Here is a 41,251-nt window from a genome sequence, read left to right as displayed (position 1 = left end):
CCCCCCGGATCATGCGCACGACAGGGGCAGTCAGTCATACCGAGCCGGGCGACCGAGCAGTTTCCTGTGGGGACGATCAAAAAGGTAACGGGGGTTCTCGGGGGTGACTCAAATTTTCATAGCCTAGCATCTATGCCTTGCGGAAGTTCTTGCTGTTCAGCACCTTGTGTTGGTGCCCCCGGCAGGATTCGAACCTGCGACACACGGTTTAGGAAACCGTTGCTCTATCCCCTGAGCTACGAGGGCGCGAACGCCGAGTCTACCGGCCACAGGTGTGCCTGGTGCCTGCGGGGAGCGACCGGCGGTGGCGGCCCAGCCTGGTTGGCGCGTGTCGTGCCCGGTTGCGACCTGGCCCGCGCCAGGGCCAAGGTCTTACGGAAAGGTGACATATCATCACTGTGGGCGTCATGGATATCGACGGCCGCAGCATTCTGCTGTCCCTCCGCCGGGCGGATCGATCCAGAGGAGAACATGTGAGAATGCCTTACGCGGCTCGGGTGGCAACGGCGACGGTTGTCGGTCTAGCCGCCGTCTCGCTCACCGCAGCCAGCTCTGCCAGCGCCACGGGATCCACGGCAGCCAACCGTCACCCAATCTGCAACAGTGTGGGCTTCAACCTGCCAGCCACGGTCGGCGGGACGGTCACCATCCCGGTCACCGGCCACGCCGCCAATCCTGACCTGACCCCGACCCCTCTGGTAGGGGTGTTCGGCGGCGCGCCCCTCGGGTCGGTGGTGATCTCCGACAACGGCACCGCTGCGACCACCAACGAAGACGTTCTGATTTTCACCCGTACGAGTGGCAGCCGCGGCGCACCTTTACTGGACCGTCTCGGACGGCACGCTCAACGCGCAGTGCGTCGCGACCGGTTACGACCTGCCGCCGGGTAACGGTTGACCCACTGACGCGACGACGGCAACAGAAGACACGGCGCCCGCACCAGCCCGCCGACGGCACGGAGCCGGAGGCAGGCTGGCGCGGCCGCTGGTCAACGGCTCATAGTCCATCGGCTTCCCGACCGACGGCATGGCTAACGCCGACCGGTGGGTGACCGGAGCCGCCCATCGGGTGACCGAGCCAGCCCGGTGTGGGGCGAAGCAATAGCGCGGCCGCTGCGGGGTAGACCCAGGCGAGAAGGCAACCAGATCGACCCGGAGGGTCACCATGACGACACCAGCGGCGCAGCCGCCCATGCGGACCAGCAACGAGGCCACCGAGGAGCAGCTCGCCGTCGCCCGGCGGCAGGGTCAGGCGTACGGCGGCGCGCTGCGCGCCATGGCCGAGGAGGACGGGGCGCAGAGCCAGCTGGCCGGCGACTACCTCGTGACGTTTGTCAACGAGGAGGCGGAGGGCATGTACGAGCTCTCCGGCGGTCAGCTGCTCTGGCGGGAAGCTGCCCCGGATGCGAACGTTCATCTGGAGGTCGCGGTCGCGGATGCCGCCGACGGCCGGTTCATCCCCGGTTTGGACGTGCGGATCACCGTCAGCCGGAACGGTCAACCGGTCGCCACTGCCGGCCTGCCGTTCCTGTGGCACCCGTTCCTGTACCACTATGGCGGCAACGCCTCGGTGCCCGGTCCCGGCCCGTACGACGTGACGGTCCGGATCGCGCCGCCGCAGTTCATGCGGCACGACCCGGTCAACGGCAAGCGGTACGCGACTCCGGTCGAGGTGCGCTTCGACCAGGTGATGTTCGCGAACGGGCGCAAGACCAGCCCGGACGCGCAGCCCCGTGGCGCCGACGCCCCGACGATCGGCGGGGACGGTGCCGGCCCACGCGACTGGGCGGACACCGCTGCCGCCTCCCGTACCTCGGACGATGCCGGTGCCCGCGCCCCGCACGACGCCGCCGGGGTGCCGTCGATCGGCCGCTGGTAACGCCCGTGACAGCGGGGCCGAGCGCCAGATGCGATGACTGTCGGCGGCGGAGCGCGAACAATGGCTATCGGCGGCGGAGCGCGAACAATGGCTATCGGCGGCGTAGCGCCAACAATGGCTATCGGCGGCGTAGCGCCAACATGGCGATGTCGTCGACCAGCGGTCGGCCGTCCACCAGCGCGCCCATCGTCTCGGCGCAGGCCGTCTCGGCGCTGGTGGCGACCAACGAGTCGCACAACTGACGCAGGCCGTTGTCGATGGTCGGCCCCCACCGCTCCACCAGGCCGTCGGTGAAGAAGAACAGCAGCGCGCCGGGCTCGAGGGCGTGCCTGCGCACCCGGCGTGGCCGGTGGATGCTGGTGCCGAGCGGAAGGTCCGCCGGCACCGGCAAGCTGTGTGCGGCGTGGCCACCGCCGATGGTTACCGGCGGCGGATGGCCGGCCGTCGACACCGACACGACCGTCCGGGTGGGGTCGATCGTCGCGTAGCACACCGTCGCCATCATGCCCGGCTCGAAGTGCTGCACCTTGCGGTCCAGCCGGGCGAGCACGTCGGCCGGGTCGGTGGTTTCCAGAGCGTACGCGCGCAGCGCGCTGCGCAGCCGGCCCATCACGGTCGCCGCGTGCAGCCCGCGTCCGGTGACATCGCCGATCGCCACGCCGACCCACCCGTCGGGCAATGGCAGCACGTCGTACCAGTCGCCGCCCACCCCGGCGTCGTGGCCGGCGACGTACCGGGCGGCGAACTCCAGCCCGGCGACCGTCGGTAGTTCGGTGGGCAGCAGGTCGTACTGCAGCGCCAGGGTGGCGGCACGGTCGACCTGGCTTTCGCGGGCCTGGTCGGCCAGGGCGATCCGGTCGGCCAGCAGCCGCAGCATTTGTTCGTCGTCGCAGGCCGGCCCGCGTCGTCGGGTTGCCACGTGCAGCACCCCGCTGACCGAGCCGCCGATCGTCACCGGCACCGCCAGCAGCGACCGGATGCCCTGCCCCTGCAACGCCGGATGCGCCAGCGCGTCGTCGTCAGGGTCGGCCAGCATGACCGTGTCACCGGTGGTCAGCACCTTGCCGGCGTACCCACGCCCCAGCGGCAGCCGGGCCGGCGGTTCGTGGCCGGCCTCGATGCCCCAGGCAGCGGCGGTGACCAGCTGCTGGGAGTGCGCGTCGAGTAGGAACACGGCGGCGGAGTCGGCGCCGAGCAGCCCGCCGGTGCGGGCCAGTGACTCGACCAGCAGCGCGTCGAAGCTCAGCCGGGACAGGGCAGGGTCAGTGATCGCCTCGATGCGTTCAAGGCGCTTGTCCGCGTTCCCACCCTCGACTGACACGAACGCAGCCTAGTCGAGCGGCCGGCTCACCCGGCACCGACGGACAGTGACGCCGTGTCGGACAGGCATCGAAAGCCGGTGCCTTAGCATGTAGTGACCGATTCGTCACCCGGTGGTGGCGACCCGGTCCGGCTCCGCCTCGTCGCGGGCGTCGACGATTGCGGCCACCAGGTCGTCCAGAGTGTCCATCCACTGGCCGGGGCCGTCGAACTCCACCTCGACGCCGAACTCGGCCTCGACGGCGTCGACCAGGCGGAGCAGGCCCAGCGAGTCGACTCCCAGCGCGATCAGCGATCCGCCGTCGGCCAGCTGGTCGACCGGCACCGTGCCGCCGGTCGCCTCGTCGACCAGCTCCATCACCCGCTGCCGCAGCGTCGTCGTGTCCACCGAATCCTCCTTCGTCTCCACCTTGTTCGGCGTCGTCCGCCCGGTCAGCACCGGCCGCCGGCCTCGCGGACCAGGTCGGCGATCTCGGCGATCGTCGGGGTGTCGAAGAACGCGTCCAACGGCACCTCGACGCCGAGCCGACGGTGGATCCGGCTACTGATCCGGGTGATCGTCAACGAGTGCCCGCCCAGGTCGAACAGGTCCTCGTCGATGCTGATCTCGGCGATCTGCAGCACGTCCTGCCAGATCGACCGGATCGCCTCGACGACCGGGTCCGCCTCGACCTGGTCTTTGGCGCCGACCGGGTCCGAGGTGCTGACCCGGCCCGTCGGATCCGTACCGCCGGTCGTCGGTGCCGGCAGCGCGGTCCGGTCCAGTTTTCCGTTCGGGCTCACCGGTAGCCGGTCGAGCAGCACCCAGTCGGTGGGCACCATCGCCGTGGGCAGCGTCTCGGTCAGGTGCCGGCGCAGCTCGGCGACGGTCGGCGCGGCACCCCGGGGAACCAGGTAGGCGACGAGCCGCGGCGACGCCTCGTCCGTACCGCTCAGTAGTACGGCGGCCTCGGCGAGAGCCGGATGCTCCAGCAGCCGGCCGGTGATCTCACCCAGCTCCACCCGGTGGCCGCGGATCTTCACCTGGTCGTCGGCCCGGCCGAGGAATTCCAGCCGGCCGTCGGGCAGCCAGCGACACAGGTCGCCGGTGCGGTACAGCCGGCCGGCGTCGGTGGCGTACGGGTCGGGGACGAATCGCTCGGCGGTCAGCTCGGGGCGGTTCAGGTAGCCGTCGGCGACGCCCCGCCCGCCCAGGTACAGCTCGCCGGGCACTCCGATCGGTACCGGCTGCCGCCGCCCGTCCAGCAGGTACGCCGTGGTGTTCGGCGCCGGCCGGCCGATGGTGACCTCGGCCGGCTCCGGCGGGATTTCCGCCATCGTCGCGTAGATCGTCGCCTCGGTCGGGCCGTACCCGTTGACCAGCCGGGCCACCCGCGAGCGCAACTGGCGGGCCAGCGGGACCGCCAGCGCCTCGCCGCCGGTGACCGCCACCACCCGGTCGTCGAGCCCGGCCTCCAGCAGGACCCGCCAGCCCGACGGAGTCGCCTGCACATGTGTCACTCCGGTCTCGCGCACCAGCCGCAGCACCCCGGCACCGTCGAGCGCGCTGACCCCGGAGGCCACCACCACCTGGCCACCGGTGGTCAGCGGCAGGTAGACCTCGACCCCCGAGATGTCGAACGACGGCGAGGTCAGGTTGAGCCACCGGTCAGCCGGCCCACTGTCGAACATGTCCCGCATGCCGAGCAGGAGGTTGGCCAGCGCACCGTGCGGGACACGTACCCCCTTGGGCCGCCCGGTGGAACCCGAGGTGTAGAGCACGTACGCCAGCTCGTCAGGGCCGGGCAGGTCTGCGGTCCCTGGGTCACCGGTCGCTGGGTCACCGGTCGCTGGGTCACCGGTTTCTGGGTCAGCAGTCGTCAGGTCGAGCTGGTCGAGTGCGAGCACCGGTGACCCGGCGGGCAGGGCGGCCGCCGTACCGCTGGTGGTCAGTACCAGCGCCGGCGCGGCGTCGTCGAGGATCATCGCCTGCCGGGCCGGCGGGTAGTTGGGGTCGACGGGCAGGTACGCGGCCCGGCTGCGCAGCACCGCGAGCAGCGCGACGACCGTCTGCCAGGAGCGGTCCAGCAGCACGGCGACCAGCGATCCCGCCCCGACGCCACGGGCCCGCAGCAGCCCGGCGAGCCGAGCGCTGGCCGCGTCGAGTTCGGCGTAGCTCAGCGCACGTCCACCGTCGACGACCGCGACGGCGTCCGGTGTCCGCCGTACCGCCGCCGCGAACAGCAGCGGCACGGTCGTGTCGGCCGGGTAGTCGCGGCCGGTGGCGTTCCAGCCACGGCAGACCAGCTCGGACTCGGCGGGAGGCAGCACCGGCAGGTCGGCGATCGGCTGTTCCGGGTCGGTGGCCACGGCGGCCAGCAGGGTCCGCAAATGGTCGCCGATCCGCGCGACGGCGGCGGCGGGAACGGCCGAGGGGCTGAACTGCAGGTTGATTTCCAGGTGCTCCTGACCGCTGTCCGGTGCCGGCCCGTCGACGACCTGGATGTGCAGCGCGTTGCGGGCCGCGCCGCTGAACATCGCCCAGTCGACGGTGGTCGGCACCGCGGCGAAGACGGGTTCCGGCGCGCGGCGGCGGTAGCCAATCGACACCGGGGTGAGCGCGGGCGCCGGCCGAACCCCGTTCGCCACGTGTGCCAGCGGAACGGACCGGAACCGGTTGAGCGTCCGCGTCTCGTCCCGGACGGCGTGCGCGAGGTCGCGGAAATTCGCCTCGTCGGGCACCGGGACGGTGACCGGCAGTTCGTTGACGAACAGGCCGATCTCGTCGGCGTCGTCGGCGGTACGGGTCGACAACCCGACGCCGACCGGGACCTGCTGGTTGCCGTACCGGTGCAGCAGCGCCTGCACCGCGGCCAGCAGCAGCTCGAACCGGGTGACCCCGAGCTTGCGCCGGGCCTGGTCGAGCCCGGCGACCAGACCCGGCGCCAGGACCACCGGTACGGCGTCGCCGGGTTCGGCGCCGGTCGGCACTCGGGCGAGACCGGGCAGCACCAGCCCACCCGGGCCGGACCAGCGGGTGGCCCAGTGGTCTGCGGCTGCCGCCGACTCGGCTGCGGCCCGGTCCCGTTCGGTGCCGGCCCGTGCCGCGTACCCGTCGGTCGGCGCCGCCGGCAGTTCGACCGGGCGACTGGCGCGGGCGGCATCGTACGCCGCCGCCAGGTGCCGGACCAGCACGTCCTTGGACGTGCCGTCAAAGACCAGGTGGTGGGCGGTGATCAGCAGCAGGTGCCGGCCACCGGCGGCGGGGATCAGGCTGAACCTGGCCAGCGGACCGGTGCGCAGGTCGTGGCGGCGGGCGATCTCCGCCGCGATCAGCCGGTCGACGCCTGCGTCACCGGCCGGCGGCGTCAGCCGCCGCAGCGTCGGGCGGTCGGCGGCCGGGGCGAGTCGCGGTACGCCGTCGCTGTCGTCGACCCGGGCGGCCAGCGCCGGGTGCCGGTCGACGACGGCGGCGCACGCGGTGGCCAGCGCCGCCTGGTCCAGGCCGGCGGCGTACCACACGCCGAGAGCCATGTGGTACGCCGTACCCGCCACCCCGGCCTGTTCGGTGAACCAGACGGCGTGCTGCGCGTACGTCGCTTCGGCGGTGCCCACGGGATCCTCCTGATGCTGCTGCTGGTTTGTCGATGTCGGACGGTACGGTCGGGCCGGAGCCGGTCAGCCCAGTGGATCGAACAGCGCGGCCAGCGTCCGTTTGAGGACCTTGCCGGCCTCGTTGCGGGGCAGCGTTTCGACGACCAGCACCCGGGCCGGCAGTTGATAGTCGGCGAGCCGGTCGGCCAGGAATGCGCGCACCGTGGGCAGGGTGAGTTCGTGCGGCGGCTGCCCGGCGCGGGGTACCAGCACCGCCCCGACCGCCGACCCGAGCACGGGGTGCGGGACGGCCACCACCGCCGCCTCGCCGACGGCCGGGTGTTCGTGCAGCGCGGCCTCCACCTCCAGCGAGGAGATCTTGAATGCGCCGGACTTGATCATGTCCTGGTGCCGGTCGGCGAGGTACAGGTAGCCGTCGGCGTCCAGCCGGCCGAGATCGCCCATCCGGACCCAGCCCTGACGGAACGTCGCTTCGGTGGCCTGGCCGTCGCGGTAGTACGAACGCGGATGCGGGCAGCGCAGCCAGACCTCGCCGACGCTGCCCGGCGGCAGCGGCCGGCGCTGTTCGTCGGCGATCATCAGCTGACCGTCGGCCGGCCGACCGACGGCGGCCCGCCGCGCCGGGTCGAAGATCATGACGGTCTGGGCGGGGGCGGCCTCGGTCGACGAGTAGTAGTTGACGATCGTCGCGGCCGGGAACGTCGTGGCCAGCCGGGTGGCCACCGCCGGCGCGAGCGCCGCCGCCGTCGACCCGATCAGCATCACGCCGGAGGTGTCCCGGCCCCGCAGGGCACCGGAGTCGAGCAGTTCGATCGCCATCGACGGGACCAGGAAGACGGTGCCGGTGCCGGGCGCGGTCACCAGGCGGGCGAACCGTGCCGGGGTGAACCGGGGCAGGGTCAGCACGGCCGGCTTCGCGGTCAACGCGTTGAACAGCATGGTCTGCCCGGCGTTGGTGCCGATCGGGAAGGCATGCAGGAAGCGTTCCGAGTGGGCCAGGGCCAGCCGGCGCGGGTGGCTCGGCGCCCCGGCCACCAGGTTGGCGTGACTGGCGCCGACGCCCTTGGGCCGGCCCGTGGTGCCCGAGGTGTAAAGGATCTGAGCCAGGTCAGCGGGCCGCACCGGGGGAGCGGGCGCGCCGGTGCTGTCGGCGACCGGGCCGCCGGCGACCAGGTCGGCGAGCGCCAGCGGCGTGACCCCGGTGGGTACGGCCGGCGCCGGCCCGGCCGGGCCGGTCAGCGGTCCGTGCAGGACCAGCCGGGCAGCGCAGTGCCGCACCGCGTACTCCAGTTGGGCCGGGGCGAGGCGGTCGGACAGCGGCACCGCGACCGCACCGGCCCGCGATACCCCGCAGTACGCCACGGCGTAGCCGGTCCACTCCCGCGCCGCGAACACCAGCGCGACCCGGTCACCAGGGGCCACCCCGGCCCGTCGCAGCGCGGCGGCCACCGCCAGCGCCCCGGCCCGCCAGTCGGCGAAGGTGAGCTGGTCCACGCCGTGGACCTCAATGGCGACCCGGTCGGGGTGCAGGGCGCAGCGCCAGTCGAGCAGCTCGGGTACGGTCCGAGCGGCCGGCGCGGCGGCCGGCCGCCGGGGGACACCGGGAGGCCGACTCATCGGCCACCGCCCGGGGACACGGGTAGCTGGGCTCGCTGGCCACCGCCGGGGGTCGCCGCCACCCGGGCCTGCCGGGTCTCGATGCCGACCAGGTCGTCCGGCGGAGCGTCCGGCACCTCGTCGTCGAACCGGGACAGCACCCGGGTGCGCATCGAGACGATCGCGGTCAGCGCGATGCAGACGCCGAAGGCGATGTAGAGCAGGGCGATGCCCCGGCCCGGACCGACCCCGATGACCTGCCCGACCGTGTCGGCCAGCGCCCCGTCCGGCATCAGCAGCGGCTCCATCAGGCTGGTGGCCAGCGGGGCGATCACCCCCCAGCCGAGTGGCATCGTCGACCAGGCGACCATCTGGTTGAGCGCGAAAACCCGACCGTGGAACCGGGGCGGCACCTTGATCTGGATGATCGTGTTGTAGATGCCGTTGACCAGGCCGAGCGCGCAGTACATGCCGAACGCCCCGGCACCGATGACGAGCAGGCTGGGGCGTAGCCCGGTCACCGCGCAGGCCACCGCAATGCCCAGCGTGCCGATCAGCACGGCCCGCATCCGGTAGCGGCGCGGGCCGCCCCAGACCAGCATCACCAGCCCGCCGGCTGCCGCGCCGACCCCGCCGGTGAGCGCGATCTGGGCCACCTCGGCCAGCTCGGCGAAGCCCAGCACCAACGGGGAGAGCAGGAACAGCACCGGGAACAGGAACAGGTTGAGGGCGGCGAAGAAGGCAAGCATGCCGCGGAACTCCCGGCGGCGCAGCGAGTAGCGCAACCCACCGAGGATCTCCTGCCCCAGGCTCTCCCGCCGCTGCAGAGCCAACGTGCGGGGGAACCGGATGGCGATCAGCACCGCGACGGCGAAAACGTACGCCACCACGTCGATGATCATGATGCCGCGCAGTCCGACCGCCTCCAGTAGCGCGACCGCCAGCAGCGGCACCATGAACTGGGTCAACCCGACCGCGGTCTGGGTGAGGCCGTTGGCGTGGCCGAGGAAGCGTTTCGGCACCAGCTGCGGCACCGCCGACACGAACGACAGCCGTTGGAACGCCAACGCCACCGACAACCAGCCGACGAGCAGGTAGAAGTGCCAGATCTCGGCCCGGTCGGCGATCAGCAGCCCGGCCATCACCGCCTTGGCGCCGCCTGCGGCGACGCTGGCGGCCAGTAGCACCCGGCGGCGACTCGTCCGGTCGATCAACGCCCCGGCCAGTGGGGCGATCAGCAGTCCGGGTAGCAGGCTGACGATGGAGAACAGGGCGAACCGGGCCAGCGAATCGGTCTCCAGGTAGATCCACAGTGGTACGGCGAAGTTGGTCAACGCGGTGCCGGTGGTGGTGACGATCTGGCCGGCCGCGACCAGACCGAACCGGCGCAGGCTGGGCTGTGGCCCACCTGCCCGGTCCGGTCCGGCCGCTGCCCGGTCCGGTGCCGACGGTCCGGACCGGGCCCCCGGCGGGTCGGCGGCCGGACCTCGGTCGGAGACCGCGTGCAGCCGCCACGCCGGGTCGTCCACCCCCGCGTCGCCGGTGGGTGGCACGTCTGGTTCGGCCGGTACGGCGAGCCGGAGGTGGACACCGGTGACAATCTCCGCCAACTCGCCGGCCCGGTACTTGAGAAAGTAGTGCCCTGCCTCGTCGATCACCGCCAGCGCGGTGCGGTCGGACAGGAAGTGCCACTCCTGGAAACGTTCCTCATGGAAGTCGGTGCCCCGGTCGCGTTCCCCGACGACCGAGATCACCGGGGCGCGCAGCGGGGTAACCTGGTCGCGCATCAGCGCGGTGAAGTAGTCCTCGGAGACCCGGGCGTCGTGACGCATCGCCCGGATCAGGAACGCCGCCTCTTCCGGGGCGAGGGAACCGATCGAGGTGCCCTGCGCCTGCAGCCAGGTGCGGTAGATCCGGTCGCTGCGGACCCGCTCCACCAACCGCAGCCGCAGCAGCGGACCGAGCAACCCGCCGGTCGGCCGGCCGAACGGGAAGATCGCACCGAGGTAGACCGCGGCCAACTCCCGCCCGGCCGCCTCCAGCCGGCGGGCCACCTCGACGGCGAGCGCCCCGCCCGGCCCACAGTGCCCGTAGAGGATGAGCGTCCCGTCAACCCGGTCCAGGATCTCCGCGACCACGCCCTCGGCGACTTCGTCGATCGGCGCCGGCTCGTCGGCCAGCCCGATGTCGTGCCCGGGCATCGCCACCGACAGCAGCCGCCAGCCGGCCGGCAGCGCGTCGGCGAGCGGCTGGTAGACCACTGCGCTGCCGCCGCCGTACGGGACGCAGACCAGGGTGGCGACCCGCTCGGCGGCGGAGGCTGGTGCGGTCAGCTCATGCAGCAGCCGACCCCGCTCGGCGTCACCGTCGGTCAGCAGAGCGGCGAGTTCGCGTACGGTCCGGTGCCGGAACAGGTCCATCACGCTGACCGCCGGAGGCGTGCCGTCACCGGCGCGGACCGTCGGCAGTTCCCGGCGCAGCCGGGCGACCACCTGGGTGGCCAGCAGCGAATGCCCGCCCAGCTCGAAGAAGTCGTCGTCGGCGCCGACCCGGGGCACCTGCAGCACCGCCTGCCAGACGGCGGCGATCAGCGTCTGCACCGGACCGGTCGGCTCGACGTACTCCCGGGCGGGTTGATCGTCGCCCGGATCCGGCAGCGCCCTGCGGTCGATCTTGCCGTGCTCCTGCAGCGGCAGCCGGTCCAGCCAGCAGTACCGACTTGGGATCATGTGGTCCGGCAGCCGGTCGGCGAGCAGCCGGCGCAGCTCGGCCGGCTCCGGCTCGGGTGCCGGCCCCGGTGCCGGCCCGGGTGCCGTTTCCGGTGCCGGGTCCTGCGGGGCGCGTTCCAGGTAGCCGACCAACCGGTCGTCGCGCAGCAGTACGGCGGCCTGCCGTACCCCGGGAAGCTCGCGCAGCGCCGCCTCCACCTCACCCAGCTCCACCCGGTAGCCGCGGATCTTGACCTGGTGGTCGGTGCGGCCGAGGAAGAGCAGCTCGCCGTCGGCGCGCCACGCGCCGAGGTCACCGGTGCGGTACAGCCGGGAACCGGGCGGACCGAACGGGTCCGGGACGAACCGCTGCCCGGTCAGCCCGGGCCGGTTCAGGTAGCCGCGGGCCAGCCGGTCGCCGCCCAGGTACACCTCACCTGGCACGCCGACCGGCACCGGCCGCAGCCGGGCGTCGAGCACGTGCACCCGGGCGTACGGCAGTGGGTGACCGATCGGCACGCTGCCCGGCCCCCGCTCGTGTGCCGACACCCGGTAGGTGGTCACCCCGACGGTGGCCTCGGTCGGTCCATAATGGTTGAACACTGGTACGCCGTGCCCGGCCAGATCCGCCGCCCAGTCCAGGTCGGCCGCCTCGCCGCCGAGGATCAGCGCCCGCCGGGGCAGCAGCCGCGCGGTGTCCACCTCGGCGGCCAGCGCCCGCAGATGCGACGGCGTCATCTTCAGGTAGTCGATCCGTCCGGTGCGCAGCGCGTCGGCGAGCTCCTCGCCGGTGCACCGCCTCGGCACCAGATGGACGCAGCCGCCGGTCGCCAACGCCAGGTAGAACACGGTGACGCTGAAGTCGAACGACAGCGACTGCAGCAGCGCGTACCGGCCGGCCGGCACGACGTCGAACCGTTCGGCGACCCCGTCCAGATAGTTCAGCACCTGCCGGTGGGCGACCGCGACTCCCTTGGGCATGCCGGTCGAACCGGACGTGTAGATGACGTAGGCCAGGTCGTCGCCGCCCGCCGCCCCTGCCGGCGGCCCGGTCGGCTGCTTTGCGACGACCGAGGCGATCCGGTCCAGGCAGGTCGCCTCGGCGAGGGCCGCCGGGGCGGCGTCGCCGCCCAGCTCGGCGCGGATCGCGCTGCTGGTCAACACCACCGTCGGGGCGGCGTCGGCGAGCATCAGCCGCAGCCGGGCGGGTGGCTGCTCGGGGTCGAGCGGCAGGTAGGCCCCGCCGGCCCGCAGTACGGCGAGCAGCGCGACCGCCAGCTGCACCGACTGGTCCAGGCAGACGCCGACCAGGTGGCCCGGCGCGACGCCGTGCTCCCGCAGCTGGTGGGCCAGCTGGTTGGCGCGTCGGTCCAGCTCGGCGTAGCTGATCAGGTCGTCGCCGTAGACCACGGCGGGTGCCTGCGGGGTGGCCGTGGCGTGCCGGGTGACCAGGTCGCCGAGGGTGACCGCCCCGGCAGTGGCCGGTCGTGGCCGGTCGGTGCCGGGCACCGGGCCGGTGCTGAACGCGGTCAGCTGCCGCTGCTGTGCGTCGTCGAGCAGCGGCAGATCCACCACCGGCCGGTCCGGGTCGGCCACCGCGGCGCGCAGCAACGCCCGGTAGTGCCCGGTGAGCCGTGCCACGGTGGCGGCGTCGAACAGGTCGGTGTTGTAGACCAGCATGGCCCGTAGCCCGTCGTCGGTCTCGCTGACGTAGAGCGACAGGTCGAACCGGGCCGCCGCCGTGTCGCTGCCGAACGCCCCGGTGGTGATCCCGCGCGGCCAGCTGCTCTGCGCCCGCGAGTAGTTCTGCAGGGTGAACAGCACCTGGAACACCGGCGCCCGACTGACGTCGCGGGCGACGTTGAGCTCCTTGACCAGACGTTCGAACGGGACCTCCTGGTGGCTCAGCGCGCGCAGTACCCGGCCCCTGGTGCGGCGCAGTAGCTCGCCGAAGCCCGGCTCACCGTCGTCGCCGGCACTGCTGGCACCACCGCGATCGCCGGCGCTGTTGGTCGGTGCGCGGGACAGGTCGGCCCGGATCGCCACCGTGTTGACGAACAGCCCGACGAGGTTCTCCACCTCCGGCACCACCCGGCCGGCGACCGGTGATCCGATGGCGAAGTCCCGCTGCCCGCTGTACCGGAACAGCGTCGCCTGCCAGCCGGCGAGCAGCGTCATGTAGAGGGTGCTGCGGTGGGCCCGGCTCAGCCGGCGCAGCGCCGCGGTGAGCTCGGCGTCGAAGCCGAACCGGTGCACGTCGCCGGCGTACGACTGCACGGCGGGTCGGGGCCGGTCGGTCGGCAGCTCCAGCGGCGGTACTCCGGCGAGCGCCCCGGTCCAGTAGGCGAGTTCCCGCTGGGCGGCCGGTCCGTCACCGCGTACCCGCTGCCAGGCGGCGTAGTCGGCGTAGTCGATGGCCGGTGCCGGCGGCACCGGCAGACCGTCGGTGAGCGCGCCGTAGAGGGCGGCGACCTCGGCCAGCAGCAGGTTCAGCGACCAGCCGTCGCTGACGATGTGGTGCATCCCGACGTGCAGCACCTGGTCGTCGTCGCCGAGCCGGACCAGGAGCACCCGCAGCAGCGGTGCGACGGCCAGGTCGAACGGGGTCCGCACGGCGGCGTCGACCAGCTCCCGGGCGTGTGTCTCGTCGTCGGCGTCGAGCACCGTGAACGGTACGGTGACCTGCGGTACCACCTCGACCCGCGGCTCGCCGTCGAGGTTCTCAGTGAACCGCATCCGCAGGCTGTCGTGGCGGGCCGCGGCGGTGTCCACTGCGGCGCGCAGCAGGTCGGCATCGAGCGGGCCACCCATCCGTACCGTGCTGTGTACGACGTAGCCGGCGGTGCCCGGTGTCAGCTGCTCGGTGAACCAGATCCGTTCCTGACCGAACGACAGTGTCGGACTTTCCCCATTTCGGTGTTGAATCACTTGTGATTGGATCGGGACACCCTGTGCTGGTACGTCGAGATTCGTCACCCGGATTGCCTTTGATCTGTCTGCATGAACCATCAGCCTGACTCCCGTCGTCGGCGCAGCGGAATCGACTCTTGGTGCACTGTGGTGCAGACAAACGATCGATTCGATGCACGTCGTGCCGTCGTACCGTCGGGAATGCGATTCGCCGATGCCATCGTGCCCACCGAGTGGGCCATGGACGAGTTGATTCACGCGGAGTTCCACGGTGGTCGGACGGAAGACGCGCCGATGACCTGGGCGCAGCAGGTCATGTGGCGGGCAGCCACCCTGTCGAGGACCCAGCATCTGTTCCTCAACCTGCGCCGGGTGCTGGCGGTGCCACGTCGGGCCCCGGCCAATCTGTCCAGCGTGGTGCAGGCGATCGGCACGCTGGTCGGCCGGCACGGCGGGCTGCGCACGTGGGTATGCCGGACGGCGGACGGCACGTCGCGGCAGGAGACTGCGGCGGCCGGGCAGGTTCCGGTCCTGGTGGTTGCGGGCACCGGCGACGGCGCCGCGGCGGCCGCCGAGCTCACCCGCCGGCTGGGCGACGTCGCCTTCGACCACGGTCGGGAGTGGCCGGTGCGGTTCGCCGTGGTGCGGGTCGATGGCGTGGTACGCCAGCTGGTGCTGGTCTTCAGCCACTCGACCGTGGACGCGTACGCGGTCGAGTGGTGCTGCGAGACCCGCGGCTGATCCTGCTCCGGGGCGACCTGGGCACCCCGGCCGGGCTGCAGTCGGTGGACGTGGCCCGCCGCCAGCACGGGCCGGACCAGCGGCGCTCGGCCCGTACCGTGGCGTACTGGCTCCGGCAGTACCGCCGGCTGGCCGACGTCTCGCTCGACGGGCCGGCACCGCCGGCCACCCCACGGCTGCACCGGGGCACGCTGGTCTCGTCGGCCGCCGCCACCGCCGCCCGGATGGTCCCCGCCCGGCATCGGGTGAGTTTCTCGACGGTGCTGCTCGCCGCTACCACCGCCCTGTCCGCCGGAGCGAACGGGCGTCAGGTCTGCGGACAGTTCAACATGTCGCACAGCCGCTTCCGGCCCGAGTACGTCAATGCGATCGCCAATCTCGGTCAAATCGGCTTCTGCGTGCTGGACATCGCCGATCGCCCGGGATTCTTTGAGCTGCTACCACGGATCTATCGGGTCGCGCTGGACGGATATTTGCACGCCTACTACGACGCAGTCGCGATGCGGACGACGTTCGAGGAGCTCGGCTACGACTACACCACCGCATTCCTGCCGCACTACTATTTCAACGACGTCCGGCTGCCCGGCGGGGACTTGGTGGACGACGTGCCGCCGGTAGCCGAGCAGCAGTTGCGGGCGACCGCGGACGGCAGCCACTTCACTCTCATCGACGGCCTGGACGCCGCCTCCTGGCACCGCCTGCTGCACGTGGTGGACGAGCCGGAGGCGCTCGGTCTCACCTACACGGTCGACACCCGTTCCTTGCGCCGGAGACGATCGAGCCGTACCTGCGTGACCTGGAGGCGCTGCTCATCGAGGCCGCGTACCGGGACGTGCCCTGGCCCTGGCAGCCCGGCGGACGCGGCTGAGCCGACCGGCGCCCAATATCCGGGTCGCCGTGCCGTCCGCCGCCGTGGCACCGCTGACCTGGAGCCAACGCGCCACCTGGCCGGACCGGGCTGCCTTCGACGCTGCCCCGGCGATGCCCACCTGCCCCGCACCCTGCGGGTGCCCGACCGGTGCGACACCGACGTCGAGCGGCTGAGCCGGGCGGTCGGGCTGCTCGTCGAGTGGCATGCTGCGCTGCGGACCGGCTTCCAGCCGGCCGGCGACGACTTGGCAAGGTGGTCGCGGCCACCGGCACGCTGCCGGTACGCCTGTTCGCCGCACCGCCGTCGCGGGCCGACCCCGACGGCGCGCGGGCCGCGACGGAACTGGCCGCCGACCCGGTGGACCACCGTGACGAGTGCGCCCTAAGGGTCGGCCTGTTCCAGATCGCCCCCCGGGTGCGCCAGATCGCGTTGGTGTTCAACCAACCATGCTGCGGTCAACTACCGCGCGGCCGAGATCGTGCTACGTGACCTGCGGCTGCTGCTACTGCGCGGGGCGGTCCCGAGGCCGGCCGCCTGGCAGTTGGTTGATGTCGCGGCCCATGAGCAGCATGAGGGTTCCCGCTCGGATCACGCCGCACGCTACTGGTTGGACCAGTTCGCCCGGTTCCCGGGGTGAGGCGTTCCCGGTCGCCGTCCGGCGCCGGGTCAGCACCGCCACCGTGCTTTTGACGATGTCCGGCAACCGGTTCCGGGCCAGGTACGACTCCGAGGTCGCCAGTCTCAATTAGATAAATTTGCGCCATCTGAACCTCTCGCACAGACCCGCAGCGGCGGGGCCGGGCGGCTTCGCCGAGCTGCTGGCCCGGATCTGGCAGGCGTCGCTGTCCGCGCACCGGTATGCCTACTACGACCCGGTGGCGATGGCCCAAGCCTTCGCCGGTCAGGGCCACGACCTGGCCAGCGCCCTCGCGCCGTACTGCTTCGTCAACGATCTGTGGCCGCCACGCGGATCCGGACCGGCGCCAACGGTAGCGCCCGCACAACTCATGACGATGACCGGTTGAAGCTGTTGAGCTGGGATGCGGCGCCTGCCCGCTTCGCCTGGCGGTGTCGGTTCCATGGACGCCTCCGACGGGGTGTCGCTGGTGGTGACGGCGGTCCAGATCGAAAAGCTGCTGTGGAGTGTCGATGTGACCCTGACCGAGGCGGCTGTGCCGGTGCGTGACGGACCGGTAGCCGCCCGATGGTGCCGGCTGCGATCAGCGTCGCCGTACCGTTGCGAGTGGCTGCCTCGCGGTGGCCTGCTCCCGGGACAGCGACTGGCTGGCGCAACCGTCCGTGCCGTACGCGCGCAGCGCGGTCGACCTGGAGCTGGTCGTACCGGCGTTCAACGAGGCCGCCCGGCTACCCGCCACCCTGGCGGTGGTCTCCGGCTTCCTGGCGGACTGTCCGTGGCGGACCCGGATCGTGGTGGTCGACAACGGCAGTACCGACGACACGGCTGCGGTCGCGGTCGGAAGTGCCGAACCGGTAGCCACCGCGACGGTGGCACGTGACCCCGTGGAGGTCGTGGTGGCCGGGTGCTCCCGGCCGGGTAAGGGCTCCGCGGTGCGCCGTGGTATCGAGAGCAGTCGTTCTCGCTACGTCGGCTTCATCGACGCGGACCTGTCGACGCCGATCGAGACGTTGCATCGGGCGATGGCGGAGCTGGACGCGGGAGCTACGGCTGCGATCGCTTCCCGGCACGCACCTGGTGCTCAGCTCGTCCGGCCGCAGCCGTTCGGCCGTCGGCTCGGGGGAGCGGCGTTCCGAGCCCTGGCCCGACGGCTCGTGCCGGGCGTCCACGACACTCAGTGTGGATTCAAGATCTTCGACCGGGTCGGGGTGCAGCATGCGTTGCGGCGCTGTCGCGTCAACGGGTTCGCCTTCGACGTGGAGCTCCTACGTCAGATTCGGCGGGGCGGGGGTCGGATCGCTGAGATCGCGGTGGCGTGGACCGACGACCAGCGCTCCACCTTCCGCCCGCTGCACGACGGTCCGGCTGCCTTCGCCGACCTGCTGCGGCTGTACTGGCTGGAGCTGCGATGAATAAGGGGAGCTTCACCCTGGCGGATCGGCAGCTGTTGGTGGTGAGCGACCGTGACGTGCGCCATCCCGATGCCGGTGGACAGGAACGGTACCTGCACCAGGTCGCCCGGTGTTGGGCTGGCTGGGGAGCCTCCGTCAGCTGGGCCGTGGAGCGTGCGCCAGGTCTGCCCGACGTAGAACCGATCGACGGCGTGATGGTGGTCCGGAGCGGGATCAGGTCATGGCGGCAGCCGTCCGTGTTGACGCAGTTGGTTCGCCGGGCACATGCGGTGGTCGACGCCACCGGATACCCACGGGGGAGCGTGCTGGCCGGCGGCCGAGCACCCGTAGTGGCCGTGGTGACGGACCCGCCGCCAGGCCCGGACGACACCCGACCGAGCTCTCTGTCGGCGCTACGCCGCCTCTCGTGGTATCCGGCCACGCGTGCGCCGCGCGGTGCCGACGCGATCGTCACGCTGTCTCCTGCGGCCCGGCACGCGGTGCGCCGGCACGCCCGGGCCCGTGGACCGATCTTCGTGGTGCCGCCCGGTACCGACCCTGGCGCCACCTCCGGTGCACGGTCGGCCGATCCGCTGATCGTGATCGACACGCGCCTGGCCTCGGACCGACGGATCGATGTGTTTCTGCGGGCGCTGGCGGCGGTTGCCGGCCAACTGACCGGCTTGACGGTGGAGGTCCTCGGGACCGGACCGGAGCTACCCCGACTACGGCGGATGATCGCCGACGGAGCTCTGAAGCGGGTGGTCTCGCTCCCCGGCCGGCTACCGCAGTCGGAACGAGACCGCAGGCTCGCCCGCGCCTGGCTCACCGTGTCGACGGCGACCGCCGAGCTTGCTGGATTCGAGCCGCTGCGCGCCGCCGCACTCGGGGTGCCGTGCCTCGTCCTGGACACACCTGGGGCGGACAACTTCGTGCTCGGCGGCCGGACCGGGTACGTCGTGGCTGATCAGGAGCAGCTGGGCGCGGAGATCGTGCGCGGCGTGCGGCTCCTTTCCGACCAGCGGTACGCCGATCTGACGGCGCGGTGCTGTCGGGTGTGGGCGGGCCTGTTCGGCTGGGACCGTACTGCTCAACTCCTCGCGCGGGTGGTCGAACACCAGATCGTTATGGCCGACGCCGGGCGGTACGGGCCGGCCCAACGTCGATCCGCCCGCTCGGACATCACCACCCGGGTACGCCTGCCGGCCGGTGTGCCGGCACCGACCGCCGGACTTCGGGTCACCGACGAGGTGGTGGTCTGCGATGGCGTGGTGGAGCTGCTGCTCAACGGTTGCGACGAGGTCGACGCCGTCGCGGTGCTGAGGCGCCTCGGCGTCACCGGGGCCAGTGTTCGCCTCGCCGGTCGCCACGACCTGCTGATCGGTCCGCGTCCACTGCCGCCTGCGCTGGCGGGCCACCAGAGCGACCGAGGCGACATGTGGCGACGGCTCGACCTGGTGCCGTTCTACGACGAGTTCGATGTCTACCGCCGCCAGCCGGCGTAGGAATGGAGATGATCATGATGAGTGCAACTGTGGATCCCCACCCGGGTCCGGCCATTCGTCCGACCGACTCGCGGTCGACGGCGCGCCCGGCCGTCATCACTGCGGCGGCGGTGCTGGTGACTGCGTTCGGGCTGGCCCTGCTGGCCTCGTACGTCTTCACCCGGGACCCGTACTGGGCACTGCGCTGGACGGTCGACCTCAAGGTCTACCTTGCCAGCGGTCTCGCGGTGCGTGAAGGCACCTCGCTGTACGACGTGGTCATCATGTCGCCGCTGTACGGTCCCATGCCGTACCTGTATCCACCGTTGACCGCGGTGCTGTTCTTCGTGCCCTTGTCCTACCTGCCGATCGGGGCGGCGAGCCTGGTGTGGAACACCGCGTCGTTGGTTGCCCTCGGCGCGGTCGTCTGGATGACGCTGAAGGTGACCGGGGTCCGGGACGCACGGGTGCGCGGGGTGCTCACCGTGGTCGTGCTGATCCTCGCCGCGTGGTTGCTGCCGGTCCGGATTCAGCTGATCGCCGGTCAGATCAACATGTTCCTGCTGCTCCTGGTGCTGCTGGACTTCCGGGGCGGTGGCGGTCGCTGGCGTGGTGTGGGCATCGGCATCGCCGCCGGCCTGAAGGTGACCCCGCTGATCTTCATCGGCTACCTCGTCGTCACCCGGCAGTGGCGGGCCGCCGGCACCGCCTTGGGGGCCTTCCTCGGCACGGTGGTGGCCGGTTTCGCTGTGCTGCCAAGGGACTCGCTGACCTACTGGAGCGGGTTGGTGCTGCACTCGTCGCGTGCCGGTGGTGTCTTCGACACTCCGAACCAGTCGTTGTCCGGGGCGTTGGCCCGGGTACTCGAGGGAGAGCAGTTCGCTCGGTGGTGGCTGGTGATCCTGGCCGGCGTGGCGGTCTTCGGGCTCGCGGTGGCCAGGTACGTCTACCTGCGTGGTTCGGACTTCCTGGGATTCTCGGCTGCGGCGGTCACCGGCCTGCTGGTGTCGCCGGTGAGCTGGGAACACCACTGGGTGTACGTGATCCCGTTGCTCATCTGGCTGGCCTGCCGCGCTTACCAGACCCGTTCGGCATGGCTCGCCGTCGCGACCGGGGTGTTGGTGCTGGTGTTCACCATCCGGGTGTTCAGCCTGTTGGGCATTCCGGAATCGCCTCCGTCACCGATGGAGCTGGCCGTCTGGCAGAAGGTGGTTGCCGCGATGTTCCCACTGACCGGACTTGCCCTGCTGATACTCGGTCCCATGTGGGTACGTCGCGACTTCCCATCGGAGCCGGCGGCGCGACCCGTCGAGCCGCCGCTTCGTGAACTGGTATCGGCATCGGCCAGATGACGGACGGACCAAGGCGGTCGTACCGGGACGGCGAGGTTGCCGTCCCGGTACGGCGTTCGGCAATGCATGGCCCGGCACGATGTTCGCGCGCCTGCCGGCCCGGCGTCATGGGTGCCCGCGGCTTGTGGCCCTGGCGGGTGCCGGACTCACCGGACGGGCGCGGTACTGCCTCTGACTACCAGTTCGGTGGGGAGCAGGATGTGTCGCGGGTCGGCTGCCGCGCCGGTCCGGGCCTGCTCGACGGCTACCCGCAGCGCCTCCGCCGCCGCCCGCCCCTTCAGCACGACGTCCTGGCGCACCGTGGTGAGGGTCGGCCGGATCTGGGTGGCCAGGGGATTGTCGTCGAAGCCGACTACCGAGACGTCACCGGGAACACGCATGCCCAGCGCGGTCGCTTCCTGGATGACCCCGTAGGCGATGGCGTCGGAGAAGCACAGGACGGCGGTGGGCGGGTCGTCGCGGTCCAACAACAGCCGTGCGGCTGCGCGGACGGCGTCGATCCCGCCGCTGGGCTCACGAGCCACGACCGGGCGGATCGCGGCGGCGTCCAGGGCGTCGAACCATCCCAGCATCCGTTGTCGGGAGGGGTAACCATCTGCCAGCGAAAGGGGATCCTCGATGAGTCCGTGCTCGCCGTGCGCCCCGGACAGCAGAAAGCCGACCCGGCGATGGCCCAGGTCGACGATGTGTTGCGCGGCGGCGCGGGCACCTGCCCGGTCGTCCACGTTGACGCAGGTCACGGTCGCGACAGGCTTCTGGTCCACGAAAACCAGGGGAAGTCGCCGGCGGGACAGCCAGTCGACCGCGGGTGAGGTCGGATCACACGCGTAGACCAACGCGCCGTCGATGGCGACGTCACGGGCCGGGATGATCCCGCCGCTGCTGGCTGAACTCAGCAGGGTGAGCGCGAGGCCGGTGGGGGCCAGCTCCTCGGCGATCGCGCCGAGGAAGCTGGTCGCCACCAGATCGGTGAATGCGAATCGGAGGGATTCGGTGAGAACAATACCCACCGCGCCGGTTGTGCCTTTGGCCAGTGCGCGTGCGGCAGGATCGGGGCCGACATAGCCAAGTTCCTGAGCGGCGGCAAGAATGCGCTCTCGCAGGGTACTGGAGAGTTGGTCCGGGCGGGAGAAAGCGTTTGAGACGGTCATGCGGCTGACGCCTACCCGGTCCGCGATGGTCTGCAACGTCACTCGTGGGGCCATGCCCACCGCCTCTCGTCCACCTACTGAGGTGAGGCGAGGTTATCAGGCAGGGCTGCGCTCGGCCGGGGCGATCGCCTGGGCCGCCCGCTGCAGGCCCTTGGCCAGTGCAAGCCGGACGAGCCGGGTGCGCTGGGGGCGTTCGACGTGCGGCACGACGGGCGCGTCCGGGCGGGCGCTGTTGACGTTGCGGGAAACCTCGTTGATTGCTCCGACGAAGCCAGATGCCATTTCCATGATGATCACCCCTCGGCTGACCGGTTAACCTCTATACCGGTACAGTACGCGAGTCTTCTATACCGGTCAAGGGACTTCTTGTCGATACGCCTGAACGATCTCGACCAGCTGTCGTTGCTCGGCCGCGAAGTCCCGTCTCGTCGGGACGTCCGGGTTCGGGTCGAGGATGATCTCGGCCGCTCCGCACTCGGTGAGCGCCCTGACGTCCCCGACGATCTGGGCGAGGGTGCCCACGCCGAGCGGACGATCCGGGCCCGCGGACCGGGCCTGCAGCCGGGCCTTGATCCGGGGGACCAGAGCCGGAACCGGTCGACCCGCCTCGGCGGCCGCCGCCGTCAGCGCCGGCAAACCTCTGTTCCTGAGCCAGTCCAGAGTCGGATTGATCGGGTGCCAGGCCGTGCCGAACCGGGCGGCCCGGCGGATCGCGGCCCGGCCGGCGCCACCGACCCAGACCGGCATCCCGCCTCCAAGTGGGGCCGGCCCCGTCGCGACATCGGAAAATCCGTGTTCGCTGGAGCTGACCGTGTCGGCCGCCCAGGCTCTCGTGATCACCCCGAGGTGGGAGTCGGCGGTGCGGCCCCGTTGCCGCACGTCGAGCCCGAGCGCCGCGAACTCGGTGGCCGCCCATCCCGAGCCTACGCCGAGGACGAACCGGCCCTGGCTGAGCAACTGCAACATGGCACTCATCCGGGCGGTCAGCAACGGATGACGGTACGGCAGCACCGCCACCGAGGTACCAAGTCGGATCCTCTCGGTCTGCGGGAACAACCAGGACAGCAGCACGAAGGGGTCGTAGAACGGCGCAGGATACACCGAGGTCACCTCGGCGGTGGGCGCCACATGGTCCGACACGACCAGGGTGGACAGGCCGTTGTGCTCGGCGAACCGGGCCCAGTCGAGGAACGCCTCCGGGACCGCCTCGGGCCCGAAGTTCGGCACGTTGATTCCCAGCCTGGCCATCACGCCGCCTGGGCGAGATAGGCGTGGAAGGGCGCGGAGAGCTGCTCGGCCGACAACCCGGTGTCCGCGCGCCGGGCGATGCCCGGCAGTACCGCCGACACGGCGTCGATCAACCGACCGGTCGTCTGGGGGTCGGGGTTCATCGCCGGCGGAACGGACTCCTTGCCCGCGGCGAAGACGATCTCACCGACCCCGGCTGCGGCCGCCACCGTCCGGCAGATCGCGCACGGTTCACAGCTTGAGTAGACGACGGCGCCGCGCAGATCGGCCGACCCGGTGCGCCGTGCCGCGTCTCGGATGGCGGTCACCTCCGCGTGCGCCGCCGGATCCAGGTCGGTCAGCGCTGTGTTGACGCCAGCACCGATCACCTTCCCGTCCAGCGCCACCACGGCGGCGAACGGCAACTGGCCGGCCGAGCCGTGCATCCGGGCCGCCTCGACGGTCCTTGCCAGGAGTCCGGGCTCGCCACCGATCGACGGCAGCGCCGTACCGATCAGCTGCCCGAGCGGCAGGGCCGAGTCTTGAAACAAGGTCACCTGCACGCCCGCCGGCCCGTCGAGCCGGGCGTTCAGGGAACCCCACGGCGTGCGTCGGGGCGCGGCGATCAGCCGTGCGCCCGGTGTGTCGCCGAGGACGTCGACCGCCGCAACCGCGTCGTCGACCTGGAACGCGAGTCGTACCGGAGTGCTCGGAGTACCGTCGGTCTCGACCTCGGCGATGAATGCGGCCTGAGCCTCGTTGGCTAGCTCCAGGGTGGCCTGGCCGGCGGCCAGGATGGCCACCCGCGCGCCTTTCGGGCCGGCCATTGCGGCCAGCTCGGTGAGCCCCAGCGAGTCCCGGTAGTAGCGGAGCGCGTCGTCCACATCCGGTACGACCAGGACGACCCGTAGCTGCGAAACGTTCAGTTCTGCCATATCGGCACCCTAGAAGCTGACTCGCCACTGTAGGGGTGCCAACACGCGGAGCGACGTTTGTGTCCGCGGCGGACCGGACATCAGGATGCCCGGTCCGGCCGGGGCGCTGCACGATGCCAGACGGACGCGTCGGGTGCCGACCGGTCGGAGTCGCCCGAGCGGCGGGGTCAGCGGGAGGCGACGCCGGCGCGGCGCTTGCTCCACACATCGAAGGCGACCGCGGCCAGCAGCACCGCACCCTTGACCAGCATGACGTTCTCACTGGGGGCGCCGATCAGCGACATCCCGTTGTTGATCACGCCCATGATCAGACCGCCGGTGACCGCGCCGACCACCTTGCCGACCCCGCCCTGCACGGCCGCCCCGCCGATGAAGGCGGCGGCGATCGCGTCCAGCTCGAAGGTGTTGCCGGCGGTCGGTCCGGCCAGGTTGAGCCGGCCGGCGAAGATGATCCCGGCCAGCGCGGAGAGCACCCCCATGTTCACGAAGATCCAGAACACGACGGACTTGACCTTCACTCCGGACAGCACCGCGGCCTGCAGGTTGCCGCCGACCGCGTAGATCTGCCGACCGAACACCGACCGCTTGGTCAGCAGCGAGTAGCCGAGCACCAGGGCCGCCAGCAGCACCAGCACCCACGGCAGGTTCTTGAACCGGGCCAACTGCACGATCACGAACAGCACCGCCGCAGAGGCGCCGACGATCTTGAACAGGAAGACCGGCATCGGCTCCACCGCCTGGTCGTAGCCGAGCCGGGCGACCCGGGCCCGCCATTGGCTGACCGCGATACCGCCGACCGCGACCAGACCGACCAGCAGGCTGACCAGATCGGCACCGCCGAGCGGGCCCAACCCGATGTTGCCCAGATAGCCCTCGGTGAAGCCGTTGGCGAGGGTGCGCACCGGATCCGGGAACGGCCCGATGCCCTGGTTGCCGAGCACGCTCAGGGTGAGCGCCCGGAACAGCAGCATCCCGGCGAGGGTGACGATGAACGCCGGGATGCCGAAGTACGCGATCCAGAAGCCCTGCCAGGCGCCGATCGCGGCGCCGGCGATCAGGGTGATCAGCAGGGCCAGCGGCCAGGGCAGGTCGTGCTCGACCATCAGTACGGCGGCGATCGCCCCGGTCGCGCCGACCACCGAGCCGACCGACAGGTCGATGTGCCCGGCGATGATGACCAGGATCATGCCGATCGCCAGGATCAGCACGTACGAATTCTGCACGATGATGTTGGACAGGTTCTGCGGCTGCAGCAGCGCCCCGTCGGTCAGCACCGCGAACAGCACGACGATCAGCCCGAACGCGATGTAGATGCCGCTCTCGCGGACGTTGATCCGGGCGACGCTCACCGGTCGGCCCCCGATCCCTGCTCCTGTCCCTGCACCATGTGCTGCATGAGTCGCTCCTGGGTGGCGTCGGCCCGCCGCACCTCGCCGGTGATCCGGCCGGCCGACAACGTGTAGATCCGGTCGCACAGCCCGATCAGTTCGGGCAGTTCAGAGGAGATGACCAGGACCGCCGTACCGTTGTCGGCGATCTGGTTGATGATCGAGTAGATCTCGTACTTGGCGCCGACGTCGATGCCCCGGGTCGGCTCGTCCAGGATCAGCACGTCCGGCTCAGTGAAGATCCATTTGGACAGCACGACCTTCTGCTGGTTGCCGCCGCTGAGCTTGCCGACGATGCTCGCCACGCTCGGCGCCTTGATGTTCATGCTGCGGCGGAACTCCTGCGCCGTACGGTGCTCGGCGCCCTCGTCGACCCAGCCGCGGCGGGCCAGCCGGGTCAGCCCGGCCGCCGACACGTTGCGCTGGATGTCCTCAATCAGGTTCAGCCCGAACCGCTTGCGGTCCTCCGTGGCGTACGCGATGCCGTGGTCGATCGCCTCGCGGACCGAGCGCAGCTGGATCTGCCGGCCGTCCTTGTAGACCCGGCCGCTGATGTCCCGGCCGTACGCCTGGCCGAAGACGCTCATCGCGAGCTCGGTGCGGCCGGCTCCCATCAGCCCGGCCAGCCCGACGACCTCCCCACGGTTCAGGGTGAGGTTGGCGTCGGCGACGACCACCCGGTCGCCGTCCGGGGAGCGCACCGTCCACTCCTCGATCCGCAGCGCCTCGGCGCCGATCCTTGGGGTGCGCGGCGGGAACCGGTGCTCCATCGACCGGCCCACCATGCCGGAGATCAGCCGGTCCTCGGTGACCTCGTCGTTCGCCAGGTCGAGCGTCTCGATCAGTTCGCCGTCGCGCAGGATGCTGATCGTGTCGGCGATGGCGAGGATCTCGTTCAGCTTATGCGAGATGATCACACAGGTGATGCCGGTGTCCCGCAGCCCGCGGAGCAGGTCGAGCAGGTGTGCGGAGTCCTCGTCGTTGAGCGCGGCGGTGGGCTCGTCCAGGATCAGCAGCTTCACCTGCTTGGACAGCGCCTTGGCGATCTCGACCAGCTGCTGCTTGCCCACCCCGATCTCGGTGACCAGGGTGGTCGGATTCTCCGTCAACCCGACCCGGCGCAGAAGCTCGGCTGCCTGGTGGTTGGTGTGGTTCCAGTCGATGAGGCCACGGCGGGTCTGTTCGTTGCCGAGGAAGATGTTCTCGGCGATCGTCAGTTGCGGGCAGAGCGCTAGCTCCTGGTGGATGATCACGATGCCCCGGTGCTCGCTGTCCCGGATCCCGGCGAACCGGGCCGGCTGGCCGTCGAAGGTGGTCTCTCCGGCGTACGACCCGTGCGGGTAGACGCCGGAGAGCACCTTCATCAGGGTCGACTTGCCGGCGCCGTTTTCGCCGCAGATGGCGTGGATCTCGCCCCGGCGTACGGTCAGATTGACGTCGTGCAGGGCACGCACGCCGGGGAACGTCTTGGTGATACCCCGCATCTGCAGGATGGCGTCGGTCGGCATGATCGTTGACTCAGCCCAGCTGCTCGGCCGAGTAGTAGCCGCTGTCGATCAGCACTTCGTAGTTGCTCTTGTCGATGATCACCGGCTCGAGCAGGTAGGACGGGACGACCTTCTCCCCGTTGTCGTAGTCGGTGGTGTTGTTGACCTCCGGTGAGTCGCCGCTGAGGACGGCGTGCGCCATCTCGACGGTCTTCGTCGCCAGCTCGCGGGTGTCCTTGAAGATCGTCGAGTACTGCTCGTCGGCCAGGATCGACTTGACCGAGACCTGCTCGGCGTCCTGTCCGGTCACCACCGGGTAGGGCTGCCCGGCGGTGCCGTACCCGCTGCTCTTGAGCGCGGACAGGATGCCGATGGAGAGCCCGTCGTACGGCGAGAGCACCCCGTCGACGGTGACGCCGCCCTGGTAGGTGCGGGTGAGCAGATCCTCCATCCGCCGCTGCGCGGTCTCCGGGTCCCAGCGCAGGATCGCGACAGTGTCGAAGTCGGTCTGGCCGCTGCGGACCACCAGCCTGCCCGAGTCGATGTGCGGCTGCAGCACAGACATCGCGCCGTCGAAGAAGAAGGTGGCGTTGTTGTCGTCCGGCGATCCGGCGAACAGTTCGATGTTGAACGGTCCGTCGGCGTCACCGGCGGAGCCGTCCGCGTTGAGCATGCCGAGTCCGACCAGCAAGGACGTGGCCTGCTGGACGCCGACCTCGAAGTTGTCGAAGGTGGCGTAGTAGTCGACGTTGGGGCTGTTGCGGATCAGCCGGTCGTATGCGATGACCGGAATGCCCTGGTCGGCGGCCTGCTGCAGCTGAGTGGTCAGCGCCGTGCCGTCGATCGAGGCGACGATCAGCAGCCGGGCACCCCGGGTAATCTGGTTCTCGATCTGGTTGACCTGGGTGGGAATGTCGTTCTCCGCGTACTGCAGGTCGACCTCGTAGCCGAGCTCCTCCAGCGCGGCCTGGACGTTGTCGCCGTCGCTGATCCAGCGTTCGGAGGACCTGGTGGGCATGGTGACGCCGACCAGGGCACCTGCGTTGTCGCCGTCGGCGGTCTCCTGGTCGATGGTCTTCTCGCTGGAGCCGCAGGCGGCCAGGCTGGTCGCCAGGGTGGCGGCTGCGCCGATCGTGGCCAGCCGTCGGATCATGGTGCTGGTGCGCAATTGCACGGACGTCTCCATCTTCTAGGATGGGCTGCGGTTGTGGCACCGCAGGCGGGAGGTTGTGGTGCCGCGGGCGATGGGGTGCCGGGACGCTGGGCGGTGCACCGGGCACGGCGGGCGGCCGCTGGCCATGCGACCCCGTCACGCTGTCGGGTTGCTGCAGCTATCGGTGGCACTGTGAGTCGCAGTGTTATCGCTCACAAGATCGCTGTCAAGAGCCCTTACGCGATCCTGAGGAAACCGATGCGAAACCATCGACCGACTTCGCCGGCGGCTCCACCGGGGCCACCCCGACTCTGCTGTCGGATGATGTTTCCGCAGCTCACGGACTTGACGTGAGTGTGCCGCGAGCTCGGCTCGGCGGGCCGGTTCAGCCGGGTGCGGCGACGCTGCGCCGGTGCACCAGGGCCGGCTCGATGGTGTGCCGCTCGTCGCTGCGTGCGCCCGACTCAATTTGCCGCAGCAGTAGCGCCAGGCTCGCCTTGGCCACCGCGTCGAAATCCGGCCGGACAGTGGTCAGCGGTGGGGTGAAGTAGGCGGCCTCCGGCACGTCGTCGAAGCCAACGATGCTGACCTCGTCCGGCACCCGCCGACCCCGCTCGCTCAGCGCCCGCAGGATGCCCAGCGCGAGATGGTCGTTGGCGGCGAAGATGGCGGTGACGTCGCGCATCCGGGCAAGCATCTGTCCGGCCCGGTAGCCGGACGCTGCACTCCAGTCGGCCGGCACCAGCGGCGGCACCTCGGCGCCGGCATCCCGAAGGGTCTGCTCCCAGCCGTGGATCCGTCCGGCGCTGTCGAACCAGTCGCCTGGGCCGGAGACATGCCAGACGGTGGGGTGACCCGCGTCCAGCAGACACTGGGTGGCGGCCCGGGCTCCGGCCGCCTGGTCGACGGTGATCAGCGCGGTGTTGCGCTGCGGATCACCGTCGATGGTGACCAGCGGCACCCCGGCCGGCACTTGTTCCACGGCTTCGCCAGCAGAGACCACTGGTGCGATCACTACCAGGCCGGCGACCCGCTGGTCGAGGTGGCGGTCGACGACGCCGGCGATGGACTGCCGGTCCAGGCTGCGGACGCTGCCAACGTTGACCGCGAACCCGGCGGCCCCGGCGGCCTGCTCGAATGCGGCAAGTAGGGACGCTGGACCGTAGAGCGTCGAGTTCTGCGCCACCACTCCGATCACCTGTGACTTGCCGGTGACCAAGGCACGAGCCGCCCGGTTCGGCCGGTAGCCCAGCTCGGCGATGGCGGCCCGGACTCGCAGCCGGGTCTGCTCACGCACGTTGGGGTGGCCGTTGAGCACCCGGGACACCGTTTGGTGGCTTACCCCGGCCAGCCTGGCCACATCCGTCATCGCCGGTTCCCGGACGCTTCTGCTACTCACCGCTGCCCACCTCAAGTCCGGCCGGGACGTGCCGGCACTGCCGATGATCTTCAGACCCGGCATGGTGCCAGGGCCGCGGAGCTGGACCGGCCGGGTGGGCCGGGCTTGTCCTTCGGTGCCCCTGCCAGTTCCGTCAACAGCGAGGTTAGCGGTCACCTACCGCGACCCGCCATGGGCTGGCAGTGAGCCGAGGGGACAACCTGGTCCCATCGATCCGGCAGCGGTGCCCCACTGCGGCGGGCACCCGACCGGATACTGTCGCTGCGACTGTTGTCGATGTTATCGCTCATCCGACCGCCCAACTCAACTCGGTGCTGCCGAGGGCGGTTGTCGCAACGGAGCGGTAACGGCCGCGATCCACCCCCTTGACGTGCTTGATGAGAACGGTAACACTCCTGAAACGCGGCGGTTGGGCTCCAGTCGTCGATGGCATCCCCACCAGTCTGGCCACCTGGGAAGGGTGTCGATGGGTCGGAAGCTCGGCGCATGCCGGGGGTTTGGCCAGGACGTAAAGTTAACGCTAACAATCGGTCCATCGCATACGTGGGCCGTTCTTGACCGCGGGTCGTCCGGCCAACCGGCGGACGACATCAGCCTCAGCGGGAGGTAGGCATGTTCAGACGTTTATCCGCCGTCATGATCGCGGCGATGATGGTGGCGACCACCGCCGCCTGTGGTGACTCGGGTACGGAGGGAGGCGGCAGCAGTGACGACCAGATCGTCCTCGGCTTCTCCCAGGTCGGCGCCGAGAGTGGCTGGCGTACCGCGAACACCAAGTCGGTCCAGGAGTCCGCGGCCGAGGCCGGGGTCGAGCTGAAGTTCGCCGACGCCCAGCAGAAGCAGGAAAACCAGATCAAGGCGATTCGCAACTTCATCGCCCAGCGGGTCGATGTGATCGCCTTCTCTCCGGTCGTGGAGTCCGGGTGGGACACCGTGCTCAAGGAGGCCAAGGACGCCGGGATCCCGGTGATCCTGACCGACCGCGCGGTGGACTCGCAGGACGAGACGCTCTACGAGACCTTCATCGGCTCCGACTTCGTCCTCGAGGGCCGGCTCTCCGGCGAGTGGCTGGTCGAGGAGTTCGCCGACGAGTCGGGCCCGGTCCGGATCGTCGAGCTGCAGGGCACCACCGGCTCGGCCCCGGCCAATGACCGCAAGCAGGGCTTCGGCGAGGCGATCGCCGCCGACCCGAAGTTCGAGATCATCGCGTCGCAGACCGGTGAGTTCACCCGGGCCAAGGGCAAGGAGGTCATGGAGGCCTTCCTCCAGGCCCACGACGACATCGACGTGCTCTTCGCGCACAACGACGACATGGGGCTCGGCGCGATCGAGGCGATCGAGGCCGCCGGTCTGGTGCCCGGCCAGGACATCACGATCATCACGATCGACGCGGTCCGCGACGGCATGCAGGCGCTCGCCGACGGCAAGATCAACTTTATCGCGGAGTGCAGCCCGCTGCTCGGGCCACAGCTGATGGAGCTGGTCGAGCAGGTGCACGCCGGTGAGTCGGTGCCCAGGCGGGTGGTCACCGAGGAGACCACCTTCACCCAGGAAGAGGCCAAGGAAGCACTGCCCACCCGGCAGTACTGAGCCGGACCGTCGTCCCGCCCGGCCACCGCGCCGGGCGGGACGACGAGGCAGGTGCCGGCCGCCGGCCCGGTCGGCCCCGCAAAGCGCCGACCGGGCCGGCGGTGGCCGGCCGCAGCGACAGCAGTGAGAGGTACGGATGACCGACGCGGCGCCGATCCTGGAGATGACCGGGATCGGCAAGACCTTCCCCGGCGTCGTCGCGCTCGACGACGTCGACTTCCGGATGTTCCCCGGCGAGGTGCACGCCCTGATGGGCGAGAACGGCGCTGGCAAGTCCACCCTGATCAAGGTTCTCACCGGGGTCTACGGAATCGACCGCGGTGAGATCCGTCTCGGCGGCCGGCAGGCCCGGTTCGCCGGCCCGCTACAGGCCCAGCAGTCCGGTGTCAGCACCGTCTACCAGGAGGTGAACCTCTGCCCCAACCTGTCGGTGGCAGAAAACATCTTCATCGGCCGGGAACCGCGCCGGTTCGGCGCGATCAGGTGGGCCACGATGCGGCGACGCTCGGCCGAGCTGCTGCACCGGCTGCACCTCGACATCGACGTGACGGCGCCGCTGTCCAGCCACTCGCTCGCCGTACAGCAGATGGTCGCCATCGCCCGTGCGGTGGACATCTCGGCCAAGGTGCTCATCCTCGACGAGCCGACCTCCAGCCTGGACGCCTCCGAGGTGGAACAGTTGTTCGCGGTGATTCGCCAGCTCAAGGAGTCCGGCGTGGCGATCCTGTTCGTCTCGCACTTCCTCGACCAGGTCTACGAGATCGCCGACCGGATGACCGTGCTGCGCAACGGCCGGTTGATTGGTGAGTGGCCGGTCGAACAGCTGAGCCAGCTGGAGCTGGTGGCCAGAATGATCGGCAAGGACCTCAGCGTCCTGGAGCAGCTCGACGGCGAGTCCAAGCCGGACCTGGCCACCCTGGAGGGTGGCCAGCCGGTGCTGGAGGCCACCGGACTCGGCCGGTCCGGGGCGATCGCCCCGTTCGACCTGACCATCCACGCCGGCGAGGTGGTCGGCTTCGCCGGGCTGCTCGGCTCGGGCCGCACCGAGGCGGCCCGACTGCTGTTCGGCGCCGACCGCGCGGAGCGGGGCCGGGTGAGCATCGCCGGCAAGCCGACCGCGCTGCGCGGCCCGCGCGCCGGGATGGCCAACGGCATCGCCTTCTGCTCCGAGAACCGGCGGGCCGAGGGCGTCGTCGAGGACCTGACCGTACGGGAGAATCTGGTCCTCGCCATGCAGGCCGCCCGGGGGTGGGCCCGACCGATCCCGCGTCGCCGCCAGGACGAGCTGGTCGCCAAGTACATCGCCGCGCTGCAGATCCGCCCGGCCGACCCGGAGCTGCCGATCCGCAACCTGTCCGGCGGCAACCAGCAGAAGGTGCTGCTGGCCCGCTGGCTGATCACCGAGCCCAAGCTGCTCATCGTCGACGAACCGACCCGGGGGATCGACGTCGGTGCCAAGGCGGAGATCCAGCGCCTGGTGGTCGAGCTGGCCGGCGGCGGCATGGCGGTGCTGTTCATCAGCGCCGAGCTGGAGGAGGTCCTCCGGCTCAGCCACAAGATCGCGGTACTGCGGGACCGGCAGATGATCGACCAGCTCGCCAACGGCGCGGGCGTCGACGTGGACCGGATCATGCGGACCATCGCCGGGGAGGCGGCAGCATGAGCGACACGCATCGACGACTGACCGGCCTGGTCCGGCAGCGGCTGTTCTGGCCGGTGCTGATCCTGGTGGTGCTGCTGGTCAGCAACCTGTTCTTCACTCCGAGCTTCTTCTCCATCACGGTTCGCGACGGGCACCTGTACGGGTCGTTGATCGACATCCTGCGGGCCAGCACCCCGCTGGTCCTGGTCGCCGTCGGGATGACCGTGGTCATCGCCACCGGCGGCATCGACCTGTCCGTCGGCTCGGTGATGGCCATCTCCGGCGCGCTCGCCTGCCTGCACATCAGCGGTCTGGCCGACCAGAACAGCGTCACCGGCGTGCTGTTCGCCGTCCTCCTCGCGCTCGGGCTGTCGGTGCTGCTCGGCCTCTGGAACGGCACCCTGGTCGCCGCGATCGGCATCCAGCCGATCATCGCCACCCTGATCCTCATGGTGGCCGGCCGAGGGCTGGCCCAGCTGATCACCGACGGGCAGATCATCAACGTCAACTCGTCGCCGTACAAGGTGATCGGTGCCGGCTACGCGCTCACCCTGCCGGTATCGGTGCTCATCGTCGTCGCGGTGGTCACCGCCGCGGCGCTGCTGATCCGGCGCAGCGCGCTCGGCATGCTGGTCGAGTCGGTCGGCGGCAACCCGACCGCCAGCCGACTGGCCGGCATCCGCGCCCGGCAACTCGTCATCCTGGCGTACGTCTTCGCCGGACTCTGCGCCGGCATTGCCGGGATCATCTTCAGCTCGAACGTCTCCAGCGCCGACGGCAACAACGCCGGCAACCTGATCGAGCTCGACGCGATCCTCGCCGTCGTCATCGGCGGTACCGCGCTCACCGGCGGCCGGTTCTCCCTCGCCGGCAGCGTCCTCGGCGCGGTGATCATCAAGGCGCTGGACATCACCATCTACACCATCGGCATCCCCAGCGAGGCGACGCTGCTGTTCAAGGCGGTCGTGGTCATCGTGCTGTGCCTGGCCCAGTCGTCGGCGTTCCGCGCCCGGATCTCCGGCCTCGGTCGCGGCGGCGCAGGACGGGGCGGGCCGCCCCGGCCACCCGGATCCCCACCCGGGCAGCGGCGTGGCGAATCCACCGGCGACGGACAGCCACGGCAGGTCGAACCGGCGGGACAGACAGCGGCGGAGGCAACGGCATGATCGACGTCAGCGACCCCCGGCAGGCGACGGCCACCGCGCCGACGCCGACCGCTCGCACCCGGCGCTACTGGCCGCAGCAACGGCACCTGCCGGTCGCGGCCACCCTCACCCTACTGGCCACCATGTACGGGCTCGGCGCGCTCAACTACACCGGGTTCGCCCAGCCGCAGATCCTGCTGAACGTCTTCGTCGACAACGCCTTCCTGCTGGTCGTCGCGGTCGGGATGACCTTCGTGATCCTCACCGGCGGCATCGACCTGTCGGTCGGCGCGGTGGTCGCCCTGACCACCGTCTGCGCCGCCGTGCTGCTGCGCGAGGGCTGGCCGGCCGGTGTGGTGCTGCCGTTGGTCCTGCTCATCGGCACCACGCTCGGGCTGCTGATGGGCCTGATCATCCACTTCTTCGAAATCCAGCCGTTCATCGTGACCCTCGCCGGGATGTTCTTCGCCCGTGGGCTCTGCCACCTGATCACCAGCGACTCGATCCCGATCACCGACGCGTTCTGGACCGCGGCGGCGCAACAGCGGATCCGTTTCGGCGACGGCTACTTCATCTCGATCAGCGTGGTCATCGCGCTCCTCGTGGCGCTGACTGCGGCGTACGTCCTGGCGTACACGCCCTTCGGGCGCAAGGTGTACGCCATCGGCGGTAACCCCCAGTCGGCGTTGCTGATGGGCCTGCCGGTCGGGCGTACCCGGATCGCCGTCTACACCATCAGCGGGTTCTGCGCGGCGCTCGGCGGGGTGCTGCTCAGCTTCTACATGCTCTCCGGCTACAGCCTGCACGCCCAGGGAATGGAACTCGACGCGATCGCCGCGGTGGTGATCGGCGGCACGCTGCTGACCGGCGGATCGGGGTACCTGCTCGGCACCGTCCTCGGCGTCGGGGTGCTCGGTCTCATCCAGACGATCATCGCCTTCCAGGCGAATCTGAGTTCCTGGTGGACGAAGATCGTCATCGGGGTGCTGCTGTTCGCCTTCATCATCCTGCAACGCCTGGTCACCCGGCGGGGCAGATGACTCACCATAGTGGCCAGGCCAGAATCCACCACAGGGAGAACGGGTGAACACCGACCAGTACACCATCGGCATCGACTTCGGCACCCTGTCCGGGCGGGCCGTCGTGGTCCGGGTCGCCGACGGCGCCGAGACAGGCTCGGCGGTGCACGAGTACCGCAACGCCGTCATCGACCGGGCCCTGCCCACCAGCGGCAAACCGCTGCCGCCTGACTGGGCGTTGCAGGATCCGGAGGACTACCGGGACGTGCTGCGCCACGCCGTGCCGGCGGCACTCGCCGACGCCGGCGTGGCCTCGGCGCAGGTGATCGGCATCGCCACCGACTTCACCGCGTGCACCGTGCTGCCGACCCTGGCCGACGGCACCCCGCTGTGCCAGCTGCCCGAGCTGGCCGACCGGCCGCACGCCTGGCCGAAGCTGTGGAAGCACCACTCGGCGCAGCCGCAGGCCGACCGGATCAACGCCCTCGCCCACCAGCGCGGCGAGCCGTGGATCGGCCGGTACGGCGGCAAGATCTCCGCCGAGTGGCAGTTCGCCAAGGCGCTGCAGGTGCTGGAGGAGGACCCGGAGGTCTACTCCCGTACCGAGCGATGGATCGAAGCCGCCGACTGGATCATCTGGCAGCTGTGCGGCGCCGAGACCCGTAACGCCTGCACCGCCGGCTACAAGGGCATCCACCAGGACGGCCGGTACCCGGACCCGGCGTACCTGGCCGCGCTGCACCCCGACTTCGCCGACTTCGCGGCCACCCGGCTGGAGCATCCGATCCTGCCGCTGGGCGCCCGGGCCGGCGGGCTGACCGCCGAGGCCGCCGGCTGGACCGGGCTGCCGGCCGGCATCGCGGTCGCCGTCGGCAACGTCGACGCGCACGTCACCCCGCCGGCGGCCGGCGCGGTCGCCCCCGGGCAGCTGCTCGCCGTGATGGGCACCTCCACCTGCCACGTGATGAACGGCACCGACCTGGTCGAGGTCCCGGGCATCTGCGGCGTCGTCGACGGCGGCATCACCGCGGGGGCGTACGGCTACGAGGCCGGCCAGTCCGGCGTCGGCGACATCTTCGCCTGGTTCGTCGACAACGGCGTACCACCAACGGTGCACGACGAGGCGGCGCGTCTCGGGCTCAGCGTGCACGACCTGCTCACCCGGCAGGCCGCCGAGCAGCCGGTCGGCGGGCACGGGCTGGTCGCCCTGGACTGGCACAGCGGCAACCGGTCGGTCCTGGTCGACCACCACCTGTCCGGGCTGATCGTCGGGCTGACCCTGGCCACCCGCCCGGACGAGATTTACCGGGCGCTGATCGAGTCGACCGCGTTCGGCACCCGGACGATCGTGGAGACGTTCGAGCGCGCCGGGCTGCCGGTGACCGAGTTCGTCGTCGCCGGCGGGTTGAAACGAAACAAGCTGATCATGCAGATCTACGCCGACGTGCTGCGCCGGCCGGTCAGCGTGGCCACCTCCGACCAGGCGCCGGCGCTCGGCTCGGCGATCCACGCGGCGGTCGCCGCCGGGGCGTACCCGGACGTGGTCACCGCCGCCGGGGCGATGGGCGCGGTGGAGACCGCCGTCTACCGCCCCGACCCCGACCGGGCCGCCGGCTACGACCGGCTGTACGCCGAGTACCAGCTGCTGCACGACCACTTCGGCACCGGTGCCGACAAGGCGATGCACCGGCTGCGGGACATCCGCAACGCCGCGCTCGCCCGCTCCGACCGGGAGGTTTCCGCCTGATGAGCACCACCGCCCGCGCAACGACCGCCGGTTCCGCAACGACCGCCGGCTCCGCAACCGACGTCGCGGCCGCCGACGTCGCGGCCGAGGTCACCCGGCTGCGTGCCGAGGTGTGCCGGCTGCACGAGCACCTGACCCGCTGGGGGCTGGTCACCTGGACCAGCGGCAACGTCTCGGCCCGGGTACCCGGCGCCGACCTGCTGGTGATCAAGCCGTCCGGGGTCAGCTACGACGAACTCACCCCGGCGCACATGGTCGTCACCGATCTCGACGGCACGCTGGTCGAGGGCGACTACGCGCCGTCGAGCGACACCGAGGCACACGCGTACGTCTACCGGCACATGCCGTCCGTCGGCGGGGTGGTGCACACGCACAGCCCGTACGCCACCGCCTGGTCGGCACGCGGCGAACCGATCCCGTGCGCGGTGACCGCGATGGCCGACGAGTTCGGCGGCGAGATCCCGGTCGGGCCGTTCGCGTTGATCGGCTCCGACGCGATCGGCCGGGGCATCGTTGCGACGCTCACCGACCACCGGTCACCGGCGGTGCTGATGCGCCAGCACGGCCCGTTCACCATCGGCGCGACCGCGAAGGCAGCGGTGAAGGCGGCGGTGATGTGTGAGGACGTGGCCCGCACCATCCACCTGGCCCGCCAGCTCGGTCCGGTCGAGCCGCTGCCGCAGGCAGCGGTCGATGCGCTGTACGAGCGTTACCAGAACGTGTACGGCCAGCGGTGAACCGCAGCCGGCAGAGATTGTCCAGATGGGACCGAGAAGTGTGGCATAGGGGGGATCCGTGGTGATGGAGGCATCGATGCGGTCGGCGCAGGTGTGGTTCCTGACCGGCAGCCAAGGGCTGTACGGTCCGGAGACGTTGCAGCAGGTGGCTGAGCAGTCCCAGGAGATCGCCCGGCGGTTGGACGCCGCCGACGGGCTGCCGGTCAAGATCGTCTGGCGGCCGGTGCTGACCAGCCCGGAGGATATCCTGCGGGTCTGCCTCGCCGCCAACGCCGAACCCGGCGTGGTCGGGGTGGTCGCCTGGATGCACACGTTCTCCCCGGCAAAGATGTGGATCAGCGGCCTGGACGCGCTGCGCAAGCCGTTGCTGCACCTGCACACCCAGGCGAACGTGACGCTGCCGTGGGCCGAGATCGACATGGATTTCATGAACCTGAACCAGGCCGCGCACGGCGACCGCGAGTTCGGCTACGTGCAGACCCGGCTCGGGGTGGCCCGCAAGACCGTCGCCGGCCACGTCAGCGACCCCCGGGTCGTCGGCCGGATCGCCGGCTGGGCGCGGGCCGCGATCGGCCACACCGAGCTGCGGTCGCTGAAACTCGCCCGGTTCGGCGACAACATGCGCAACGTCGCGGTCACCGAAGGTGACAAGGTGGAGGCGCAGGTCCGGTTCGGCGTCTCGGTCAACACGTACGGGGTGAACGAACTCGTCGAGGCGGTCGACGCGGTACCGGACCCCGACGTCAAGGTGCTGGTCGACGAGTACGAGCAGCGGTACCGGGTGGACCCGGCGCTGCGGGCCGGCGGCGACCGGCACGACTCGCTGCGCTACGCCGCACGCATCGAACTGGGTCTGCGCGGCTTCCTGACCGAGGGCGGCTTCCGGGCCTTCACCACCAACTTCGAGGACCTGGGCGGGCTGCGGCAGCTGCCCGGTCTTGCGGTGCAGCGGCTGATGGCCGACGGCTACGGCTTCGGCGGTGAAGGCGACTGGAAGACCGCCGTACTGGTACGCACCCTCAAGGCGATGTCCGTCGGCACCTCCGGTGGTACGTCGTTCATGGAGGACTACACCTACGACCTGACCCTTGGCCAGGAGCTCATCCTCGGCGCGCACATGCTGGAGGTCTGCCCGAGCATCGCCGCCGACACCCCGTCGTGTGAGATCCACCCGCTGAGCATCGGCAGCCGGGAGGACCCGGTCCGGTTGGTCTTCGACGCCGCACCCGGCCGGGCCGTCGTGCTCGGCATGGTCGACCTGGGCGAACGGTTCCGCCTGGTGGCCAACGAGATAGAGGTCGTGCCGCCGGCACAGCCGTTGCCGAAGCTGCCGGTGGCCCGGGCGGTGTGGCGCCCCGAGCCGGACCTGCCGACGTCGGCCGAGGCGTGGCTGACCGCCGGCGGCCCGCACCACACCGTCCTCTCCCAGGCCGTCGGGGTGGACGAGTTGCACGATCTGGCCGAGATGACCGGCACCGAACTGGCGGTCATCGACGCCGACACGACGGTCCGGCGGTTCGCCGCCGAGCTGCGCTGGAGCCAGGCGTACCACCGGCTCGCCCGCGGCTTCTGACCTGCTGGTCCCGCTGCCCGGGTGCTGGCGCCCCGGGCAGCGGGGCGGGTGGCTGCCCGGATCAGTGGCGATCGGCGTCGGGCACGTCGTGCGGCTCCAGGGCAGGTCGTCGAGGGGCTCCAAGCTGTCCAGGGCTGGAAGCTGGACCGCCGGGCTTTAGACGACCCGTAGCGTTAGTGGACCCTCGGGACACAACGATAGAGACCTCAGCACCGAGTGCTTCGGACGTACAGACACAGTGCGTCCGGGGTGTCAACCTGTCCGTGTTCGATCTGAGAGATCCGCGCCTGGCTTACCCGAGGGCTGCGTCAACCCCAGCCTGGGCAAGCCCAGCCGGACTTGCGCATCTCGGCCAGCTCATGCCTACGGATGTGGCCGAGGTTCTCAGCGCGAATCGTGGCTCGCCCCTCCTCTTCCGTGCGGTCGACCAGGTACTGCTCGTAGCGACCTTCGGCAATCGGGATCTTCGCCTGGTGACAGCGGTTCCGAAACGGGATCCGTGACAGGGGCAGTCCCCGGTCTGCTTGGCATCGTCGAACGCCGCCAGGTGACGGGGTGCGGGGGGCGGGTCGGTCACGACTGCCTCGCGTACCGGGCGGGGGTACCGCCGCCGGTCCAGGCGTGCAGGTTCATGGTGGTCTGCGCGGCGCGGGCCTGGCTGGTCTGCCAGCGGCGGAGCGCGTCCTTGATGCGGTCGTTCTGCTCGTAGGTGCGGTCGAGTTCGGCGTAGACGATGCCGAGGTCGTGGGCGATCCGTTCGAGGAAGGCGGCGACTTCGCCGGGGTCCAGGCCCCGGCCGCCGCCGCGCCGCGGGATTGTCGGGAAGCGGTGGGCGCGGATCTGCCAAGGGCGGATCGGCCGGTACGCGGTGGGTCGCTGGTTGCGGCTGCGACCATCGGGTACGTGGTAGACGCCGCTGCCCGCCGGCCAGTCACGCGGTGGGGTGGTGGCCATCTTGCGGCGTTGCCAGCGCAGTCGCCAGCGTCGCCAAAGCTCTCGCATCACGTGTTCCTCCCCATTGTTCACTCCTGGTGCCGATCAGGCGGTGTCGTGGATGGGTCTGGACGGGGGGCGGCCCTGCCGCTTGCCGATCCCGGCGGGGCCACCCGCACCCTAATCGCCGCAGCCCTCCTTGGCAGTACGGCGACCAGGGCAAACCTTCGGGGCCGGGACGCCCAACGGCGTGACTCGCTACACGCCCCGACCGGAGGTGAGCGCCCCAAGCTGCCGTGCAAGGAGTGCTCGCGTCAAAACATAGGCGCCTAAGCCGCCTATGTCAATGAATCCTTGTCGCGGTCACGTGTCTCGTGATCGAATCGGGTTGCCGTGCAAGGAGACTCCAAATGCCTACGCAGCCCGACTATGTCCGCATTTCGGACGCCTACGCCGCAGCGATCGTCAGCGGCCGGCTCAAGCCAGGGGAGAAGCTGCCCTCGATCGCCGAGATGAGCAAGCGCTACACGGTCGGTGCCACGACCATCAAGATGGTCCTCGTGCGGCTGGAAGCGCGCCGGCTGGTCCGCCGCCACCAGGGCAAAGGCACCTTCGTCGAGCCCTGCGACCGATGGCTACTGCCCGACGGTGACGATGATGACGAGCCAGATTTCGAGATCTGAGGGTTGCGGCGTAGTGGCAGGTCACCTGGCTTCCTGGCATCCAATCGTCACTAACCAGCCCACCCCAGCGGCTGGTAGTCGGGCAAGTGACAAGGAGTGTCGGGAGGGCGGACTTTCGTGGCGGGTCAGCCTCGTGGCTGTCGCTGGCGGCCGCACCGACTGGGGTCTGCCGCTGCGGCTCATGGCTACTTCGTGGATCGGCCAACTAGGACCGCCTAGTCGCGAACCACAGGAGACTGTCGGATACTTGACAGATCGCGATTTTCAACCTATTATGTGACTAATATTCGCCTATGCCCAGGGCTAACGCTAATCGATCTTGAATTGGGAATTGATGATCAGAAGAGGGTTAGCTTCGTTACTGTGTGCAGTTGTCGCCGCACTTGTCGTGTTGTTGAGTTCCGGTGCGGCAACCGCAGTGGAGCGAGTGGATCCAGTCGCCGTAGTAGACAAGGTCTACGCGTCAGTCGATCCAGAGGTCGAATATGAAGAGTTGTCTGTCAGGGGAGCGGGCAGCATTCGATAGCCGCATGCTTGTGAAAACGGTCCAGTTTAGGACCACTGCTTTGGCTCCGGTCGACCGGGAAATTCTTCAACAAATGAGGCATGAGAATCCCGCGATCTCCGCATGTTGGCTTGGCCAAGCTACCGGAAGTTCTACGTCGTTGGCAGGAAATACCCTCTACACCTTCTGGGTGGTTGGTACCTGGTGTAACTCGGGCAGTACTGTTACCAGCGCGACCTACGACTATGCCGATGGGGAGACTAAGTCGATAGGCTGGCGTCATGCTGGCGTTCAATCTCACGGTAGCGGCATCGTTAGCAACACTGCTCGAATTTGGGCTAAGCAACGGTTTATTTTGGGAGTCGGCGGCTGGGACGTGCAGACGGTCGACGAGTGAGCCTTTGCGAGTAACGGTCCGCGACTGGGTGTAGTGCCGGTACTCGGCTCAGGTGGTT

30 protein-coding genes and 1 tRNA gene are annotated in these 41,251 nt (G+C 70.3%); 16 read left to right on the top strand and 15 right to left on the bottom strand.

Annotated elements, in window-relative coordinates:
• Positions 1 to 170: 170 nt before the first annotated feature.
• Positions 171 to 246 (bottom strand) — tRNA-Arg (locus ACFHWS_RS26115).
• Between the two features lie 161 nt (positions 247 to 407).
• Between ACFHWS_RS26115 and ACFHWS_RS26110 the strand changes: the two genes are divergently transcribed.
• A complete protein-coding gene (locus ACFHWS_RS26110) occupies positions 408 to 890 on the top strand; it encodes a hypothetical protein (RefSeq protein ID WP_416557481.1) in 483 nt (160 codons plus the stop codon).
• A 274-nt stretch (positions 891 to 1,164) separates the two neighbouring features.
• Positions 1,165 to 1,878 carry an iron transporter gene (locus ACFHWS_RS26105; protein WP_416569315.1) on the top strand — a complete coding sequence of 238 codons (714 nt, stop codon included), beginning with the start codon at positions 1,165 to 1,167 and terminating at the stop codon, positions 1,876 to 1,878.
• A gap of 118 nt (positions 1,879 to 1,996) precedes the next feature.
• Here ACFHWS_RS26105 and ACFHWS_RS26100 read toward each other — a convergent pair whose 3' ends face one another.
• From ACFHWS_RS26100 to ACFHWS_RS26080, 5 genes are all read right to left on the bottom strand, one after another.
• A complete protein-coding gene (locus ACFHWS_RS26100) occupies positions 1,997 to 3,199 on the bottom strand; it encodes a PP2C family protein-serine/threonine phosphatase (protein ID WP_416557483.1) in 1,203 nt (400 codons plus the stop codon).
• Between the two features lie 105 nt (positions 3,200 to 3,304).
• The gene (locus tag ACFHWS_RS26095; RefSeq protein ID WP_416569314.1) at positions 3,305 to 3,586 is read right to left on the bottom strand and encodes an acyl carrier protein; all 282 of its coding nucleotides are present in this window, start codon (positions 3,584 to 3,586) and stop codon (positions 3,305 to 3,307) included.
• Between the two features lie 44 nt (positions 3,587 to 3,630).
• Complete coding sequence (locus ACFHWS_RS26090; protein ID WP_416569313.1) at positions 3,631 to 6,792, bottom strand: non-ribosomal peptide synthetase; 3,162 nt, start codon at positions 6,790 to 6,792, stop codon at positions 3,631 to 3,633.
• Between the two features lie 63 nt (positions 6,793 to 6,855).
• Positions 6,856 to 8,409: an AMP-binding protein gene (locus ACFHWS_RS26085; protein WP_416557485.1), complete on the bottom strand. Its 1,554-nt coding sequence runs from the start codon at positions 8,407 to 8,409 to the stop codon at positions 6,856 to 6,858.
• On the bottom strand, positions 8,406 to 14,024 hold the full coding sequence (locus ACFHWS_RS26080; RefSeq protein WP_416569312.1) for an amino acid adenylation domain-containing protein: 5,619 nt from the start codon (positions 14,022 to 14,024) through the stop codon (positions 8,406 to 8,408). The genes ACFHWS_RS26085 and ACFHWS_RS26080 overlap by 4 nt, the downstream gene beginning before the upstream one ends.
• Positions 14,025 to 14,207: 183 nt before the next feature.
• Here ACFHWS_RS26080 and ACFHWS_RS26075 point away from each other — a divergent pair, with 183 nt between their 5' ends.
• The 6 genes from ACFHWS_RS26075 (at position 14,208) to ACFHWS_RS26050 (ending at position 20,482) form a co-directional block, all read left to right on the top strand.
• On the top strand, positions 14,208 to 14,747 hold the full coding sequence (locus tag ACFHWS_RS26075; RefSeq protein ID WP_416569311.1) for a hypothetical protein: 540 nt from the start codon (positions 14,208 to 14,210) through the stop codon (positions 14,745 to 14,747).
• A complete protein-coding gene (locus tag ACFHWS_RS26070; RefSeq protein WP_416569310.1) occupies positions 14,726 to 16,003 on the top strand; it encodes a hypothetical protein in 1,278 nt (425 codons plus the stop codon). Before ACFHWS_RS26075 ends, ACFHWS_RS26070 begins: the two co-directional genes overlap by 22 nt.
• Before the next feature lie 370 nt (positions 16,004 to 16,373).
• A complete protein-coding gene (locus ACFHWS_RS26065) occupies positions 16,374 to 16,643 on the top strand; it encodes a hypothetical protein (RefSeq protein WP_416569309.1) in 270 nt (89 codons plus the stop codon).
• A gap of 274 nt (positions 16,644 to 16,917) precedes the next feature.
• On the top strand, positions 16,918 to 17,667 hold the full coding sequence (locus ACFHWS_RS26060; RefSeq protein WP_416569308.1) for a glycosyltransferase: 750 nt from the start codon (positions 16,918 to 16,920) through the stop codon (positions 17,665 to 17,667).
• The gene (locus ACFHWS_RS26055; RefSeq protein WP_416569307.1) at positions 17,664 to 19,151 is read left to right on the top strand and encodes a glycosyltransferase family 4 protein; all 1,488 of its coding nucleotides are present in this window, start codon (positions 17,664 to 17,666) and stop codon (positions 19,149 to 19,151) included. The genes ACFHWS_RS26060 and ACFHWS_RS26055 overlap by 4 nt, the downstream gene beginning before the upstream one ends.
• Before the next feature lie 14 nt (positions 19,152 to 19,165).
• On the top strand, positions 19,166 to 20,482 hold the full coding sequence (locus ACFHWS_RS26050; protein ID WP_416569306.1) for a glycosyltransferase 87 family protein: 1,317 nt from the start codon (positions 19,166 to 19,168) through the stop codon (positions 20,480 to 20,482).
• A gap of 146 nt (positions 20,483 to 20,628) precedes the next feature.
• Here ACFHWS_RS26050 and ACFHWS_RS26045 read toward each other — a convergent pair whose 3' ends face one another.
• The 8 genes from ACFHWS_RS26045 to ACFHWS_RS26010 form a co-directional block, all read right to left on the bottom strand.
• Positions 20,629 to 21,675, bottom strand: a complete 1,047-nt coding sequence (locus ACFHWS_RS26045) for a LacI family DNA-binding transcriptional regulator (RefSeq protein WP_281551192.1) — start codon at positions 21,673 to 21,675, stop codon at positions 20,629 to 20,631.
• Between the two features lie 54 nt (positions 21,676 to 21,729).
• Positions 21,730 to 21,921 (bottom strand): hypothetical protein, encoded by a 192-nt coding sequence (locus ACFHWS_RS26040; protein ID WP_281551191.1) that lies wholly within the window; start codon positions 21,919 to 21,921, stop codon positions 21,730 to 21,732.
• A 66-nt stretch (positions 21,922 to 21,987) separates the two neighbouring features.
• Positions 21,988 to 22,881, bottom strand: coding sequence for a TIGR03619 family F420-dependent LLM class oxidoreductase (locus ACFHWS_RS26035; protein ID WP_416552410.1), 894 nt, complete (start codon positions 22,879 to 22,881; stop codon positions 21,988 to 21,990).
• On the bottom strand, positions 22,881 to 23,795 hold the full coding sequence (locus ACFHWS_RS26030; protein WP_416552412.1) for a deaminase: 915 nt from the start codon (positions 23,793 to 23,795) through the stop codon (positions 22,881 to 22,883). The genes ACFHWS_RS26035 and ACFHWS_RS26030 overlap by 1 nt, the downstream gene beginning before the upstream one ends.
• Positions 23,796 to 23,962: 167 nt before the next feature.
• Entirely contained in the window at positions 23,963 to 25,144 is a 1,182-nt protein-coding gene (gene mmsB, locus ACFHWS_RS26025) for a multiple monosaccharide ABC transporter permease (RefSeq protein WP_278170952.1), read from the bottom strand.
• A complete protein-coding gene (gene mmsA, locus ACFHWS_RS26020) occupies positions 25,141 to 26,691 on the bottom strand; it encodes a multiple monosaccharide ABC transporter ATP-binding protein (RefSeq protein WP_416569305.1) in 1,551 nt (516 codons plus the stop codon). Before mmsA ends, mmsB begins: the two co-directional genes overlap by 4 nt.
• A 10-nt stretch (positions 26,692 to 26,701) precedes the next feature.
• On the bottom strand, positions 26,702 to 27,823 hold the full coding sequence (gene chvE / locus ACFHWS_RS26015) for a multiple monosaccharide ABC transporter substrate-binding protein (protein ID WP_416552746.1): 1,122 nt from the start codon (positions 27,821 to 27,823) through the stop codon (positions 26,702 to 26,704).
• A gap of 385 nt (positions 27,824 to 28,208) precedes the next feature.
• Positions 28,209 to 29,192 (bottom strand): LacI family DNA-binding transcriptional regulator, encoded by a 984-nt coding sequence (locus ACFHWS_RS26010; RefSeq protein ID WP_416552748.1) that lies wholly within the window; start codon positions 29,190 to 29,192, stop codon positions 28,209 to 28,211.
• A gap of 642 nt (positions 29,193 to 29,834) precedes the next feature.
• Between ACFHWS_RS26010 and ACFHWS_RS26005 the strand changes: the two genes are divergently transcribed.
• The 7 genes from ACFHWS_RS26005 to araA all read left to right on the top strand — a co-directional run bounded on the left by ACFHWS_RS26005 (position 29,835) and on the right by araA (position 38,675).
• Positions 29,835 to 30,812, top strand: a complete 978-nt coding sequence (locus ACFHWS_RS26005; protein WP_416552418.1) for an ABC transporter substrate-binding protein — start codon at positions 29,835 to 29,837, stop codon at positions 30,810 to 30,812.
• A gap of 136 nt (positions 30,813 to 30,948) precedes the next feature.
• Positions 30,949 to 32,475, top strand: coding sequence for a sugar ABC transporter ATP-binding protein (locus ACFHWS_RS26000; protein ID WP_416552420.1), 1,527 nt, complete (start codon positions 30,949 to 30,951; stop codon positions 32,473 to 32,475).
• Positions 32,472 to 33,620 carry an ABC transporter permease gene (locus tag ACFHWS_RS25995; protein ID WP_416552422.1) on the top strand — a complete coding sequence of 383 codons (1,149 nt, stop codon included), beginning with the start codon at positions 32,472 to 32,474 and terminating at the stop codon, positions 33,618 to 33,620. The genes ACFHWS_RS26000 and ACFHWS_RS25995 overlap by 4 nt, the downstream gene beginning before the upstream one ends.
• Entirely contained in the window at positions 33,617 to 34,639 is a 1,023-nt protein-coding gene (gene yjfF / locus ACFHWS_RS25990; RefSeq protein WP_416552424.1) for a galactofuranose ABC transporter, permease protein YjfF, read from the top strand. Before ACFHWS_RS25995 ends, yjfF begins: the two co-directional genes overlap by 4 nt.
• A gap of 43 nt (positions 34,640 to 34,682) precedes the next feature.
• Positions 34,683 to 36,365, top strand: a complete 1,683-nt coding sequence (gene araB, locus ACFHWS_RS25985; RefSeq protein WP_416552426.1) for a ribulokinase — start codon at positions 34,683 to 34,685, stop codon at positions 36,363 to 36,365.
• Positions 36,365 to 37,102 (top strand): L-ribulose-5-phosphate 4-epimerase, encoded by a 738-nt coding sequence (locus tag ACFHWS_RS25980; RefSeq protein ID WP_416569304.1) that lies wholly within the window; start codon positions 36,365 to 36,367, stop codon positions 37,100 to 37,102. The genes araB and ACFHWS_RS25980 overlap by 1 nt, the downstream gene beginning before the upstream one ends.
• Before the next feature lie 76 nt (positions 37,103 to 37,178).
• A complete protein-coding gene (gene araA, locus ACFHWS_RS25975) occupies positions 37,179 to 38,675 on the top strand; it encodes an L-arabinose isomerase (RefSeq protein ID WP_416569303.1) in 1,497 nt (498 codons plus the stop codon).
• A gap of 573 nt (positions 38,676 to 39,248) precedes the next feature.
• Here araA and ACFHWS_RS25970 read toward each other — a convergent pair.
• Complete coding sequence (locus ACFHWS_RS25970; protein WP_416569302.1) at positions 39,249 to 39,677, bottom strand: DivIVA domain-containing protein; 429 nt, start codon at positions 39,675 to 39,677, stop codon at positions 39,249 to 39,251.
• 341 nt (positions 39,678 to 40,018) lie between these two features.
• Between ACFHWS_RS25970 and ACFHWS_RS25965 the strand changes: the two genes are divergently transcribed.
• Positions 40,019 to 40,291 carry a winged helix-turn-helix domain-containing protein gene (locus ACFHWS_RS25965; protein WP_416569301.1) on the top strand — a complete coding sequence of 91 codons (273 nt, stop codon included), beginning with the start codon at positions 40,019 to 40,021 and terminating at the stop codon, positions 40,289 to 40,291.
• The last annotated feature ends 960 nt before the right edge of the window (positions 40,292 to 41,251 follow it).

The organism is Micromonospora sp. LOL_013, assembly GCF_048060315.1.
Classification (GTDB): Bacteria; Actinomycetota; Actinomycetes; order Mycobacteriales; family Micromonosporaceae; genus Micromonospora_E.
The sequence above is the reverse complement of the archived record's forward strand: the minus strand, read 5'-3'. Positions and strand labels throughout refer to the sequence as shown.

Bases quoted from the DNA above. Each gene is read 5' to 3' on its own strand.
- ACFHWS_RS26110 (WP_416557481.1), top strand. From the start codon at position 408: ATGGATATCGACGGCCGCAGCATTCTGCTGTCCCTCCGCCGGGCGGAT.
- ACFHWS_RS26105 (WP_416569315.1), top strand. From the start codon at position 1,165: ATGACGACACCAGCGGCGCAGCCGCCCATGCGGACCAGCAACGAGGCC.
- ACFHWS_RS26085 (WP_416557485.1), bottom strand. From the start codon at position 8,409: ATGAGTCGGCCTCCCGGTGTCCCCCGGCGGCCGGCCGCCGCGCCGGCC.
- ACFHWS_RS26075 (WP_416569311.1), top strand. From the start codon at position 14,208: ATGCGATTCGCCGATGCCATCGTGCCCACCGAGTGGGCCATGGACGAG.
- ACFHWS_RS26055 (WP_416569307.1), top strand. From the start codon at position 17,664: ATGAATAAGGGGAGCTTCACCCTGGCGGATCGGCAGCTGTTGGTGGTG.
- ACFHWS_RS26050 (WP_416569306.1), top strand. From the start codon at position 19,166: ATGATGAGTGCAACTGTGGATCCCCACCCGGGTCCGGCCATTCGTCCG.
- ACFHWS_RS26040 (WP_281551191.1), bottom strand. From the start codon at position 21,921: ATGGAAATGGCATCTGGCTTCGTCGGAGCAATCAACGAGGTTTCCCGC.
- ACFHWS_RS26035 (WP_416552410.1), bottom strand. From the start codon at position 22,881: ATGGCCAGGCTGGGAATCAACGTGCCGAACTTCGGGCCCGAGGCGGTC.
- ACFHWS_RS26030 (WP_416552412.1), bottom strand. From the start codon at position 23,795: ATGGCAGAACTGAACGTTTCGCAGCTACGGGTCGTCCTGGTCGTACCG.
- mmsA (WP_416569305.1), bottom strand. From the start codon at position 26,691: ATGCCGACCGACGCCATCCTGCAGATGCGGGGTATCACCAAGACGTTC.
- chvE (WP_416552746.1), bottom strand. From the start codon at position 27,823: ATGATCCGACGGCTGGCCACGATCGGCGCAGCCGCCACCCTGGCGACC.
- ACFHWS_RS26010 (WP_416552748.1), bottom strand. From the start codon at position 29,192: ATGACGGATGTGGCCAGGCTGGCCGGGGTAAGCCACCAAACGGTGTCC.
- ACFHWS_RS26005 (WP_416552418.1), top strand. From the start codon at position 29,835: ATGTTCAGACGTTTATCCGCCGTCATGATCGCGGCGATGATGGTGGCG.
- ACFHWS_RS26000 (WP_416552420.1), top strand. From the start codon at position 30,949: ATGACCGACGCGGCGCCGATCCTGGAGATGACCGGGATCGGCAAGACC.
- ACFHWS_RS25995 (WP_416552422.1), top strand. From the start codon at position 32,472: ATGAGCGACACGCATCGACGACTGACCGGCCTGGTCCGGCAGCGGCTG.
- yjfF (WP_416552424.1), top strand. From the start codon at position 33,617: ATGATCGACGTCAGCGACCCCCGGCAGGCGACGGCCACCGCGCCGACG.
- ACFHWS_RS25980 (WP_416569304.1), top strand. From the start codon at position 36,365: ATGAGCACCACCGCCCGCGCAACGACCGCCGGTTCCGCAACGACCGCC.
- araA (WP_416569303.1), top strand. From the start codon at position 37,179: ATGCGGTCGGCGCAGGTGTGGTTCCTGACCGGCAGCCAAGGGCTGTAC.
- ACFHWS_RS25970 (WP_416569302.1), bottom strand. From the start codon at position 39,677: ATGCGAGAGCTTTGGCGACGCTGGCGACTGCGCTGGCAACGCCGCAAG.
- ACFHWS_RS25965 (WP_416569301.1), top strand. From the start codon at position 40,019: ATGCCTACGCAGCCCGACTATGTCCGCATTTCGGACGCCTACGCCGCA.